General features: G+C 68.3%; 44 protein-coding genes (1 of these 44 cut by a window edge). 13 read left to right on the forward strand and 31 right to left on the reverse strand.

What is annotated here, in order from left to right:
• The 5 genes in view from ASE35_RS12330 to ASE35_RS12350 are tightly spaced (at most 49 nt apart) and all read right to left on the reverse strand, a layout consistent with a single transcriptional unit that may run on beyond the window.
• Nucleotides 1-661 carry the 5' portion of an MIP/aquaporin family protein gene (locus ASE35_RS12330; protein WP_057163986.1) on the reverse strand. The gene continues 50 nt to the left of window position 1, outside the view, so 661 of the gene's 711 nt are visible here — the first part of the coding sequence; it begins with the start codon at nucleotides 659-661; its stop codon lies off the left edge, out of view.
• Nucleotides 658-1,062: an arsenate reductase ArsC gene (locus ASE35_RS12335; protein ID WP_056183052.1), complete on the reverse strand. Its 405-nt coding sequence runs from the start codon at nucleotides 1,060-1,062 to the stop codon at nucleotides 658-660. Before ASE35_RS12335 ends, ASE35_RS12330 begins: the two co-directional genes overlap by 4 nt.
• Nucleotides 1,063-1,111: 49 nt before the next feature.
• Nucleotides 1,112-1,543 carry an arsenic resistance N-acetyltransferase ArsN2 gene (arsN2, locus tag ASE35_RS12340; RefSeq protein WP_057163987.1) on the reverse strand — a complete coding sequence of 144 codons (432 nt, stop codon included), beginning with the start codon at nucleotides 1,541-1,543 and terminating at the stop codon, nucleotides 1,112-1,114.
• A gap of 8 nt (nucleotides 1,544-1,551) precedes the next feature.
• The gene (locus tag ASE35_RS12345; RefSeq protein WP_056183058.1) at nucleotides 1,552-2,025 is read right to left on the reverse strand and encodes an ArsI/CadI family heavy metal resistance metalloenzyme; all 474 of its coding nucleotides are present in this window, start codon (nucleotides 2,023-2,025) and stop codon (nucleotides 1,552-1,554) included.
• Nucleotides 2,022-2,363 carry a helix-turn-helix transcriptional regulator gene (locus tag ASE35_RS12350; RefSeq protein WP_057163988.1) on the reverse strand — a complete coding sequence of 114 codons (342 nt, stop codon included), beginning with the start codon at nucleotides 2,361-2,363 and terminating at the stop codon, nucleotides 2,022-2,024. The genes ASE35_RS12345 and ASE35_RS12350 overlap by 4 nt, the downstream gene beginning before the upstream one ends.
• A 263-nt stretch (nucleotides 2,364-2,626) precedes the next feature.
• Between ASE35_RS12350 and ASE35_RS12355 the strand changes: the two genes are divergently transcribed.
• Nucleotides 2,627-3,829, forward strand: coding sequence for a serine hydrolase domain-containing protein (locus tag ASE35_RS12355; protein ID WP_082611245.1), 1,203 nt, complete (start codon nucleotides 2,627-2,629; stop codon nucleotides 3,827-3,829).
• Between the two features lie 54 nt (nucleotides 3,830-3,883).
• Here the strand turns inward: ASE35_RS12355 and ASE35_RS12360 are convergent, their stop codons facing one another.
• On the reverse strand, nucleotides 3,884-4,627 hold the full coding sequence (locus ASE35_RS12360; protein WP_057163989.1) for an SDR family NAD(P)-dependent oxidoreductase: 744 nt from the start codon (nucleotides 4,625-4,627) through the stop codon (nucleotides 3,884-3,886).
• 98 nt (nucleotides 4,628-4,725) lie between these two features.
• On the opposite strand from ASE35_RS12360, the gene ASE35_RS12365 reads away from it, so the two are divergent.
• Both ASE35_RS12365 and ASE35_RS12370 read left to right on the forward strand, forming a co-directional pair.
• Complete coding sequence (locus ASE35_RS12365) at nucleotides 4,726-5,622, forward strand: AraC family transcriptional regulator (RefSeq protein ID WP_057163990.1); 897 nt, start codon at nucleotides 4,726-4,728, stop codon at nucleotides 5,620-5,622.
• Between the two features lie 86 nt (nucleotides 5,623-5,708).
• A complete protein-coding gene (locus tag ASE35_RS12370) occupies nucleotides 5,709-6,122 on the forward strand; it encodes a hypothetical protein (RefSeq protein ID WP_057159974.1) in 414 nt (137 codons plus the stop codon).
• On the opposite strand, the gene ASE35_RS12375 is transcribed toward ASE35_RS12370, so the two are convergent.
• Entirely contained in the window at nucleotides 6,116-7,198 is a 1,083-nt protein-coding gene (locus tag ASE35_RS12375; RefSeq protein ID WP_082611256.1) for a PQQ-dependent sugar dehydrogenase, read from the reverse strand. The two genes, ASE35_RS12370 and ASE35_RS12375, sit on opposite strands and share 7 nt — an antisense overlap.
• A 542-nt stretch (nucleotides 7,199-7,740) precedes the next feature.
• Between ASE35_RS12375 and ASE35_RS12380 the strand changes: the two genes are divergently transcribed.
• The 8 genes from ASE35_RS12380 (at nucleotide 7,741) to ASE35_RS12415 (ending at nucleotide 11,434) form a co-directional block, all read left to right on the forward strand.
• Nucleotides 7,741-8,046, forward strand: coding sequence for a DUF6506 family protein (locus tag ASE35_RS12380; RefSeq protein WP_157489430.1), 306 nt, complete (start codon nucleotides 7,741-7,743; stop codon nucleotides 8,044-8,046).
• Between the two features lie 91 nt (nucleotides 8,047-8,137).
• Entirely contained in the window at nucleotides 8,138-8,608 is a 471-nt protein-coding gene (locus ASE35_RS12385; RefSeq protein ID WP_057163991.1) for a group II truncated hemoglobin, read from the forward strand.
• Nucleotides 8,609-8,715: 107 nt separating this feature from the next.
• On the forward strand, nucleotides 8,716-9,108 hold the full coding sequence (locus ASE35_RS12390; RefSeq protein ID WP_057163992.1) for a DUF1801 domain-containing protein: 393 nt from the start codon (nucleotides 8,716-8,718) through the stop codon (nucleotides 9,106-9,108).
• Nucleotides 9,109-9,112: 4 nt separating this feature from the next.
• A complete protein-coding gene (locus ASE35_RS12395; RefSeq protein WP_056183085.1) occupies nucleotides 9,113-9,463 on the forward strand; it encodes a hypothetical protein in 351 nt (116 codons plus the stop codon).
• A gap of 243 nt (nucleotides 9,464-9,706) precedes the next feature.
• Nucleotides 9,707-10,039, forward strand: a complete 333-nt coding sequence (locus tag ASE35_RS12400) for a hypothetical protein (protein WP_235570057.1) — start codon at nucleotides 9,707-9,709, stop codon at nucleotides 10,037-10,039.
• Between the two features lie 15 nt (nucleotides 10,040-10,054).
• Nucleotides 10,055-10,414, forward strand: coding sequence for a hypothetical protein (locus tag ASE35_RS12405; protein ID WP_056183091.1), 360 nt, complete (start codon nucleotides 10,055-10,057; stop codon nucleotides 10,412-10,414).
• Nucleotides 10,415-10,703: 289 nt separating this feature from the next.
• Nucleotides 10,704-10,994, forward strand: a complete 291-nt coding sequence (locus tag ASE35_RS12410) for a hypothetical protein (protein ID WP_157489432.1) — start codon at nucleotides 10,704-10,706, stop codon at nucleotides 10,992-10,994.
• Nucleotides 10,995-11,203: 209 nt separating this feature from the next.
• Complete coding sequence (locus tag ASE35_RS12415; protein WP_162258761.1) at nucleotides 11,204-11,434, forward strand: hypothetical protein; 231 nt, start codon at nucleotides 11,204-11,206, stop codon at nucleotides 11,432-11,434.
• A gap of 111 nt (nucleotides 11,435-11,545) precedes the next feature.
• Here ASE35_RS12415 and ASE35_RS12420 read toward each other — a convergent pair whose 3' ends face one another.
• From ASE35_RS12420 to ASE35_RS12525, 23 genes are all read right to left on the reverse strand, one after another.
• Nucleotides 11,546-14,068, reverse strand: a complete 2,523-nt coding sequence (locus ASE35_RS12420) for a vWA domain-containing protein (RefSeq protein WP_082611246.1) — start codon at nucleotides 14,066-14,068, stop codon at nucleotides 11,546-11,548.
• Between the two features lie 16 nt (nucleotides 14,069-14,084).
• Nucleotides 14,085-15,815 (reverse strand): DUF6519 domain-containing protein, encoded by a 1,731-nt coding sequence (locus ASE35_RS12425; protein WP_057163995.1) that lies wholly within the window; start codon nucleotides 15,813-15,815, stop codon nucleotides 14,085-14,087.
• A 25-nt stretch (nucleotides 15,816-15,840) separates the two neighbouring features.
• On the reverse strand, nucleotides 15,841-16,380 hold the full coding sequence (locus tag ASE35_RS12430; protein ID WP_056183105.1) for a hypothetical protein: 540 nt from the start codon (nucleotides 16,378-16,380) through the stop codon (nucleotides 15,841-15,843).
• A gap of 66 nt (nucleotides 16,381-16,446) precedes the next feature.
• On the reverse strand, nucleotides 16,447-20,532 hold the full coding sequence (locus ASE35_RS12435; RefSeq protein WP_057163996.1) for a hypothetical protein: 4,086 nt from the start codon (nucleotides 20,530-20,532) through the stop codon (nucleotides 16,447-16,449).
• 10 nt (nucleotides 20,533-20,542) lie between these two features.
• Nucleotides 20,543-22,147, reverse strand: coding sequence for a baseplate J/gp47 family protein (locus ASE35_RS12440; protein WP_057163997.1), 1,605 nt, complete (start codon nucleotides 22,145-22,147; stop codon nucleotides 20,543-20,545).
• Nucleotides 22,148-22,162: 15 nt separating this feature from the next.
• Complete coding sequence (locus ASE35_RS12445; protein ID WP_056183113.1) at nucleotides 22,163-22,522, reverse strand: GPW/gp25 family protein; 360 nt, start codon at nucleotides 22,520-22,522, stop codon at nucleotides 22,163-22,165.
• Between the two features lie 14 nt (nucleotides 22,523-22,536).
• Nucleotides 22,537-22,782, reverse strand: a complete 246-nt coding sequence (locus tag ASE35_RS12450; protein WP_056183116.1) for a hypothetical protein — start codon at nucleotides 22,780-22,782, stop codon at nucleotides 22,537-22,539.
• A gap of 4 nt (nucleotides 22,783-22,786) precedes the next feature.
• Nucleotides 22,787-23,143, reverse strand: coding sequence for a hypothetical protein (locus ASE35_RS12455; RefSeq protein WP_057163998.1), 357 nt, complete (start codon nucleotides 23,141-23,143; stop codon nucleotides 22,787-22,789).
• 13 nt (nucleotides 23,144-23,156) lie between these two features.
• Nucleotides 23,157-23,951 (reverse strand): phage baseplate assembly protein V, encoded by a 795-nt coding sequence (locus ASE35_RS12460; protein ID WP_056183123.1) that lies wholly within the window; start codon nucleotides 23,949-23,951, stop codon nucleotides 23,157-23,159.
• A gap of 6 nt (nucleotides 23,952-23,957) precedes the next feature.
• Nucleotides 23,958-25,079, reverse strand: a complete 1,122-nt coding sequence (locus ASE35_RS12465; protein ID WP_056183126.1) for a hypothetical protein — start codon at nucleotides 25,077-25,079, stop codon at nucleotides 23,958-23,960.
• Nucleotides 25,080-25,088: 9 nt separating this feature from the next.
• Nucleotides 25,089-25,409, reverse strand: a complete 321-nt coding sequence (locus ASE35_RS12470; protein ID WP_157489433.1) for a hypothetical protein — start codon at nucleotides 25,407-25,409, stop codon at nucleotides 25,089-25,091.
• Between the two features lie 12 nt (nucleotides 25,410-25,421).
• Entirely contained in the window at nucleotides 25,422-26,165 is a 744-nt protein-coding gene (locus ASE35_RS12475) for a hypothetical protein (protein ID WP_056183133.1), read from the reverse strand.
• Between the two features lie 23 nt (nucleotides 26,166-26,188).
• Entirely contained in the window at nucleotides 26,189-28,132 is a 1,944-nt protein-coding gene (locus tag ASE35_RS12480; RefSeq protein ID WP_057159965.1) for a hypothetical protein, read from the reverse strand.
• A 3-nt stretch (nucleotides 28,133-28,135) separates the two neighbouring features.
• Nucleotides 28,136-30,148: a hypothetical protein gene (locus tag ASE35_RS12485; RefSeq protein ID WP_057163999.1), complete on the reverse strand. Its 2,013-nt coding sequence runs from the start codon at nucleotides 30,146-30,148 to the stop codon at nucleotides 28,136-28,138.
• Nucleotides 30,149-30,153: 5 nt separating this feature from the next.
• Complete coding sequence (locus ASE35_RS12490) at nucleotides 30,154-31,944, reverse strand: hypothetical protein (RefSeq protein ID WP_157489434.1); 1,791 nt, start codon at nucleotides 31,942-31,944, stop codon at nucleotides 30,154-30,156.
• A gap of 29 nt (nucleotides 31,945-31,973) precedes the next feature.
• Nucleotides 31,974-32,117, reverse strand: coding sequence for a hypothetical protein (locus ASE35_RS22050; protein WP_200944040.1), 144 nt, complete (start codon nucleotides 32,115-32,117; stop codon nucleotides 31,974-31,976).
• 23 nt (nucleotides 32,118-32,140) lie between these two features.
• Nucleotides 32,141-32,959, reverse strand: coding sequence for a hypothetical protein (locus ASE35_RS12495; RefSeq protein WP_056183149.1), 819 nt, complete (start codon nucleotides 32,957-32,959; stop codon nucleotides 32,141-32,143).
• Nucleotides 32,956-33,426, reverse strand: a complete 471-nt coding sequence (locus tag ASE35_RS12500; protein ID WP_056183152.1) for a phage tail protein — start codon at nucleotides 33,424-33,426, stop codon at nucleotides 32,956-32,958. Before ASE35_RS12500 ends, ASE35_RS12495 begins: the two co-directional genes overlap by 4 nt.
• A 30-nt stretch (nucleotides 33,427-33,456) precedes the next feature.
• Nucleotides 33,457-35,565 (reverse strand): phage tail sheath subtilisin-like domain-containing protein, encoded by a 2,109-nt coding sequence (locus ASE35_RS12505; RefSeq protein WP_057164001.1) that lies wholly within the window; start codon nucleotides 35,563-35,565, stop codon nucleotides 33,457-33,459.
• On the reverse strand, nucleotides 35,562-35,870 hold the full coding sequence (locus tag ASE35_RS12510) for a hypothetical protein (protein ID WP_056183159.1): 309 nt from the start codon (nucleotides 35,868-35,870) through the stop codon (nucleotides 35,562-35,564). Before ASE35_RS12510 ends, ASE35_RS12505 begins: the two co-directional genes overlap by 4 nt.
• Entirely contained in the window at nucleotides 35,863-36,894 is a 1,032-nt protein-coding gene (locus tag ASE35_RS12515) for a hypothetical protein (protein ID WP_057164002.1), read from the reverse strand. Before ASE35_RS12515 ends, ASE35_RS12510 begins: the two co-directional genes overlap by 8 nt.
• A gap of 34 nt (nucleotides 36,895-36,928) precedes the next feature.
• Nucleotides 36,929-37,564 (reverse strand): hypothetical protein, encoded by a 636-nt coding sequence (locus ASE35_RS21205; RefSeq protein ID WP_157489435.1) that lies wholly within the window; start codon nucleotides 37,562-37,564, stop codon nucleotides 36,929-36,931.
• Nucleotides 37,564-38,583: a sigma-54 dependent transcriptional regulator gene (locus ASE35_RS12525; RefSeq protein WP_056183168.1), complete on the reverse strand. Its 1,020-nt coding sequence runs from the start codon at nucleotides 38,581-38,583 to the stop codon at nucleotides 37,564-37,566. Before ASE35_RS12525 ends, ASE35_RS21205 begins: the two co-directional genes overlap by 1 nt.
• Before the next feature lie 1,145 nt (nucleotides 38,584-39,728).
• On the opposite strand from ASE35_RS12525, the gene ssb reads away from it, so the two are divergent.
• Nucleotides 39,729-40,274, forward strand: coding sequence for a single-stranded DNA-binding protein (gene ssb, locus ASE35_RS12530; protein ID WP_057159960.1), 546 nt, complete (start codon nucleotides 39,729-39,731; stop codon nucleotides 40,272-40,274).
• 94 nt (nucleotides 40,275-40,368) lie between these two features.
• Here ssb and ASE35_RS21210 read toward each other — a convergent pair whose 3' ends face one another.
• Entirely contained in the window at nucleotides 40,369-40,800 is a 432-nt protein-coding gene (locus ASE35_RS21210; RefSeq protein ID WP_157489436.1) for a hypothetical protein, read from the reverse strand.
• A 1,290-nt stretch (nucleotides 40,801-42,090) separates the two neighbouring features.
• Between ASE35_RS21210 and ASE35_RS12535 the strand changes: the two genes are divergently transcribed.
• The coding region (locus tag ASE35_RS12535; protein WP_162259054.1) for a condensation domain-containing protein at nucleotides 42,091-43,758 on the forward strand (1,668 nt) is incomplete at its 3' end.

Genomic DNA, 43,758 nt, shown 5'->3' on the forward strand with positions numbered 1-43,758 from the left:
CATCCGCGCTCCGCGTCAATAGCAGCGTCGCGAACCATAGCGCGCCGATCGCGCCCACTAGCTGCGCCAGCACGAAGCCCGCAACGTCATCGGGCCGGATGCCCGCGAAACTCTGGGTCAGCGATCGCGCCAGGGTGACTGCTGGATTGGCGAACGAGGTGCTGGCGGTGAACCAATAGGCGGCGAAGATGTAGCCAGCCACCAGCATGGGCAGGGCGGCGGGGCGGTGGCGTGCGCCCAGGAGGACGGTGAGCAGCAGGCCGAAGGTCGCCACCGCTTCGCTCAACCATTGCCCGGAGCCGCCGCGCGCACGCAGGCCTGGCTGCCACAGCGGCAGGTCGAACATGGCATGGGCTAGCAGTACGCCTGTCACGGCCGCGACGGTCTGCACGGCGATGTAGGCGACGGCTACGGTCGTGGTCACCTCGCCGCGCAAGCGCATCGCCAAAGTGACGGCCGGGTTCAGATGCGCGCCTGATATCGGGCCCAACGCGGCGATCAACACATACAGCATGCCCGCGGTCGCAGCGGCGTTGGCCAGCAGGGCCAAGCCGTCGTTACCGCCCGACAGGTTCGCTCCCATGATGCCGGAGCCGACCACCGTGGCCAGTAGCGCCGAGGTGCCGACGAACTCGGCCAGCAGCTTTCGGCGCAGGCTCACGGCAACGAAGCCAGCAAGGTCCGGACCCGCGCCGAGATTTCGTCGCGCACCGCGCGATAGGCGTCGTCGTCCAGGTGCTTGGGATCGGGCAGGGCCCAGTCTTCGCGGCGCTGGGCCGGCACCCAAGGACAGTCGTCGCCGCAGCCCATGGTGACGACCGCATCGAAGGCGCCTTCGATCTCGTCCAGCGATTTGGATGCGTGGGCGCTCAAGTCGTAACCCAATTCGGCCATGTAGCGCACGGCTTTGGGATTGATGCGGCCGGATGGGGCGGAACCGGCGCTGTAGGCGTCGACGCGATCGCCGCCGTGCATGCGCGCGAAGGCTTCGGCCATTTGGCTGCGGTTGGCGTTTTCGACGCAGACGAATAGCACGCGTTTCTTGGACGGGGCGGATGTCATGAGCTCTGGACGTTCCAATGGGGCTGTCGCGTGGATGAGTCGCGCTGGTTCATTCGAGGGACTTGATCAGGCAGGTGGCGGACGCCGGGCACAGCGACTGGAATTCCGCGCTGCTGTGCACGGCGGCGGGCGCCGATGCGCGATCGATGGCGACGTAGCCGCGCCGGGTGAAGAAGGCCGACGCGGTCTGGGTCAGCAATACCAGCTCGCGCAGGCCCTGCGCCTGCGCCGCGCTTTCGGCCGCGGCGACCAGATGGCCGCCGGTGCCGGAGCGGCGCGCATCGGCGTGCACGGCAAGCGAGCGCAGCAGGCCGGTGTCGCCGAAGCGCTGCACGCCGACGACGCCGGCGATCGCACCGTCGGTGTCCGCGATCAGGAAGCCGACATCGGCGTCGGTCAAATCCTGCACCGGCAGGCCGTTGTCGGCCAGCAACGCACGGATCGCGGCGTGCTCGGATGGGAGCGCTGGACGAATCGACATCGCGCGTCTCAGCCGCAAGAGGAAGCGCAGCAGGCCGCCGCGACGGGCTGCGCCTGGGCGGTGGGCGCGCAGGCGGCCGTGCCTTCCCCGGCGCAACCGACCTCGGGGTCGTAATAGGTGGTGGATTCGCCGAAAGTATGGAACGACTCCCAGCGCACGCCCTGGGGATCCTCGGTCCACAGCTTGTCCGACTGCGCATAGCAGCACACCGCCGCGGCTTCGGGGGCGACAGTGCCTCCGGCCGCGTCGAGACGACGACCCAGCGCGGTGAGTTCGTTGCCGCTATCCACCTGCAGGCCCAGGTGATCGACGCCTACGGCACGGCCGGTGCTGGAGATGGCGAAGTTGATGCGCGGATCTTCGAGCATCCACTTGGCGTAGTCGTCTTTCTGCACGCTGGGCGCGGTGGCGAACAATTCGTTGTAGAAGCGGATGCTCGACGCCAGGTCGGCGACATTCAAATGCACGTGGAAGCGATTCATCGACGGACTCCTTTCGGACGTGGGGTGCAGGCTGCGGCCGGCGTGCAGGTCTCGACGCCCGCGCAGCAGTTCTCGGTGAGATAGGCGAGCAGGGCGTTCATCTGCAGGTAGTTCGCGCGCACACGGATCACGCGCCCCTCGCGCTGGTCGTGGACCAGGGCCGCGCCGCGCAACACGTTGAGATGAGCGGTGAGCGTCGCCGGTGGAAGGTCCAGCTTTTCGCGTAGCTCGCCTACCGACATTCCATCCGGCCCGGCCTGCACCAGTTGACGGAAGGCGGCCAGGCGGGATTCGTGGCTGAGGGCGTTGAGTGCGCCTAGTGCGGTTGTTGTTTCCATAATTCCAGTATTTTCGAATTATTAGAGCCTGTCAAGTACGGCCTTAGCGTCCGCGGATCGAAGCGGACGCGGGGGCGACGGTCTAAACCTGGCGCGGAAGCGACGCATCCTACTGGCGCCGACATCGTGTCGACAGCGCGACGCCGGGGGCGTCGGTGCGCCGTCGCATGACTTATTTCGGGCCCGATTCTTTTCGCCTCGCGAGGCCAACGCTCTCGTCGGGGCCCTCAGCCGTATCCGTCACCCAGCTCAGCCAGGACGCCATGACCCACCTACGCCACGGACGCTACTCCGCAATCGCCCACAGAATCGTCTCGCCCAAGGCGCTCGCATGCTGGGCCCTGATCGCGACCGCATCGGTGGTCGCGCCTATCCACGCGGCGTCCGTCCAGGAGCCTCCGGCGTTCGCGCAGGTCATCGAGCGCGAAGTGCCGGCGATCATGAAGGACGCCAAGATCCAAGGCGCTGCGATAGGCCTGATCGTCGATGGCAAGCTGGTCTATGCGCGCGGCTACGGCTACGCGGATCATGCCGGCAAGGTGCCCGCGACGCCGGACACCGTATTCGTCGCCGCCTCGCTGTCCAAGCCGATCGCCAGTTGGGTAACGATGCGTCTGGCCGAGCAAGGGCGTATCCGGTTGGATCAGCCGGTGGCCGAGCTGGTGTCGCCGTGGCCCTTGGCGCAGAACCAGTTCGACTATCGCCAGATCACCATCCGCCGTCTGCTTTCGCATACCGCGGGCACCACCTTGGGCGGATATCAGGGCTGGTTGGACTACAAGGAACTGCCGACGCTGGAAGAATCGCTGGCAGGAAAAACCAATGGGCGCGGTGCGGTGGAGCTGTTCGCGCCCGTCGGCGCCAAATTCCAGTACTCGGGCGGCGGTTACACCCTGATGCAGCTGGCGATCGAGCGGACCACGAAACGCAAGTACGCCGACTTGGCGCGCGAGCTGGTGTTCCGGCCCTTGGGCATGAAGCACAGCAGCGTGACGATGACGCCGAAGGTGCTGGCTGGCGCCGCGCAAGGCCACGGCGACGATGGCGGTCCGGTGCCGATGCGCTATTACGTCGAGCAGGCGCCTTCGGCCCTGAGCACGACCGTCAACGACTTCGCGCGTTGGATGATCGCCGGCATGGCGGATAGCCCCGGTGCCCATCCGTTGGGCCAAGCGCAGCTGAGCCTGATGTACGCGCCGGCGGAACTGAGCACGCCCCGCGCGCCCGACGACGCCATCTACGGTCTGGGTCATTTCATCGAACGGCTAGCCGATGGCAGTACAGCGGTGGGGCACGATGGGCGCAATCAGGCCGGTTTTCGCGCCAAATTCCTGATGCGTCCCAGCACCGGCGACGGCATCGTTTTCTTCAGCAACTCGCGCACCGGCTTGGCCTTGGACCGTATCGTCTGTCTATGGAGCGCGGACGTGGCCCAGGCGGATCCGGCCAAGGCCTGCAAGAAGTAAGCGCACGCCACCCATGTGCGGCCGCGCCCATGGGTGTGCATGCCTTGGTGCCGATTATCGGGACTGGGCCAGGGCCAGCGCGTCCGTACCGGCCGGGAAGCGCAGTTGCCCGGACGTGTCGTTGGCGGCGCGCCAGACCACCTGCGCAACGTCGGCCTCCGTGGTCACGGCGGCGGGCTGTGCGAAGCCCGCGAACACGCGCTCGGCGAACGCCGCGTAGGGTTCGGGCACCAGGCCCTGCATGCGCGCGCCGCCGTTCTGGCCGAAAGCCGTGGTGGGGCCGTAGCCCGGTTCCACCAGTTTCACCTGCACATCGAAGGCCTCCAGCTCGAACGCCAGCGATCCGGTGAAGCCCTCGATGGCGGCTTTGCTGGCCGTGTAGGCGGCCGCCAGCGGCATCCGCGCCAGCGTCACGCTGGAGGTGACGTTCACGACCACGCCGGAGCGGCGCGCGCGGAACTGCGGCAGCACGGCCTGGGTCATCGCCATCACGCCGAAGGTGTTGGTCTCGAACACTTCGCGCACGGTCGCCATCGGCGTGGCCTCGAAGGCGCCGACCACGCCGATGCCGGCATTGTTGACCAGCACGTCGATGGGGCCGGCGGCTTCCAGTGCGGCCACGATGCTGTCGGGGCGAGTAACGTCCAGGGCGACTACACGCAGGCGCTCCGAGCGCGGCAGCAGGTCTTCGCGCGGCTTGCGCATGGTGGCGACGACGTTCCAGCCCTGGGCGTGGAAGTGGCGCGCGGTTTCGAGGCCGTAGCCGGAGGAGCAGCCGGTGATCAGTACCGTTTTCATGAGGGTGTCCGTAGTGGAGGGTGCGGATGGCCATCTTGCCGGGCACAGATAGGACGATCTACTATGAAAAATCCGATATTCGTTTGCGAGAGTCCGGAATGAGCGACCCCCTGGCGGACGTCATCGCCCTGCTGCAGCCGCGCACGGTATTCGCCAAGCGCATCGGCGGCGCCGGCGATTGGGCCGTGCGCTATTCCGCCTTCGGCCAGCCGAGCTTCTGCGCGGTGCTGGAAGGCCGCTGTCGTCTGGACGTGGACGGGGAGAGCACGGCATTGCTGAAAGCCGGCGATTTCGTGCTGTTGCCGGCCACGCCGGGTTTCACCCTTGCGGGCGGCGCGCCGGTGCAGGCACGCCAGTTCGACCCGAATCGCGAGGCCGGGCAGACCGGCGAGGTGCGCCACGGCACCCGTGGCCGGCGCCCGGATGCGCGTCTGTTGGGCGGCTACTTCATGTTCGATTCGCCGGATGCTTCGCTGCTGGTGCCCCTGCTGCCCGCGCTGGTGCACATACGCGGCGTCGAGCGCCTTTCCACCCTGGTGCGCCTGGTCGGCGAAGAATCCGGCGAGCGTAGGCCGGGGCGCGAGCTGGTGCTGACGCGATTGGTGGAGGTGCTGCTGATCGAGGCGCTGCGTGCGACCCCCAGTGAGGACGCGCCGCCAGGACTGCTACGCGGCCTGGCCGACGGACGCATCGCGCCCGCCCTGCGCCATATGCATGCGCAGATCGCGCGCGCTTGGACCGTGGAGCAACTGGCGAAGAAGGCCGCATTGTCGCGCTCCTCGTTCTTCGATCGCTTCGTCCGCACCGTCGGGCTGCCGCCGATGGAATACCTGCTGAGCTGGCGCATGGCCGTGGCCAAGGATCTGCTGCGCCGCCGGGAGTTGGGGCTGGCCGAAGTCGCCGAGCGTGTCGGCTACGCTTCGGCCAGTACGTTCAGCACCGCCTTCAGTCGCCATGTCGGCCAGGCGCCGGGCCGGTACGCGCGGGCGGTTTAGTCGCCGCCGAGCGTGCGGTAGAACGCGGGCGGTGGGATCGGCCGTGCGGGCATACTGCATCGTGGCAGTCGGCTTTCGACCTGGAGATGAAGACCTTGGACCAGAACGATCCTTATCGGCCGCCGGCCGCTGCGGTCGGCCCTGCGCCGTACCAAGCCGAGGGCTGGCGTACCAGCGTCCTGATCCTCGTGCTGTTGCAGTTGTTGTTCTATGCCTTCAACGCGGCATCGGGTCTGCGCGCCGTGCAGGCCGGCGAAATCAGCGCCGTCGCTTTCCTGGCTTCGGTCAGTGCCGCGGTCTGCTTGCTGGCCGGTGCGGTGATGCTGTGGCTCAGGTCCAGGGCCGGGATTTATCTGTTCGCGATTTCGGCGTTGTCCGCGGGTGTGGCGTTGTTGCTGGTGCCCACGCGGACCGGCGTCACCGGCCTGGGGATCGCGGTGATCGCCAGTTTGGTCTGCTTGCGCGCCACCGCACCGCGTAAGGCCGCGAATCCTCAGTAGGGCCTGGGCGTGAGTTTCAACAGCCGCGCATTGCTGCTGTCCTCCAGCACCCAGATCGCGCCGTCGGGCCCTTGCTCGACCTCGCGGATGCGTGCGCCCATCGGATAGCGCTTGTACTCGCGTGCGCTGGTGCCGTCGAACTGGATCCGCACCAACGCCTGCGAAGCGAGGCCGCCGATGAAGCCTTGGCCGCGGAAAGAGGGAAACAGATCGCCGCTGTAGATGATGAAGCCCGCGGGCGCGATCACCGGCGACCAGTAGGCCTCGGGCGCGTTGAACTCCGGGCGTGTCGGATGATCGGGGATCGGGGTGCCGTCGTAGTGATCGCCGTTGGAGACGATGGGCCAGCCGTAGTTGGTGCCGCGCTCGATCAGGTTGAGTTCGTCGCCGCCGGCCGGTCCCATTTCGTGGGTCCACAGGCGCCCGGCGTTGTCGAAGGCGATGCCCAGCAGATTGCGGTGGCCCAGGGTCCAGACCTGCGACGCGACGCCGCCCACGCCCACGAAGGGATTGTCGCCCGGGATCGAGCCGTCGTCGTTGAGGCGGATCAGCTTGCCCAGGTTCTGCTGCATGTCCTGGGCGGGATCGAACTTCTGGCGATCGCCCGAGGTGATCCACAACTTGCCGTCGCCGCCGAAGGCGAGACGATGGCTGTAGTGGCCTTCGCCGGTGACCTTGGGCGTCTGCCGCCACAGCACTTGCAGGCCCGACAGGCTGCCGCCGTTGCCGTCGGCATTAAGCGTCAGCTGCGCGCGCGCCACGGCCGCGCCGCGCGTGCTGTTGGGGCCGGCTTCGGCGTAGCTGAGATAAACGTAGCGATTGCTGGAGAACTGCGGATGCAGGACGACGTCGCCGAGACCGCCTTGTCCACCGTAGGCTACGGTCGGCAGGCCGCTGATTTCGGTGGTCTGCTTGCTTGCGGTGTTGAACAGCCGCAGGCGGCGATTTTTTTCGGTCACCAGCAGGCGGCCGTCGGGCAGGAAGGTCATCGCCCAGGGCTCGTTGAAGCGGCCGAACTCGGTGGCGACGAAAGGCGGATCGGGTTCGACGGCGGGACGGTTGGGGCCGCCCTTCATTACCGCCGGCTCGGCCAGGGGCTGCGCCGACGCGACCGGCGCGATCGGTGCGGGCGTCGATTCGGCGGTCGGCGTTGGAGGCGTCTCCGGCGTCCGCACGGCGAGCGCCACCGGAGATCGCGCGCGCGCCGTCTCCTGGGTGCCGCCAGTCTCTCCGCGAGCGTCATGCGCCATCGGCGTGCAGGCCGAAGACAGCACCATGATCGCCAACGCCGTCGTCAGGGACTTGGTCATGGGGGGCTCTCGCAGCTTCGATGGATTCTTTTAGCGCAGGGCGGGGTCAGAAGACGTGATGGCTGCGGCGTTTTCGCCTCATCCTTTCGCTTAAGCCCGGAAGCTGCCGATTCAGCGACGCGTTGGCCGGTCGGCAAAAGACGGTCGGCCATCCATCCATGCGCACTTCACCGCAGGTCCGAACTCGGGCAGGGTGAACTTCAGCCAGGTGTCGGATCTCGGTAACCGGAGTTTCAAGATCGGACCGATGCCCGGCCGGGTCTGTGGCTGTCGCCACGTATAGCGCCGCATAGGCAGGGAGGGTGGTAGTGATCAGCTGGGTATTCATATTCGAAGCGCCAGAAATGGATTCCGCCGTCGACCGCATGGTCGTCGAACGCGGCGGCGTACGCACCGTCATCGTCGGCGTGCCGGAGCAGGCAGCGGTGGTCGCCGTCGCGGTGGCCCTGGTCGAGGAGGGCGCGCAGTTCATCGAGCTCTGCGGCGGCTTCGATCCGATCTGGCCGGGGCGGGTGATGGAAGCCACCGGTGGACGTGTCCCGGTCGGGGCGGTGGGCTACGCGGGCGGCGCTTCCGTGACGCGGTTGGCGGAGATCTTCGCTGCGCCTGCGTAAGCGTGCGGACTTGCTCTAGCATGCGCGGGTCCCGGCGCCGCGCGTGGCCGGACCCGCCGGGCGCCGGTGCGCCAGCCCATAGCGAGCGAACATGCAGAACACCGACGTTCCGACTTTGTACGAGTGGCTGGGCGGGATCGAAGCGCTCAACCGCCTGACCGTACGCTTCTACGAACACGTGCGCGCGGATGCGCTGCTGGGCGAGGTCTTCGCGCATATGGGCGCGGATCATCCGGCCCACGTCGCGGCGTTCCTGGCCGAAGTGCTGGGCGGCCCGGACGACTACTCGCGCAAGCACGGCGGGCATCCGCAAATGATCCAGCACCACCTCAATCGGCACCTCGGACAGGAGCAACGCCGGCGCTGGGTCGGCCTGTTGCTGGAGACCGCGGACGAACTGGGCATGCCCGACGATCCGGAGTTCCGATCCGCCTTGGTGGGTTACCTGGAATGGGGTTCGCGCCTGGCCGTGATGAATTCGCAGCCCGGCGCCACCGTCGACGCGGATGCGCCCATGCCGAAGTGGGGCTGGGGCGAGGTCAAGGGGCCGTACACCGGCTGAGCCTGCCAAGGCCGGGCCGACGGCCGGCGCGGCGTCGCGGCGACGTTCGGCAGGTTCGATAGCATGCAGTTCGCTCTGTCCGACTTTGGCCGCTCCGGGAGCCCGCGATGCAGAAGATCAAGCCCGCCGAAAGTCCCGACGCCTACATCGCCGCGCTGGACGGTTGGCGACGCGACCTCGCCGAACGCCTGCGCGCGTGCGTGCTCGGCGCAGCGAAGCTGGAAGAGGTGGTGAAGTGGGGCCACCTGGTCTATTTCAGCAACGGCCCGGTGCTGCTGATCCGCGTCGAAGTGCAGCGGGTTCTGCTCGGCTTCTGGCGCGGCAAGCGCCTGCTGGAGATCGAGCCCCGCCTCAAGCCGGGCGGCAAATACGAGCTGGCCAACCTGGACCTGCGCGAGGGTATGACGATCGCGGCCACGACCGTGCGCAAGCTGACCAAGCAGGCGGTGGCGTTGAACCATAGCGTGGGCGATCCCACGCGTGCGAGCAAGGACGGGTGAGGCGATGAATCAGCTGTTCCTACTCAACCTGCAGATCGGCCGCGGCCAGAATCGCGAGATGCCTTCGCACTTGGCCGGCGCCTTCGTCGCCGTCTACGTAGCGGCAGCCAATCATGAAGCCGCGTTGGTGCAGGGCGTGGCGCAGATCCAGGCGCGCGACTACGAGTTCATCGATTTGGCCGACGGCAAAGTCCATCAGCTGGACCCGCTGCGGTGGGACGAGTACGTGGCCGGGGTCTGGCCCGAATTTCGCGAGCATTTCCCCTCCCAGGCCGAGGTCATGGCCGGTCTGGCATCGCCCGACTGGGTGTGTTTCGGCCCGTTCGCGGCTTACGAGCCATCCGTTCCGAACTGAGGTCGGCGATCTGGACGGCGGCGAACGCGATTTGGCCGGGGTGCTTTGGAAACTTCGACGCTTATTGCGCACTAACGAGCCATTTCCCGTTCGTTCGCTGGATGGTCCGTCATTGACCGGGGCCTCTCCGCCGCGCAGGATGCGCGGCGTGCCAGGGGTTCTGGCGACTTGGCCGCGGTCGGCGGCGAACGGGTTCCTGCGCTGCATCGCAGTGGAAAGGGCCGAAGTATCGGGATCCTATCGTTGAGCACTATCGTCTGTCCGCACTGCGGCAAGACCCCAGCTTCGGGACTGCATCGGTTCATGCCAGGAGTCTCGTTCGTGCGCGGCACCTTCAAATGCAGCGAGTGCTCGGGACTTTCCATATTCTCCGGCAGAGTCTCCATCATTGCCTGCATCGCTTCGTTGGGGACGATGATGCTGACGCTGTGGGCTGTGCGCTGGTATGGAGACGGCAAGCTCTCGCTTGCCTTGTACATGGTCTTGCTCGCCGGAGTGATCGTGCTGCACCAATTCGTGTCGGCCGCAATTCTGCGCCGATATGCGCGGTTGCACGCGATCGACAGCGAAGACTGATCGGAGAACGGGTCGATGCGCCTTACCAAAATACTGTTCGGTCTCTCCGACCTGTGCGCCTGGATGCTGATGACGGTCGCGGTGCTGGCCGTGGTCGCCGTGCTGTTCCTGGGGCCAGGGCCGGACGCGCAGCAGGCCAAGCCGGTCTCGTCGTTTGAGGCGATGGCCTTGTCGCTGCTGTGGATGTTGGTGGCGGTGGGCGCCTATCTGCTGACTCGGCGCCGGCCGGCGGGTCTGCTGCTGGTGATCCTGCCGGCCTTCCTGTGGCTGTTCCGGGGCGAGGTGCTTCCGGCCCTGATCTACGCGGCCTTTGCCTTGCTGGTGTTCGCGACCCCGCTGATCCTGGTCTGGCGAGAGGTACGCCGCGGCACCTGAGCCCCGGATGCGCGCCAGGCGCGGATAAGCCGGCCGCCGGGCGCGCTGCCGACGAGCGGTAGCGCCGACCGCTGCGATTCTGTGTTTGCCTTGTCATTGCGGAAACGTCGCAAGGAGGCCAGGCATGAATGCGCGAACGAGATCGCGAGCGGTGCTAGCGCTTTTGATCGGGTTGACGGCGTTAGCGGCGATACCCTCGGCCACGGCGCAACGCAGTTGCGCGGAGCTGGTCGATTGCGCGGAAGGAACCATCGCGACCGGCGAGCCGCCCCAATGCGGCTGCGAGAAGGTGCCCCCGCCGCGCACGCCCCTGACCTGCGAAAACAACTTCGGCTGCGCCGAGGGCAACCAGATCGGCGTGGGCGAGTGGCCGGAATGCGGCTGTCGCGACCTGAGCACGCCGCAACCGGCGCCAGGCGACGCGCCGCCGCGCACCGATCGCAGCCCGGGGCCGCTGGATAGCTTGGGCGGCGTGGACACCTGCAAGCAGTTCCTGAAATGCGCGCCGGGCTTCGAGATGCTGCTGTGGAACGGACGCTGCGTGTGCGGCGAGACCATGCTGCCGCCGCCGGTGCGGTGAATAGGAGGCTTCGGGCGATTCCTAGGGCAGGAAGCTTATGGCCGAAGCGGCATCGAAGGTTCTAAGATCGCTCCGACCTCATCGGTGATGGACTGTTCTTGGAAGACCCTTATCGGCCGCCAAACAGCGGATTGCCAGATGTAAGGCCTGAACCAGAGCGTCGATGGCAGGCCGTAGCTGCTTTAGCCACTGGCATGGGTGTCGTTCCGGTGCTGTTGTATCTCATGGGGCGACTGCTGGCGGGTGACGCCGCACAGTTTCCCAGCTCGATGCGATTCTGGTGGCCTGTCGGCTCGGCCAGCGTTCTGGCGAGTTTCATCGCCTATCGGTTCAAGCGCATGCCCTGGTGGGCCGTACTGGCGATGCCTGTGATTCTGACGGTGGGCGCTCTGGTCGGAATACTCATTTGGACGGAGCTTGCCGTTGGGGAGGTCGACTAGCGTCAAAGCACCTCGTTTTCACCTTGACCGCGAAGTGATAAATGAAAACGCCGCGATAACTCGCGGCGTCTTCGTATCCTATAGGGCGCGGCTCGCGCCCCCAAGGACGGCTTACTTGCGCCGCATCAGCAGGATCAGCACCAGCAGCACCAGCAGGGCGATCAGCCAGACCCACCACTGCTGCCAGATCGGCTTGTCGCCGTCGCCGGTGAGCTTGCCGCCACCGCCCTTGCCGCCGGTACCGACCGCGTCGGGCAGGGTCAGGGTTTGGCCGTCGATGCGCAACACCGGCGGCGCCATGCCCTTCTTGTTGTAGCCGATCACCAGACTATAGCTGCCGTCGAGATTGTCGGTGACATCGCCGACGATGCCGCCCTCGAAGGGCTGCACCAGTTGGAAGCTCGTCGACTTGCCGGGACCGACGCGGTTGCCCTTGCCGTCGACCGGCGTCAGGGTCAGCTTGATGCAACCGCCTGCGTGGGTGGAGGGGCAGGTGCGTGCGGGCTCGTGCTTGATGGTCTTGGCGGTGGCGGCGGGATCCGGCGCCACTTGCACGTAGTGGTCGGTGGTGAAGACGCGGGTGAAGGCGCCGTTGTCCGAGCTGGTGCTGTCGATGCGGTAGGTGACCTGATACACGCCTTCGGCCAGCGTGGCCGGGTACTCGCCGGTATAGACGCCGGGGCTGGTTTCCTTCAGCTCGATGCCCTTCTCGGCGCCGAGTTCCAGGGCCTTCAGGATCTTGTCGCGCTGTGCCGGGTCGGCCAGCATGGCCTGCAGCTTCAAACCGGAGGCGCTGAGCGCGTCGCCCTGCGGTGCTTCGCCCGCCTTGGCCTTACCGTCGGAGAGGATGTTGCCCAAGCTCAGCGCGGGACCGGAAACGAAGGCGCGCACCGTGCCGGCGGGCAGGCCCACCAGCGGCTTGCCGCCTTCGGTCAGGGTGGCCTTGAGCTGCAGCGGCTCGCCGATGCCGGATTTGGTCTGACCGACGTTGTAGCGCGAGACGATGCTGGCGTTGTCGCCGATCACGAACAGGTTCCAGTGGCCAAGACCGCGCGGCAGGGTGCGGGCCACGCGCATTTTCCAATCGCCGTCGCTGGACACGCATTTGCCGTGCGCGTCGCAGAACGGCGCGCGCAGAGTCAAGGCGACATGGCCGGCGCCACCGCTGATGGTGAAATGCGGGTTATGCAGCGGATCGAAGTCGACGCCGTCCTTGCTGAGCTTGATGTTGGGGCGTCCGTCGGCCTGGAAGGCCTGGTCCCAGCCCAGCAGGATGGTGAAGGCCAGATCTTTCTTGCTGGTCTTGAAGCTCATGTCCAGCGGCGGCGGTGCGATGGCACCGGACGGCGCGGCCTGCTCGCCCTTGTCGGTGTGCAGCAGTTCCAGCTTGTCGCCGATCAGGGTGTCGGCCAGCACCTGCAGGAAATACTGGATCGCGCCGGCGGGCGGATTGTCCAGCGTGGTCTCGATGTTGAGCGCGCCGCAGCCGCTGTAGTTGGCGATGTTCTGCAGCAGCGAACTCGAGTCCGGGTCGCTGGGATCGTCCAGGCGCAGGCGGAACGGGCACAGGCTCAGCTGCTTGCCGGCCGGACGCACCAAGTCGCCGCCGATCGGGCTGTTGTTGGTATTGACGCGCAGGTCCAGACCGTCCCAGACCAGGAATTTGCTGGTGTTCTGGGCGCCGTCGGTGAACAGCAGCATGGTGTTGTTGAAGTTGGCGTTATCGCCGCCGACCAGATCCGAATTCAGGTTCGCGATGCCGTCGCCGATCGAGGTGCCGCCGCCGGGCTGATGCGCCGGCTTGTCGATTTCGCTCAGCACCGCATCCAGATTGACGGTGCTCATCGCGGCGATGCCGCCGGTGTTGGTCGCGTCGTTGTCGAAGAACACCACGCCCAACTTATCAGTCGGCAGTTGATAGGCCTTAGCCACCGAGATCATCTGCTCGGTCGCGCGCCGCAGCACCTTCCAGCGCTGGCAGTCGGGATTGGGCGAATACAACGCGCCGCAGACCGGGTCGCCGTTGAGCTTGGACGACCAGGCCATGGAGCCGGACTTGTCGAACACCAGCACCAGGCGTGCGGGCAGGCGCGACAGCGGCGGGCCCAGTGCGGGCGTCGGCTTTGAGCCCGGAATCACGGTGTCGCTGTCGTAGGCATCGACGGTGTTGCCGCCGCCGCTGGCGGTGATGCCGGTGGCGGTGACGCGGATGTCGCCCGCAAGCATGCCGAGATGGAAAATCTCCAGCGTGTCGACCTGGCCGGCGGTGTTGATGATGCGGAAGGTACAGGTGCCGCCGTTGGTGCCGCTGAGCACCGGTACGCCGGCGTTGAAAGTGCAGTTGATCATCGGGCCGCCGGTCTTGGCGCGCAGCTGCACGGTCGCGGCGGCGCCGTTGAGCGGGTACACGGCCAGATCGTCGGACAAGTAGAAGACCTTGATCGACTTGCTCGAGTTGGGGAAACCGAGCGCGTTGGTGAACGGCACCCAGGCGTCGCCGGTGCCGTTGAGCTTGGGCTCGGAGGTACTGGCGGCGGTGACGTTGGGGCTGGCCGTGGCCGCCACCGCGTCGGTGCCGACGAACAGGGCGAGCATCATCGCCCAGGCCCGCCATAGCGGAAGTTGACGTTTCATGAGGAGCTCCTTTCGCTCAGATGTGCTGGACCAGGCCGACCTGCTGGAGCAGGGCGCCGTTCTGGATGTAGAGGCCGGCGTTGCCGGCGGCGTCGACCGCGAGACTGGGGAAGCGTGCGGTCTGCTGCGGCGGCAGCAGTTCGCGGGTTTCGGTTACGCCGAGCACCAGCCGGCGCGCGCGCAAGGTGCTGAAGCCGGGGGCGCTCACGGTGGAATAGAACAACCACAGCGAGCCGTCGGCGGTGTAGCCCGCGGCCAGGTCGATGAAGGTGGTGACCGGGACGGTCAGGGTGGAGTCGGTGAAGTTGGCTTCCCAGGCGTTGGCGATGAAGCGCTTGGTGAAGACGCTCCAATTCGGGCCCGTGGGATTGGGCTCCTGCACGTAGACCAGTTGCGGCGCGCCGGTGGGATCGATGGTGATGGCGTGATCGCCGGGCCGCACCATGGTGCCGGCGTTGGTGACCGCGCCGGCGGCGCCGCCCAGGGGATAGCGCACGCTCTGCGCGGTGAACACGCCAGCGGTATCGCGGCGCCAGACCACGATGATGGTTCCGGTCTGATCGGTGACCGCGCTGACCTGGGAGTTCTGATCGATCGAGTCGACCAGTTCCTCCGGGCCCCAGGCGCCGGTGAAGGCGCGGCTGAAGATGCGGTTGTTGCCGGACAGCGCGGAGTAGAACACGCGGATCGTGCCGTTGGATTGCGCGGCCGCCGCCAGGCTGCTCACGCTGAGCACGCCGGTGAACTGGAAGGCGTCGGCGGGCGGCGTCCATACCCCGGCGATGCGGCGGCTGAAGGACAGGAAGCGGTTGGGGCCGTTCACCCGCACCCAGAACACCCACGGCACGCCGCTGGAATCGATCACCGCGGTCGGGGTGTTGTAGGGGCCGGCGTTGAGCACGGTGGTGGGCCCGACCGCGGCCGGGCGTTCGCGCAGCATGGCGTTGATCACGTCGCGCATCGGATACGGCAGTTGCGGCACGCCGCTGCCGTTGACCGAATAGCCGCCGCCGAAGGTGTCGGACAGCACTTGGTTGAAATCCATCTGCGACGGCAGCGAGATGCCGCGCCGGCGGCGATCGACCACCGCCGGCGCGTCGATGATGCCGGCCGAGGTCTGGGTGATCGTGGCCAGCGCGGCGTAGCTGTGGCCGGCGATGAAATCGGGGTCGCCGTTGACCGGCGGCGCGGCTCCGGTACGCACGCGCACAGCCCATTCGCGACGCAGGCGCGAGCAGGTCTCGGTGCCCAGGCCGGGCAGCACCAGTGCCGGATCCTCGGCCAGCGTGACCAGGCGTTCCCACACGTCCAGATAGACGGTGAGGGTGCGCGTGGCCGGCGCGACCGGCGGCGCCGGCAGTGCGGCGATCACCGGCACGCCCCAGCTCGCGGCGAGCGCGGCGGCGCCGGCCTGGCCGGCGTGCAGCGGCTGCGCGCTGAAGCCGATGTCGGCGGTGATGAAGGCCTCCATGCCGTCGACCAGCATGCGCCCGGCCTGCAGCGGTTGCGGACCGCCGCCGGCGACGATGGTGAAGCTGGTGGCGGAATTGATCGCGGCGATGCGGAAGCCGTCGTTGCCGACCGGCACGCCGTCGCCGACGAACCAGCGGAGGAAGGCGCGCAGCTCGTAGCGACGCATGTCGTCGCCTTCGTTCCAGTCGGCGTCGGCCAGGGGCACGCCCTGGGCCAGGCGCACGCTGACGTAGCGGCGGATCGGATCGAAAGTGTTGGGCGAGATGATGGCCATGGCGTGTCCCCGTCGTGTGGTCGTGTCAGAACACGAGCCAGATGGTGCGTTCGAGCGTGCTGGCCGGGTCTTTGGCGACCACCGGATGGCGCACGAGATTGATTTGCGTCGGCGCGCCGCCGAGTTGGGCGATCAGGCCGAACTCGCGCAGGTTGCCGCTGGCGTGGCTGCCGTTCGGCCACGGCGGTACGTTGGGGCCGAGCGTGGCGACGATTTGCAGACGATTGGTCGGCGTGGCCGAAGGCACCGGTCCGTCCATGAAGGTGAAATCCAGATTCGCCGCCGGCACCACGAAGGGCGAGGGATCGGTGAGTCCGGTTTCGTTGCCGGTCGGCGGCGGTGGCGGCACCTGGTCCCAGGAGGCGAGGCCGGCGCCGACCGCCAGGCCCTGAATGCCGAGCGTGGCGCCCGGTGTGCCGCCCATGAAGGCGGCGAGCAAACGCCGGCAATCGGTGAGGATCGCGTTCTTGGCCCAGCCGCGGTCCCAGATCACGCGCCCGTCGGCGTCGCGCAGCACGTCGCGGTACATGCCTTGCGGCAGGGGCATCCGGGTGTCCGTGTCCATAATTCGATTCCTTCGATGAGCGTGTTCGGTGGTAGGCCTGCTGGATCGCTGCGCGAACGCACGCGCTCAGACCGGCGGTGGGAAGTAGGTGCGGCGGCGCAAGGTGGTCAGGTTGGTCGGATTGGCGCTGACGCTGGCGACCTGATTGCTCAGCAGCAACACCCAGTCGGGCAGGGCGGCGCTGGTGGAGTCGGCCAGATCGAGGAACTGTTCGACGAAGGGGTAGTCGTCCAGATAGGAATCGCTGAGATCCGCGCCCGGCGCGTACAGCACCTCGGTGGTCAGCGACGGCGCCAGCACGATCACCGCGCGCAAGTTGATCGGCAGGAATTCGGCCAGCAGCTGTTTCAGGCGCGCGGCATTGGCCACGGTCAGCGCCTGGCCGAAGCGGCCGCGCGTCACGTACAAGCCCAGCGTTCCGCGGGTGTAGAACTCGTTGGGCGACAGCGGCGGTTCGTCGTCGCCGCCTAGCGGCCGATGCGGCGTATACGCGAGCAGATCGCCCCATTGATGGTGGCGGGTGTTGCGCGCGGTTTCGGCCATGCGCGGGGTGATGGTGTTGCAGTGCCGGCGCAGCGTCGCCGCTTCGGGCACGCGTGTGGGCGCGGCTGTCGGCGCCGCGCCGGCCAGGATCGGCGCCAGCTGGTCCAGCGCGATCGACGCATCGCAGCGGTGCAACAGGGTCAACCCGGCCACGGGCAGGATCAGCGGCAGCGGCGCGATGCGCGCGTTCTCGTCCCAGGGCAGGGCGATCGGCGCGGCCGCGACCAGGGCCGCGCTCAAGGACACTTCCCACAGGCTGCGCCCGCCGTTGCGGTCGCTGCTGAAGAACACGCGCGTGCCGCCGCCACCCAGCGCTAGCGCGGACGGCTGCACATCGGCAGCGCCGGGCGCGGGCGGGGTGGTGACGTCGGCGATCGGGCCCCAGCTCAGCGCCACCGGGTCGTAGCGACGCGCGCGCAACGCGCGGCGGTCTTGTCCGGCGGCGCCGGACAGCCAACGCGACCACAGCAGCAGCACGGTGCCGCCGGCTTCGCGCAGCAGATGGGGTTCGCGGTCGCCGCGTGCGCCGGCGGCCGCGCCGCCGTCGCTGATCGCGATCGCGCCCGACCACGGCGACGACCAGGCGCTGACGTCGTCGCTGGGCAGGCCCTGCGCGCTGCGTACGGCGATGACCGCATCGTTGCGATCGATACGCGCGGCGCCGTTGCCGGTGGCGACCCAGGCATTGCCGGCACCGTCGACACCGATGGCGCGCGCATCGACGCTGGGCAGGCCGTCGGCCAGCGACCAGCCGCGCCAGGCGCCATCGGCCGCGCGCCGCCACACGCCGCTGGCGGCGGCGATCCACAGGGCGTTGTCGGCGTAGGCCAGACCGCGCACGTCGTTGCCGATCGCCAGCGGCGGCGCCAGCGTAGACCACACGCCGGCGGCGCTGCGCTCGGCGATGCCGGCGGCGGTGGCGGCCCAGACGCGGCCGTCGGCGGCGAGCGCGACATCGCGCACGTCGTCGCTGGGCAGATCGGGCGCCAGCGTATTGGCGAAGTTGAGGTTGCGATCGAGTCGGCTGAGGCCGGCGGCGGTGGCGATCCAGAGCGCACCGTCCGCGGCCAGCGCGAGCGCGCGCACGTCGTTGTCGGCCAGACCGTCGCCGACGTCCAACGTGGTGATGCCGCCGTTGGTGGCGACGCGCGACAGTCCGGTGTCGGTGGCGACCCACACTGCGCCGTCGTCGCTCTGCAGCAAGCGGCGGCAGTCGTCGCTGGACAGGCCGTCGCCGATGTCGAAGGCCTGCCAGGTGAGGTTGCCGCGGCGGCGCGCGACGCCGGCGTCGGTGGCGACCCACAGCGCGCCCAGGCCGTCGACCAGGCAATGGCGCACGTTGTCGCTGGGCAAGCCGTCGGCGCTGTCAAGCACGTTGATCGTGCCGTTCTCGCCGCGCAGAGCCAGGCCGTTGACCGTGGCGATCGCATCGAACGCGCCCAGCCAGGCGCTGGCGCGCAGACGCCAGCGGCCGTCGGCGTGTTCGCTCCAGGCCAGCACGGCGCCATCGCCGGAGGCGAGCGCGCTGAGTTCGGTCGGCCGGCCCGGGGTGAGTGCGGGCAAGGTCTGCGCGGGCGTCAGATCGAGGGTGTCGTCCCAACTGCCGAAACTGGGCGCGGTGGCGTGGGCGAAGCCGAGCGCGCGTGCGGTGCTGGACAGCGCGAGGTCGACCGACAAGCGAGCGGTCGGACCCACCGCGGTACTGGTCAGGCGGATCGAACCATCGCCGGCCGGGCTGGCGACGGCCTGGGTGAGTTGCGCGTTCATCGCGGCGACCACTTCGGCCGTGGTCGCAAGCGCGGGATTGGCGTAATCGATCGCGTTGACCTGGAACACGTCGTTGGCGCCGGCGGTGCGCAGGGTCAGACGGGTGCCGACCACCAGGCGGAAACGCGGCAGCTGGCGACCTTGCAGCACGGCAGGCAAGCGCGGACGCGAACTGCCCAAGCTCCAGCGCACGCGCGCGTTGGCGCTCTCGGCCGCTTCGACACGGGCCAGGAACACGCGGCCGTCGGCCAGGGTAGCCGCGGCCGGATGCGCGACCGCGGCGTCGTCGCCAGGTCGCGTCGACAGCAAGCGGGTGGCGCCGCGCCATTGGCCGGCGTCCCAGGTCTTGCAGACCAGGCCGCCGTAAGGCGCGCGCTCGCCTTCGCGTTGATCCGGGTCGGGCGCGCTCGCGGCGTCGCTGGCGAACACGCGCACGCGGCCCAGCGCATCGGCGGCGGCGGCGAGACGATCGCCGCCGGCTGCGTCCAGGGTCAGCGCTTCGCTTTCGCGCGCGCTGACGTTGATCTGCGATTCCGGACCGACGCTGCGCGTGCGCAGCCGGACCTGGCCGCCGACCGCGTCGGCGACGATGTCGCTGGCGACCGCCGCGATCGCGGCCGCGACTTCGGCAGCGGTCGCCGCGGCTGGATTGGCGAAGGCCGACGCGCCCAAACGCACCCGGAACGAGGCGCCGCCGTCGACGGCGATGCTGAGTTCGGCGCCGGGGAAGATCGCGTAAGGGCCGGCGACGTTGCCGACCAGGGTCGCCGGCGCCGGGCCGACGCCGAAAGCTTCGTCGTTGCCGGCGCCGAAACCGAGCAGGGCGGCCGCGTCCAGCGGCGAACGCCAGCTCGCTCCCGCCGGCACGCTTGCATGGATCTGATAACGCGGCGCATGGTTGCTGCGCGCGAGGTGCTGCACGAACTCGGCGGTGCGCGTGGTCCAGCCGGTGTAACGCGTGACCAGGGCGCCGACCGACGTCACCGTGCCCACCGATTCGTACAAGCGCGGCGTGGCCTTGAGTTCGTTGCGCGCCAGCGGCAGCGCATCGGCATCGCCCAGGCGCCAGCCCAACCAGCCCGCCAGTTGCGGCAGACGGCGGCCGTCGACGCGGTCGATGTCGTGCAGGTCCCACAGGTTCTCGGCCGAGCTGCGCGCGCTGTCCATGGACGCGCCGTAGACGTCGAGCAGGCGCCGCAGCTGGCCCGAACGCGCGGCCATTTCCGGGATCGCCTCGGAACCCGGCGTGGTCGGGCGCAAGTTGACGTCGAACTGGCGATGCACGGCCGGTAGCAGGTCGTACATGGTGCGGTTGAGGCCGTGCGGCGCCGCCGGCGTGGCGATGGCGCGATGGCGCTGCGCCTCGACCGGATCGAAGGCCGCGCTGAACAATTGGTAGTAGCAGGCGTCGCCGGGCGTCAGCGACAGCGGCGCGTCGCCGCCGTCGACGATCTCGATGCGCCGGCGCAGCGGCTGGCCGTCGGCGCCGTAGCTGGTGGCGACGATGCGGCGCACGCGCTCCAGCGGCTGGCCGCCGACGTCCTGGGCGACGCTGATCGCCTCGAACACGATGCGCTCGGCGCCGTCGCGTTCTTCCCAGGCCGGCAGATCGATGACGCTGATGCCACCACCGGGAGTCGGCGGGAACGCGGCGCTGTCGTAAACCAGGTAGGGATCGGGCGCCAGCGGCGGCTGCGGGAATTCGAAATCGCGCGTCTTGCGCCGCAGCGTCTGCCGTGGCGCGTCGGCCAGCGTCTCGCCCGGACCCGGCGTCAGCGTCCAGCACACCCGCACGCGGCGGGCGACCAGGTCGGATTCTGCGATGAAGCGGTCGATGATCACGCCGGCCCCCTCAGCCGATCTGCAGGCTGAGTTCGAGCTGCGACAGCACCGGCAGCTCGTAGGGCCCGACATCGACGCGGCTGGCGACCGCGCTGCGCGAGATCAGGGCGTTGCGGATGAAGTCCGGCAGCTCGGCCATCGACGGCAGGTCGTAGCGGCGCAGATCGTCGTCCAGGGTCGAAGCGGGTTGATCGGCGCGGTTGAAGCGGTAGATGTCCAGCGACAGCACCCCGGGTATCGCCTCGATCAGCGCGAACAGGTCGCTGGGGTACAGGGCCTGGCCGAAATCGACCGCGTCGTAGGCGAGGTAGCGCGCCACCGTGTCGGCGATCTGCTGGCGCAGCGGATCGGCCTGATAGCGCGCGTCGTAGCGCACCGTCATCGCGATCGCGACCGGCGCCGGGCTGGCGTCGAGCACGCGCAACTGGGTGCCGGCCATGCGCTTGTCCTCGAAGTAGGCCAACAGCGCGGTGCGCAGCGCCTCCGGCACCGGACGCCAGCTGTCGCCCTGCGGGGCGACGATCAGGTCGATCTGATTCCAGTTGCGGGCGCGCGCGCGCGCCTTGGCCACGCCGCCGGCGTGGTGGGCGAGGGCGACGCAATCGTCGGGCGTTACCGCGCGGCGGCCGCTGCGATAGACCATGGGGCCGTTGCGCACCGCGATCTCGCTGCTTTCCGCGGCGCTGCCGCCCGCGGCCGGGGCCGGGTTGGTCACCGCCAGCAGGTTGGGCAGCACGGTGACCGCGCGGGTGATGGTGTTGGCGGCCACGTTGGCGCGCACGCCGCCGCCGACCCGGCAGGTCGCTCGCACGTTGTTGGTGCCGCGCGGCGGTACGCGTCCGAACACGTTGTCGCCGAACAGGATGGCGCAGGCGTCGTTCTCGTCGAACTGGCAGATGTAGTCGCGCGAATCGCGCGTGGACAGCAGGGTGCGGCCGTCGGGGCCGGTGCTGTAGAGGAAGTTGTCGCGGCGGTCCCAGCGCACCCAGCCCGCGCCTTCGTCGACCTCGACCACCAGGCTTTCCAGGATCGGCGGCTTGTGCGGCAGGCGGAAACTCTGGTTGGGCTCGCCGCTGGACGAGCCCAGCAGGGTCGGCGGCAGGCTGCGGCTGTGCGAGACGGGCAGCACGAACTGGGCCTGGCCGGCGATCGCGCCGGGCAGGACCTGATCCGAATGCAGATCGATGGACAGCGCCGGGCCCAGGTATTCGAAGGTCGCCGGATCGTCGCTGGGCTGGCTGGCGATGAACTGCGCGCCGCTGGGGATCGCGATCACCGCCGGGCCCACCGGCACCGAGAAGGTCAGCAGCAGGTCGGCGCGCGCGGGCAGCGGCGGGGTGGGTTCGTAGCCGATCAGGCGTAGCAGCTGCAGCACGCTGCGGCGTTCGCGCGCGGTGCCCGGAAACAGTTCGCTGGCGATGCGGTCCTGGTAGTACAGGATCACGTCGCCGACGTAGGCGACCATGTCGGTCAGCACCACGCCCAGATCGGACGGGGTGTGGTCGGTCCACTCGGGCAGGCGCAGGCGCGCCAGATCGAGCATGGCGCGGCGCAAGGACGCGTAGTCCTTATTGGTGTAATCGATCGCCGGCGGCAACGGATCGGTGACGGCCATGACGGCGCTCCTTGCTCAGGCCAACGGGACCAGCAGCGAATCCGTGCTGGGTTCGCTGGTGTGGGTGTAGTCGAGGCGCACGTACAGCTCGGCCTCGCGGCGTTCGAAGGCGACGTTGGTGACCAGCACGCGCGGTTCCCAGGCCAGCAGGCATTCCTGCAGCTGGCGCTTGACCAGGGTGGCCATGACGTCGTCGTTGGGGTCGTGCACCAGCGAGTGGATGCGGGTGCCGTACTCGCGCAGCATCACGCGCTCGCCGAAGCGCGTGGCCAGCAGCGCGCGGATGTTCTGGCGAATCTTGTCCTGACCGTTGGCGCGCTGCACGCCGCCGTCGGAAAGGGCGAAGGGAAAGGCGAAACCCATGACGTTGTCCATGTCGCTAGTGCTCCTCAGCTCAGTCCGACTTCGCCGGTTTGGGTGGCGGTTCCTATCGGCACGTTGCCGTTATCACGTACTTGCGACTGCACACCGGTCACGCGCGCGCCGACCACGTAGGCATGGACGACGTCGGCGATGGCCTTGGCCATCGCGTCGGCGGCGTCGTCGCCGCTCCATTCCTCGTCCACACCCTTCTGGAAATTGGTGCGCAAAGTCGCGGCCAGCGTCGATTCGAGCGTGTTGCGGTCCAGGGCCATGGCATCAGTCCAGGGGGCAGGGCGGCAGGGTGGGCAGCGCGGGCAACGCGGGCAGCGAAGGCGGCACGGGCAGCGGCGGCAGCGGCGGCAGGGTGATCGCGATCGGCAAGGTCGGCAGCGTCAGGCCCGGCAGATCCGGCAAGGCCGGCAACTCCGGCAGCGCCGGCAGCGAGGGCGGCATCGGCAGCGGCGGCAAGGGCGGCAGGGTGATCGCGATCGGCAGCGTCGGCAGCGCCAGTCCCGGCAGGGACGGCAACGCGGGCAGCGCCGGCATCGACGGCAACGCGGGCGGCAGCGGCAGCGGCGGCAACGGCGGCAGCGACAGCGGGATCGGCAGTTCGGGGAAGCTGCAGCGGCTCATGCGCGCGGTCTCCTCACTTCACCAGCACCGAAGCGCTGAAGTGCTGCTGCGGCACCAACATCGCGGGCGGCGTGGCCGGACCGGTCGGGCCCATCGCGGACGGATGGGTGTGGAACATGAACTGCTTCCACAGGATGTCGAACTGCTTGGCCAGCAGGGTCGGTTCGCTGGCGCCGGAACCCACCGATACCGTGGTGCCTTCGAGCAGGATATTGGCCGCGGTGATGCGCACGGTGTCGCCGGTGAGGTCGAGGCTGGCGCCGTCCTTGTTCATCAGCACCACGCCATCGGCGTTCATCGCCAGTACGTGGCCTTGCTCGGACATCAGCGAGGCTTCGCCCTTGTCGGCGTTGAGATAGAGCGTCGAGCCGCTCTTGTTCGACACCACCACGCTGCCCTTGTCGTCGATGGCCAGGAAGGAGTTGTCCTTGTGGCGGATCACGACCTTGGCGCCGCCGTCGGTGTCGTTGAGTTCGATGGTGTGGCCGCTGGCGGTCTGAATCACGCGGTTGTCGGGCGGCGTGACCCGACTCTCCTCCGGCGTCGCGGTCTTGGGGTACCAGGTGCCGACCCAGATCGCGAACTCGGGATCGCCGCCTTCGAACTCCACCCACACCTTGGCCCCCACCGGCGGCACGAAGAAGTGGCCGTAGGGGAAGCAGGGGCGCGCGTTGACCGCGAGCTCGGTGCCGAAGATCGCCGGCACGTTGACCAGGACGCAGCCTTGCTTGTCCGGGTCTTCGTTGCCGGTGACGGTGCCGCTGTATTTTCCGTACCAGCGTTCGGCGTGGCGGTGGATGGCGTTCATGGCGTCCTAGCGGGTGAGTTCGAATTCGGAGGTGTAGCCAGGCGACATCCCGCCGCCGGAACTGGTGCGCACCGTGTGCTTGACCTTGCGCACGTACCAGCGCCCCGCGCCCCAGCCGCTGATGCCGGTGACGTCGACCGCGCCCTTGGCGCGCAACATCACCGTCCCCACGCAGGCGCCGCGGGCGGTGAAGCCCAGCGCCATGGTCGGGTCCTGAGCGGCGTCGCTGGTCGCGCGCGCGGCGCTGGAGGGCGTGCCGGGGGTGAAGGTTTCAGGGCGCTGGCTTTGCGGCGTTTCGGTGGCTTCGCCGGCGACGCTGAGCGCGCTGTCCAGCGCGGGTCCGCCGGCTTCGGCGACAGTCTCGCTGGGCGCATGCGCGGGCTCGGCCGGCGGCGGCGGCGCGGTGGTGGTGACGGTGTCGCCGGTGAGCGGATCCACGGTCGCGGTGCTGCGTCGCGGCGAAGCGGCGCTGGCGGTGCGCTCGTAGGAGAAGCGGGTGATGCGCCCGGCCATGCCGGTGGCGGCCAAGGTGCCCATCGCCTCGCCCTCGGTCAGGCGCGCGAGCGGAATGAAATAGAACTTGGAGGCGCCGCCGTTGTATTCGACGAAGGCGCGGCAGGAGTAGCGACGCGCCAACAGCACGATGAAGTCCCAGTCGTTCTGGGTGGTCTGGCGCAGCGGCGCGGCTTCGGTGAACTCCGGATCCGGGCTGGGCTCGATCTGGCCGACCGCGATGCCGGTGGTGGGCTCGCGGGTGACGATGGCGCGCAGGATCGAACTCAGCGTGCCGACGTGGTGGGTGGCGCGGAACGGGCGCTTGCGGATGCGGTAGGACAGGTCCAGCGCGGTGATGGTGAGCTGCTTGGGATTGCAGCCCGCGGCCGCGTTCGCGATCTGGGTGACTTCGCCTTCGAACAGCACCGCGTGGTTCTCGCCCCAGCCCAGGTCGACCAGCAAGGTGTTGCCCTCGCGCGGCGCTTCGCTGCCGCTGCCGCTGGGGTCGTTGAGCACCACCACCGCCTTGTCGATCAGGCGATCGTTGTCCTCGACTTCGGCACTGCGCACGTTGGCGCTGATGTCGATGCCCTGCAGGTGCACGCGCTTGTACGGCTGGCGGCTGTCGCTCATGGCGCGTCCTCAGAAGCGCCGGTCGCGTTCGACCAGACCCGGGGCGCTGCCGCCGGAGGCGATGTCGAGCTTGTCGCCCGGGCGCCACTCCAGCGGGAAACGCAGCGGATTGGCGTCGGCCAGGCGCCACCAGCCTTCGCTGGAGCCCTGATAGCGCCATGCCAGATACTCCAGCGACTCGGCGCCGGTGACCAGGTGCGCATAGCGCGCCGAACTGGCGGGCACGCTCTCATGGCGGCGGATCGGCAGGCCGGTGCGCGGCTCGCCGTCGGCGTCGGGCGCTTGCATCGGCGCCAGGCGGGCGTATCGCGATCGTGCGGAAACGGGCATGGAGGCTCCTGCTCAGAGATCGAAGATGTGTTTGATGACCGACGCGCCCGGCAGCACGTTGACGTAGTCCATGCCGTAGCCGGAGCGGCCCATGGTTCGGGCGACGTTGACGTAGCGCTCGATGGTTTCGACCAGCGGCGAAATCGCCTTGGTCTGCTGCTTGAGGCTGACGCTGATCTCGGCGCGCGCCGGCGATGTATCGGCGTTGAAGCGGGTGATCTTGATGCTCAGGTTTTCCATCACGCAGTCGGTGTTGATGCCGCCGTAGATCAGCGTGCACAGCGGCGGCGCGAAGGTCTTTTCGAAGCCGCTGCTGATCCACTCGACCAGGCTGCCGACGTCGACGCCGGGATTGACGAAGGAGCGCAGCAGGGCCAGGTCCGGCGAGATGTCGCCGTCGTAGAGGTTGCCCACGTCCGAGGTCGAACCTTCCGGGCGCACCGCGCCGTCGAGCACGAAATCCAGGGCGAAGGTGCGGGCCTCACCGCAACCGGCCTCCAGCGGATGCGTGCGCACCAGCTGCGGTCCGAACTCCTTCAGGTCCTCGAGCGCGCCGGCCGGCGCGGTCGCCAGCTTCACGTACCAGGGCTGGCTGGCGCTCATCGCCGCGGAGGTCTTGTCGAAGGCCCAATTGCCGAAGTTTTCGACGTCGGTGTACTTGTAGGCGCGCTTCTCGGTCAGCGCCTCGGGATTGAATTGAAAGCGAAACACCAGCGGCGGCAGGCTGTTCCAGCAGGCGAGGTATCCGTAGGCCATGGCGCGTCTCCGGTTCCGTGGGCTCAGGCGGTGATCAAGGCGGGGTCGTCGGAACCGCGCTGGGCGAGTTCGCGCTGATAGGCGAGCAATTGCGCGTACAGCACTTCGGGTGCGGGCAAGGCGGCGACCGGGCCGTCGCCGCCGGCCACCGTGGCCGCGGTCAGGTCGATGATCACTTCCTGGATTTCGATCGAGGCGCGCGGGCGGTCGACGGCTTCGCCGACGATGCGGCCGGGGATGGAGTCGCCGGCGGTGGCCGGGGTGCTGGAGAACTGGCGGGTGATCTGATCGAGCAGCGTGGCCAGGCCGTTGCCGGACAGCCATTGCTCGTAGGCGCGCGCGATAGCTTCCAGGCCCGTCTCCGGGCGCTCGCGCACCGCGCGTTCGGCCTCGGCGAAGGCGCCGGCGAATTCGGCCGAGCGCTGGCGCACCGCGTTCAAGTTGGTGGCGTAATCGCTGCGGCTGCGGTCCAGTTCGGTCGAGATCAGTTGATCGAAGCGATCCGACAACAGGCCGAAGCCAGTGGCGACGCTGCCGGCCAAGTCGCGCACGCCGTCGAGCAGGCCGGTGCGCAGCGCATCCATCTGCGCGCGCAGGCTCACCAGCGCGGCGGGCGGCGCGGCCAACGCGGCCGGATCGGGCATGGCCGGCATCAGGGTCGAAGGCAACGTGGTCGAAGGCGTGATCGGGCCCGGCAAGGGCAGGGCGGCGGCATCGGTCAGGGCCTTGATCTGGGTGCCGGTCAGCGGTGCGCTGACCGGGGTGCCACCCGCGCTGGTCGATTTGTCGCGCAGCAGTTCGTACAGCGGCGGCAGCACCGCCGGCAGCACCTGGATCAGGTGGGTGATCAAGCGGAACACGCGCAGGTCGCTGAAGCGCGCAAGCACGATGAACAAGGTGTCGACCAACCAGCGCAGCATGCCGTTGACGGTGCGCTGCAGGCCGCCGGCCAGGAACTGGAACACCGCCAGCGCGCCTTCCAGCACCGTGCCGGCGATATCGAACAGGCTTCCCAGGATGCCCTGGACCATCTGGCCGATGACCTGGGCCAGCCCGGCGGCCAGGCGTGCGACCACGCCTAGCAGGTCGAACACGGTCACCAGCACCACGCCGCGCAACAACAGCACGTTGCGCACCAGGAACTGCAGGATTTCGACCACCGCCAGCTTGAAGGTGTCGAGCTTGTCGAACAGCAGGGCGATGCTGCCCACCAGCATGGGCACCAGGATGATCAGGCCGTTGATGATGCGGGTCACGCCGCCTACGGTGGTCTCCACCGACTGCAGCATGGCCATCCAGCGCTCGTGCTGCGGCGTCAGCGAGGCCTGCAGTCGCTCGGGCGCGGGCGAGCCGCCGCCACTGCCGCCGCCGCTGCCGGCGGCCTCGAACAGGCCGGTGAGCAGATTCAGGATTTCGCGGAACTCGCCGATCTGATCGGTCAGGGGCGCGCCCGCGACCGTGGCGGTCGGCTCGGCGTCGGCCGCCGCCACCGCGGCCTCGGTCGGCGTGAGCGCTTTGCCGGCGCCCTTCTTGGCGGCCGCGGCGGGCTTCTTGTCGTCGCCGCCTATGCCCAGGCGCTTGAGGATGTCCTGCAGCTTGGTGACGATGGAATCGATCTTCCAGATCATCACCGGCAAGGCCACGCCCGCGATGGTGCCGCCGATCAATCCGCCGAACAGGCCGCCGAAGAAGCGGCCGATGCCGCCGAGCAGGCCTTCGAAGAAGCCGGCCACGCCACTGCTGGCGACCAGGTCGCGCAGGTTGTTGACGTGCACCAGCAAGGCGCCGCCGCGCATCGGCGGCGCGCCGAAGCGGCCGCTGGGCGTAAACGCCTCGGCGAAGGCGAATCCGGCATAGCGCGCGGTCGCCTGCGCCACCTGTTCCAAGGTGCCGCGCAGGCCCTTCAGCTGGGTCAGCATCAGACCCATCTGGGTGACCATATCGTCGGAGGCGTGGTCGTCGGCCATGGCTCAGGCTGCTCCCGCTGCGATCTGATCGAGTTGGCGCCGGCCCTCGGCGTAGGCCTGGCCGATCGCGTCGCGGAAATGCTGGGCGAGGTCGCGCACCAGCGATTCGTCATGGGCGCGGTCGTGCGCGCGCAGGGTCAGGCGCGGCACCCGCACCCGGCCCAGGCGCGCGCGGCGCGCCAGGATGTGCGGCGAGGTCGGGGTGAGTTCGACGTAGCTTTCCTCGCCGGCCATGGCGCGCTCGCGCCACCAGCGCCGCATCTCGCCGATGTAGAGCGGGATCGCCGCTTCGATGATGCGGAAGCCGTTACCGGCCAGCCAGCGTTCGAAGGCGCCGATCGGCGCGGTGTGGATGCGGTCGCCGAGGGCGCGGATCTGGTCGTTGTAGAGACCGTTGGCCAGCCCGGCCGACTCGCGCGCGAACTCCTGCATGCGTCCGGCCGGGCCGGTGCGGGCGAAATCGGTGGCGGTGCGCGAGAACACCTCGCCCAGGTCGGCGAGGCTGCGCGACACATTCTCGAACAGGCCGCGCACATTGGCGCCCAGGGCGCGGCCGAAATCCCGCACCTCGCGGCCCAGCACGCCCGGCGGGACGCCGAACAGCAGGTCGTAGAAGTTGGGCATGCGCTTGATGCGCGGCTTTTCGGTCTCGACCATCGGCCCGCCGGTATCGGCAAACAGCGCATCGACGATCTGGTCGATCAGGTTCAGGTCGTGCAGCAGACTGGCGCGCAGCGCGGCCAGTTTGCCCCCGACCCAGGGCACGTCGTTGATCACCGGCATGAAGGCGGTGGAGACGATGGTCGCGCGTGCGGTGTTGATGCCGGCCTTGGCCGCGCCCCACAGGGTCCAGTTGATCGCGGTGCCGGCCGCATCGATCACCTGATTGACGGTCAGCGTGACTCCGATCATGTCGATCAGCATCGCGGTCGGGCCCATAAAGGGCTTGACCAGCTCCAGCAGATCGAAGGCCAGGATCTCGTCGATCATGTGGAACACGATGTTGACGATGATGATCACTTCGTTGACCTGCTGGCGCAGGCCGTGCAGGAAGCGCTGCAGCGCGAACAACGCCACTTCCAGGTAGATGCGCGCGACCACGGCGAAGTAGTTGATGCTCCACTGCAGCATCGTGGCCATGGCCCCGACCAGGGCCGGCACCTCGCGCAGCATCTTGGGCAGGGACTCGAAGAAGAACGCCAGCACCTCGCGGCGCAGGCGGAACACCCGCGCTTCGATGCCGCGCAGCGCATTGACGATGGTCAGACGGATGCGCAGCCAGATCGCGTTGGCGAGGGTGCGGATCCAGTCCGGAATGATCGGCAGGATCAGCATCACCGCGGTGAAGCCGCGCAGCACCGTATCGAGCATGTTGTCGCCGCCGCCCATGCCGGCCGGCGCGGGCGCCGCCGCCGCGACGGCGGCGCTGGGCGTGGCCGCGGCGGCGCCCCCGGCCGCGCCAGCGGCGCCGGCCGGGCCATCGAACAGGACTTTGGCCTTGGCAAAGTCGCCGACGATGTTGCGCAGCTGGCCGGTGCTGGTGGTCAGACCGCGCCACGCCATGCCGAGCAGGCCGAACAGATCCGAGGCGCGCGCATTGCGCGGATCGAAGGTGGAGGCGCGCGGGTCGGCCAGGCGGTCGACGGAATCGGCGATCGCAGTGACGATGCCCTCGATCGCACCGAGCAGGTTCGGCAGGATCATCTCGTCCTCGACCGCCTGCGGGATGCGGGTGAAGCCGCGCCCGAAGGCCACGAACGGAGCCGCCCAGGTCGCGCCGGCGCTGCGGTAAGGACGCAACGCGCCGTGCTGCTGGGCGTCGATGGCCACCGACAGCGCGGCGCCTTCGAACAGGAAGATCGGGAACGCGCGGGTGCGTCGCTCGAGTTCGCCCATGCGCTCCAGGCGCTGAGTCAGCCAGCGTTGCAGCGCCGCGGACAGGCCGCCGATGCGGCGGCGTTGGCTGTCGAAGGCGGCCAGCCAGTCGGAGGCGAGCGGGATCAGATCGATGGGCATGATCGTCAGCTCGCCGGCGCCAGGTAGGTCTGCTCGCGCAGCAGCCGGGTCAGGTCGTTGCCGATATTGCGCAGCGAAACCGCGTCGCCGCCGGGGCAGCGCACGGTGATCTTGCGCACGACCGGACGCAGGCGACCGTTGTCGGGCAGATCGCGCACCGGGAAATCAGGGTCGCGCGCGGGCACGTCGCGGCCGTAGACCTCGCGGTCGAGGCGGTCGAACGCGTCCAGCAGGTCGGGCACGCGGATGCGCACCTGCGCGGGCAGGATGCGCGCGACCACGGTGTAGAGCAGGTCGCGGTAGCGCAGCTCATGGGTGCGCAACTGCTCGAAGGCTTCATCGGGCGTGTCGACGCCGAACTCCTGCGCCATCAGCGCCGGTTCGCCGCGGAACACGCTCGCCGGCGGCGCCATCAGCTGCTGCGCCAGTGCGTCGGTGGCCGGGTCCAGCGCGAACGGCGCCGCCATGTCCACGTCGAACTCCGGGCCCCAGGGCGTGGACAGGGTGATGCCGCCACGCGCCGCGCCGACCATGCGCTTGGCCATGTCCATGCTGGGCGTGGGCGGCGCCACCAGCATGCCGCTGAGGACGCGTGCCGGGGCCAGCGCGCTGCTGATCGCTCCCGGGCTGGCGGACGAGGACGGCGGCGGCGCGGCGGCCGGCGGCGCCGCCGGGGCGGCCGCGCCGGTGCTGGCGAAGATCTTGCGGACCTCGGTCACCACGCGTGCGGCCGCGCGGAACTGGCGGATCAGCGGGATGTCCTCGATCAGTCCGCGCGCGGCGGACACCGACAGATCGATCGAGGCGCGGGTCTCGTTGGCGATCGAGCCGAAACCGTCCTTCAGCGCTATCGCCATCTGCGCCAGCATCGCACCCGCGCCTGCGATCAGGTGCCGCGCCATCGCCATGACGTGGTCGATCATGCGCGTCAGGATCGCCATCGGCGACGCTTCCGGATCGGCGCCTTCGAGGGCGGCGACCGTGCCTTCGCCGATACGCTTAACCACCTCCCAGATGCCCTTGCCGAATTCGATCAGGGCGTGGAACTGCATCGCGGTCGGCAGGATCAGCCTGCCGAAGCGGGTCAACAGCCAGGCCGCGGCGCCGATCAGTTGCGCGAACAGCGCGGCGACGCGATCGACCAGCTCCAGGATGCCGCGCAGCAGCGGGTTGCGGATCGCCTCGCGCGGACCGGTGAGCAGGTTGATGAAGCGCGTGAGCGCCTGGATCGCGCGGGTCGCGTCGCCGACCAGCTCGTAGGCCATGACCAGGACGCCGTTGGCGCCCTGCGCGGCTGCGACGATGGCGACGACGAAACCGCCTAGCAAGGCCAGCGGAAACAGGATCGCCGCGGCCGCGGTGCCCAGGCCGGTGAACTCGGCCAGGAAGATCGGGCTGTAGAGAATCGTGAGCAGGCTGGCCGCGATCGCGCACATCGATTCGCGGATCTTCACGTACAGATACATGACGATGCCGCTGGGGCTGATGAACATGCCGACGGCCATGCCGGCCATACCGGCCACCGGTTCGAGCAGGTTGGGGCCGGTCTGGCCGCCCTTGGACTGCGCGCGCGCCTCGCGGTAGCGCTCGCCCAGCGCGGTGATGTTGGCGATCACCACGCGCAGGCGGCTATCCAGCCGCGGCAGACGCACGCCGAACCATTCCACCAGGAAGGCGCCGCGCGCGCGGTCCATCACCACGGCTTCCAGCCGCAGTACCGCGTTCCATCGCTCGAACGCCGTGGCCATACCGGCCAACGGCGCAGAGAGCGATGTGAGTAGCAGCCCGATGGGCATTCAACGGCTCCAATTCAACGACCTGCGGTTCAACGTCCTCGGGACGATTCGATCTCGGCGTTTTCCCGCTCGATCTGCTCGATCAGCAGACGCGCGAAGCTGCGTCGGTCCTCGGTGGGCATGTCCATCAACTCGGCGTGCGGCCAATGAAGGTGGTAAGCCAGAAAGAACACCTCGCGACGCAAATCCTCGAGCGTCAGTCCAATGCCAAAAAATGGGACAGGTCCAGGCTGGCCTTGAACTCGTGGCCGCAGGCCGGGCACTCCAGCGCGCGTATCAGATCGACGCCGGGCGCGGCCGAGTTGAGCGCCCGGTCGATCAGGCGCCGGTCGGTCATGGTCAGCTCGGCCAGCAGCTTCGGCCCGATCGCGTTGAGCCGGTGCTGCGGCACGTCGCCCAGCGACTTCAGGCAGCGGGCGAGCAGCGCGTTCTTGCCCAGCGAGGCGTTCTTGCGCATCTGCGGCGCCACCGCCGACTCGTCCGCGCCGGTGGGCAGCCGCATCACCATCGCGTGGTGGGCCACGCCCTGGTTGTCGATGTAGCCGTCCTCCAGGCGGATGCGGATCTCGCCCGCCGATTCCTCTTCCGGCATGCGCCGCACCGGCAGGGCGTCGAGCTCTTCGGTGACCTCGTGGCTGTGGCCGCAGGACGGGCACTTGTAGCTCGCCTGCAGCTCGTTGCCGAAGGTCGCGCCGCGCAGTCGCAGCAACAGATAGTTGCGGTCGGCCGAGTACATTTCCGCGACCACAGACGGGCCGGTGGACTTGAGCTCGCCCAGGCCGACGATGCAGCTGGCCAGCAGTTCGGTGACCAGCTTGCCGCCGTTACGCTGGTTCTGCGGATCGGCCAGGATCGCCTCGTCGCGGCCGGTCATCTTGCGCAGCATGCCGTGGCGGTGCAGGCGGCCTTCGTCGTCGTAGACGCCGATCGGCAGCTCGAACTCGTAGGTGCGGTGGGTCGTGCTCGGCGGCGGCGCCAGCGGGACCTCGCGCAGTGCGGTGGCTTCGGTTCTCATTCGACACGCTCCAGTCCTTCGTGTTCGAGGACGATGGTCTGCTTGAAGTGGTTGGTCGACCCGGCTTCCAGGTCGGTGAACTTCGACGACTTCACCCAGGCCCCGTAGAAGGCGAAGGTCAGCACGTCGGCGCCGTTGTGGCGCTTGACGATCATTCCGTCGCGACGCGGGACGGAGCCGCCCTGATCGTCGCGATTGAGCTTGAAGCACTCCTGGAACCAGTCCTTGAAGCGCTGGTCCTCCGGACTGCCGTCGACGTACCGCTCGATCGTGAGCGAGTCGAACTTGACCTTCGCGCCGGCGGTCTTGAACACCCGGAACGAACCGCCGTGCGGCTGTTCCACGGTTTCAATCTCGCCTTCGCTGAGTCCGCCGATCTTGCTCACGCCGGGGCTTTCGCGCCCGTCGATCACCAGTACGAACTCGCTCGCGCGATAACTTTCCCAAATGTCTCCGACTTGTGGCATGACGCCCTCCTGCGTGCGCTAGTGATGAGTTCAAGCTTCGGCCGCGGCGGCCCCGGAGGGCTGCTGGCCGACGGTGATGACGATGGTTTCCGCCGGCTTGGACGGATAGAAATAGACTTCGACGTTGAGCAGGCCCTGATCGACCTGGTCCGGCGGATTGTTCGAGGCGTCGCAGATGACGGTGAACACTTCCTCCGGCGAACCCGTGCCGAACGCGCCCTGCCGCCAAAGCCCCAGCAGGAAGGGGTTCACCGCATTGAACTTGACGGCGTTCCACAGCGAGCTGCGGTTCGGCTCCTGGCGCACCCAGCGCAGGCCGTTCTTCAGGCTGCTCTTGACGAAGTTGAAGAGCAGGCGCACGCCGACGTACATCCAGCGTGGATCGGTGCTGAGCGTGCGCGAGGAATCGATCACGATGCCGGCGCGCGGGATCGCGCGGATGCCGTTGACGCTACCGTCCTTGACCAGCTGGGTGTGCTCGGCGTCGGTGAGGCGGTAGGTGACGTCGAGCACGCCGGCCAGGTTGGCCTCGTCGCCCGCCGGCGCCTTCCACACGCCGCGCGAGCGCTCGACGCGCGCGAACACGCCCAGCACATGCCCGACCGGCGGCAGGTTGCGACGCGGGTTGTCGCCCACGCCGGCCGGATCGGCGATGGTGATCCACGGCGCGTACAAGGCGCCGTAGGCCTTCTTGGCCTGGAAGGACTGGCCGTAGGCGACCGCCTGGCCGGCCTCGGTGAAGCCTTCCGGCACCGCGCCCACGTACATGCAATCGCCGCGGTTCTCGCAGTAGGCCAGGGCGGCGGCAACGATGCCCGGATCGGTGCGCTCGCAGGTCAGCAACTGCACGTCGTGCGGATCGAAGGCGAAGAAGCCGCTGCGGACCGAGGCGTCGCCGTTGAAGTGCGCCGACGTCGGCGTGCCGTCGCGACCGGCCGCCAGCGGCGTCCAGGCCAGCACCGCGGGACGGTCGGCGCCGACCGCGCTGGCGCTGAGCATGTCCTCGGCGACGACGTAGCGCGAGCCGCGGATGGTGTCGTTGATGCGCGCCGGCGCGTAGTTCGGCGTGTCGGCTTCCATCGACAGGTCCGACCAGGTCTCGCGCACGTTCTCCGCTTCGGTCCCGCCTTCGGCCACGGTTACGGTGAAGCGCAGGTTGCGCACGCGGATGTTCTGCGCGGTCCAGCCGGCGATGCCGGCGATCGGCGGTCCCCAGGTGACCGCGCCGGTCAGCGGGTTGCGCGACAGCAGCTTGACCATGGCGGTGTTGGCCGGCACGGTCGGGTCGAAGACCTCGATCGCGTCGCCGAGGTCGAAGTCCTCGGTGCGGCGCAGGGTGGCGCCGTTGGTGGCCACCGCGCTGGCCGTGCCCGGCACCGCCGCGGCGATCGCGAAGCCCAGGGTCGCGTTGGCGGCGATGACCTGGATCGACGTCCAGCCGTCGCTCAGCCGTGCGACTTCGCCGGTCGAGGTCAGCACCAGGTTGCCCGGGCCGGTCAGAGACGCGACCACCCGGCTCTGGCGGCCGTTGATCGCGTCGCGGATCTGCTGCGGGGTGGCGTTGGCGGCGCCGCCCGGGAAGTCGGCGGGCAGGAAGGTGATCACGGTGTTGTCGGGCGAGCCGTCCACGCGCAGCGTCAGGCTGGGGAGGGTGCTCATGTCGACCGGCGCGACCATGGCCACCGTGCCGGTAATGGTGGCAGCCGCGGCTTCGCGCAGGCGGGTGGTGGTGGGCGTGGAGCGCGCCACCCGCACCTGCAGGCCGTTGCCCCAGCTGCCCGGGTCTTCGGTGCCGCGGAAGCCGGCCGAGATCCGCAGCGTGTCGGCGGGGCTGCCGTCGCGCAGCGCCAGCGTGCCCGGCGCATGGCCGGTGGCGGGGTCGTCGGAGACCACCCGATTGACGTAGGCGACCTGGCCGCCGTTGTCGAAGTAGCCCTTGACGAGATACGCGCCCAGGCCTCCCGGGAAATAGCCGCCGAAACGCTCGACGAAGCGAGCGTAGGAATCGACCATCACGGCCTGATTCGGCGTGCCGCGCCGGGTCAGGATGTTGAAGCCCGCGATGGAGGTGGGGGCGGCGGCCAGTACCGGCGCGCCCGTTCCGTCGACTTCCCGCACATTGATGCCGATGAAGCTCATGATTCTTTCTTCCTCTTGGGTGGTTGCGGGGGCCGCGCGGATCCATCGGCGGCACCCTGGCCGCGCCTGCGCGGAGTGATTGCGTTGCCGGCGGCCTCGGCGGCCTCCGGCGGCGTTGCGCTGCGTACCGCCAGCGCCTTGCGGTTGAGCAGATAGGTCAACTGCGGCGACGCCAGCGCGGCGGCGTCGAGCTCGAGGCTCTGCCCGGCCGCGAGTACGTGCACCGACGAGCCCAGATGCAGCTCGACCGGCTGCGAGCGCGTATTGATCAGGCGGACGCGTTCGCTCGCCTTGTCTTCAGCCATGGCCGGACTCCTTCCAATCGATGTGGTTGACCAGGCCCTGCACCGGCTGCACCGACGACGGCGCGTCGTGGTCCTGCCACGCGTACACGCGGCAATACAGCCGCTGACGCGGTGCGGGGTCGAGGTGGGGGTTGTATTCGTAGGCCGGCGGCATCTGGGTCTCGATCGACCACGGATGCGCGGCCACGCGCAGCGCGCCGCGCGGGCCGATTTCGCGCAGCAGGAAATCCATCACCGCGCCCTGGTCGGCGCGTTCGGCGGCGACGGCCTCGATCGCGTACGCCGCCTCGAACGCGTTCGGCGCGGGGCGCACGCGGTAGCCATCGGCGACGAAATCGCAGCGTTGCGCGCTGCCGACGCTGCGCTCGGCGAGATTGCGCACGTCCATCGGCACGATCGCGATGCAAGGGTTGGTCGCGGGCCACGGTCCGCCGGCGCTCACCAACTCGGCCGGCACCGGTATGCCGCCCAGGCTGGTGCGCTCGTGCAAACGCGCCAGCAAGGCCTGCTCCAGATCGGCGAGCATGCTCGGCCGCACCGCCAGCGCCTCGTCGATGGCGACGCTATAGCCCTGGCCGGCATCGATGCAGTGCAACTGCGCGACCGTGACCGCGCCGCGCACCGCGGCCGGCAAGTCGGCCAACGAAAAGCGCACCACGTCCCAGCCCGCGCCGCCGCCGACCGGCACGCGCCGATGCCAGGTGTTGCCGGGCGCGCCGATCGGCAGGGCGACGCTGCCCAGGCGCAGTTCCAGATAGAAGCCGGGCGCGGAGCTGCGATCGCCGCGCAGGACCAGCCGCAGTTCGTCGTAGTCGTCCAGGTCCAGCGCGGCCAGCGGACGCCGCGCGATGTGGTCCAGCGAGGCCGCGCTGTAAGCCAGGGTCAGGCTGCGATGGTCGCCGCTGGGCGTGTCGCCGAGCAGGTCCTCGGCCACCGCGATCTGCGCCGACGGCGTCACGCCATCGCCTTGCAGGGTCTGCCAGCCGGCGAGTTGGGTGAAGGCGGCGAGCGTCAGCGACGGCACGGGCGACTCTCCTGCATCCTTGCGTGAGCGGACGTCATGTCAGCCGGCGCCTCGACAGTTCCTGCAGCACGCCGTCGAGCTCGTCGGCGCTGGCGGTGCAGCGGTAGCGGTCGCCGGTGCTGCTGGCGCTGAGCATCTCGACCAGGCCGCGTTCGCGCATCCAATCCAGCGCATCGAGCAAGGCGCGCCCGTCGACCACGGTCTGTTCGCGGAACCACCACATGGCGATTCCCTCCGCGGTATCGGAACTGTTCGGATTCACCCGCAGGTAGCGGGCGAGCGCTCTTACGATCGCTAGCATTTCGGGGTAGTCGTCCATGCGTCCCAGCCTTGGACTGAAGAGCGCAAGTCGCGTGCCAACGCCGTTGGTATCGCAAACGATTGATTCCAAACGGTTGCGGGTCGCGGCCTTGGCCGGCATCGGTGCTGCTTTGTCCTGCGCCCGCGCCGCGCCGATGCGGCGAAAGCCTGCTGCGACGCGCTGTAAGGGGTAGGGCGTTTTTGTCCTGGAAAGCGGACGAATCCGACCGGGTGCGGTGGCGCTGCGCTCGTGCGCGGTTGCCGCGCGAACGAATTCCACGCGAACGGCTCGCGCACGGACCGATTCGGCATGGTGCGGGCGCAGCGCTTCGCCGGCGCCAGGCGCCGTGGTGATCGAGGTGGAAGTCATCAGGAGGCGTCGTTGAAGCGGCGGGTGTCGATCTGGTGTTTGCGGACCAGCTCGAAGAACGCGCGTCGGTTCTTCTTGGCCGCGTGGGCGGCGTGGGTGAGGTTGCCGTGGTGCAGGGCCAGCAGGGTTTCGATGTACTGCCGCTCGAAGCGTTCGACCACACGCTTCTTGGCCGACTGGAAGGACTCGCCGGCCAGTTCGCCGCTGCCCGCGTCCGCGTCGGCGTCCAGATCAGGATCGATGTCGATGTCGTCGGCGCCTATGCTGTCGCCCGTGGCCAGCAGCACCGAGCGTTCGATCACGTGGCGCAGCTCGCGCACGTTGCCGGGCCAGTCGTGGGCCAACAGCTTCTGCAGCGCCTCGGCGGTGAGCCGGCGGCCGTCTCCGCCGCCGTGGGCCTGATCGAACTGGTGGACGAAGTGGCCGGCCAGCAGTGCGATGTCCTCGCGCCGCTCGCGCAGCGGCGGCAGCGCGATCGGCAGCACGTTGAGGCGGAAGTACAGGTCCTGGCGAAAACTGTTCTGGCGCGCTAGCACGCGCAGGTCGCGGTTGCTGGCCGCGATCACCCGCACATCGGAGCGCTGCACGGCGTTGCAGCCGACCGGGCGGTACTCCTGCTGTTGCAGGAAGCGCAGCAGCTTGCCCTGCGCAAGCAGGGGCAGGCAGTCGATATCGTCCAGGAACATGGTGCCGCCCTCGGCCTCCTTGACCAGGCCGTGGCGGGAGCTGTGGGCGGTGGTGAACGCGCCTTTGACGTGGCCGAACAGCTCGCTCTCGATCAGCTCCACCGGCACCGCCGCGCAATTGACCGCGACCCAAGGTCCGGCCGAGCGCCGCGACAGATAGTGCAACGCCTGCGCGCAGATCTCCTTGCCGGTTCCGGTCTCGCCGACGATCAACACGCTGGAATCGCTGCCGGCGATCACCGGCAGGCGCTCGGCGACCTTCGCGCACGCATCGCTGGCGTAGAGAAATCCGCGTATGTGGGGCGATCGTCCTAGCGCTGCGCCGTGCGGCATACATCACTCCTTCCTTGGTTCGCCGAATCTATGCAGCTGGTCGCTGCCGGCCTGCCTGGCCGTCCGCCGTTCGGGGTACTGGAAAAAGAACGGCGATGGAACGCGCGACCGGACACGCGATTTTTTTCCAGCGCGCGGCCGGTGTCGCGCGACTCTTGCGTTCGCGCGCGGCATGCGCACGCGACGACGCAATGAGACTCGCGCTGTCTTGAGATGCGCGCGTTGCGCGCTGCTAACCTGTTAGCGCGCCGGCCGCGAACGCCCGTCGTGGCTATCGCTGCGCGTCGTGCGGCGCCGTCGCGCGAGTCGCGGCGACGCGTGATCCATGCGCGATGGAACTGTCGCGGCGATCGGGCCGGTCGCGACGGAGCGATCCGAACCGCGCGGCGCTCACCGCTCGGGTCGTACGGACATGCAAACCTTCGCGACGATCTACAAACCGAAGCTGCGGCCCTGCGCGCCGCGTTGGAAACTTCGTCGCATGAGTGGGTGCGCGGGTGCGAAGAACGTCGATGACCTGGGCGCGATGGACGGTCGCCGCCTGGACGCTACGCTCGCAGGTTAGGACGTCGCTTGCGCGGCGCAGCGGGGTTGGCCGACAGCCGGGCCGCGCGCCGTGTTGGCCGCACAGTTGTTCGGCGGGCGGCGCCCGTGGCGGCGGATCGGCCTGCAAGGCCCGAACCTGCTCGGCGATCAGATTCCGGCCTTCGGCCGTGCCCGCCCAGGGGGCGGCCAGGTGCGGGGGTGCGCAACCGGGTCCGGGTTCTCCTGGACCCGCCGGCGCAGCTCGGTCTCCGGGGCTCGGCCGCCGCGGGCGGCAGGGCAGCACGCAGGCAGACGGGGGCGGCGGACGACCCAGGGCGCGGGGCGGGCAGGTGGGGCTGCGAAGGCGGCGGGGCGGGACGACCGGCGGAGGCCCCGGTGGGGTCCGGAGCGGTGCGCCAAGGGCCCGGTCGCTGCCGGCCGCCATCGCGCGAAGCCCGTCCCTGCTGGCTCTGAGCCATTTCGGCCGGTCGGCCGGGCCTACCCCTCGCCGCGGCATTTCCCGACACCGGACCGGGCGGCGGCCCGACGGTCCTGGGCCGGCGGTTATACTTCACTATCTATCGCCCGCTTTCGGCGACAACTTAAGGACCCGCATCCTCATGGCACGTGGCATCAATAAGGTCATCCTGGTCGGCAACCTCGGCAACGACCCCGAAACCAAGTACACCCAGGGCGGCATGGCCGTGACCACGCTCAGCCTGGCTACGACCAGCGTGCGCAAGGACAAGGACGGCAATACCCAGGAGCGCACCGAGTGGCACCGGGTCAAGCTGTTCGGCAAGCTCGGCGAGATCGCCGGCGAGTACCTGCGCAAGGGCCGCCAGGTCTACATCGAAGGCTCGATCCGCTACGACAAGTTCACCGGTCAGGACGGTGTCGAGAAGTACTTCACCGATATCGTCGCCGACGACATGCAGATGCTCGGCGGCCCGGGCGGCGAGGGCGGTGGCGGCGGTGGTGGCGGCGGTCGCGAATTCCGCGGCGGTGGCGGTGGCGAGCGTGCCGCGCGTCCTGCCGGCGGTGGTGGCGGCGGTGGCGGCTACGGTGGTGGCGGTCGCCAGGAATCTGCCCCGCGCCGCGATGCGCCCCCGGCCAAGTCCAACGACTTCGGCGACGACTTCGCCGACGACGACATCCCGTTCTAAGAAACACATCTCTGATTTTTCGAGAGATGGAACGAAGAAGCCCTCTATCCAAGAGGGCTTCTTCTTATTGGGCAGTTCAAAAACCGTGGCGGAGTCAATCGATCCGATCCGCGAGATCGTGATGCCCTAAGTGACGCTTGAATGTTTTCGCTGGACAGCGATAGCCGAGTGTTGCGCGGGTCGATAGTTCAGCCGTTTGGCGATGGCATCCAGTTGGCGCTGGCTGTAGATGGACAGATCGGTCCCCTTCGGTACGTACTGCCGTAGCAAGCCATTGCTGTTCTCGCAGCTCGCGGATGCTCCGTTGCCAGGGCTGTGCGGGGTCGACGAAGCAAATTGCCAGGCCGGTGCGTTGTGGCAGGAGGCGATGTAACGCCATCTCCTTGCCTTGGTCGTAAGTCAGGGTTTGTCGGGCAGACTCAGGCAGCGGAACAGACACCTTGGCGAACCCCTCCAGCGCCGCCTGCGCCGAACAGCCCGCCATCCGAACCAAGCTCACATACAGCGTGGTGCGCTCGACGAGCACGCCGACCGCCGAGCGGTTGCGCCTGCCTTTGATGAAGTAGTCTTCCTAGTGGCCTGGGATCATACGTGCGTCCGTCTCCGCTGGGCGTACGTGGATGCTGGCTAGATCCGCCAGCTGGCCACGACGGTTCGCGCCCTGGCCGCGTGGACGGTGGGCGTATTTGCGCTGGCGCAGCAATTGCACCGGCTCGCGCCGCATGGCGCCTCGAGCCGTGGCGTCAATCGCGGTATAGATTGTTTCGCGCGTCACCCGCCACGCCGGCCGATCAGGGAACCGTCGGTGCAGTGTGCGACTGACCTGTTGCGGTGACCGGTCTTCGCTCAGCAGGTGAAGTACCCGCGATCACAAGGCTGCTCCCGGTGTAGCTTGCGCGGCCGACGCGGCACGTGCCGCGTCGGCCGCGCGCGTTGACCCGCGAGTGTGGCGTCGTGCGGCAGCCGGGCCGACGCGTGTACGGCTGCGCCGATGGATGGGTTTGCTCGCGTGGGATGAGCCGGTTCCTGCTGCGAGTCGGTCAGGTCGCCGTGAGAGCAAGAGTAAGCACCGTTCCGCCGAAGAAAAGTAAGTAGTTGCCAAAGGTTTCGCGCACAAGTATTCCAATGAGCTACTGTGTCGCTTGAGAGGACCTCTCACGTGATGGGCGTTCTTTAGGAAATTGATCCGTCGATAGGAGCCCGTCGAGCACTGCCGGTAGGCCGCATACGCCTCGGTACGGGCAGTCTCGACAATTTCATGCGGCTGTATGCGTCCCTTTCGAGCGACTTCAACCTGCAGGGCTTCCCACGGCAACGACGGCAGCAACTTCCGGATGCTTTCCCGCAAGTTGGCGTCAGCTAGCGACTCGGATGGCACCGCGCCGAGACCTTCCGCGACACGCCACATCGTCCACATGGTGAGCTTGCGTTCGCCGCGTTCGATTGAGGCGTAACGCCATGAACACCTATTTGGAAATGCACGCGAAAGTTGCCAAAGGACTTTTGCAGCGTTGCCTTTGGTGTCGTGCTTCCGAATTGACGACCCTCACAAATTTTGCGAAAGTCGAGGCGGGGTAGTTAAGCAAGTCGAACAAAGGGGTCAAACAGGGCTGCCTTAGCGCGCTGCGGGTGCTGCGGTGCTGCGGGTATTGCTTACGAGCCAGGTAAAAGGGGCGGCTGTCTCACGCCGCGTCTCGGAGGCAACGTATCCCAAATACGTGCGGTGCCTGATTCTTCGTGTGTTCGAGTGGTTGCGATAGGCGTCGCAGCCAGTGGTGCTTATTTTTCGTTGCTGATGCAAGGACAGGGAAATGTCATGCGGGGAGTCAATCGGCTTGCTCATCTGAGTCCGCATCAAAGCGACATTTACTTCGATCAGATTCGCCGTCCGCAAAGCCCCTGCTACAACGTAGGCGGCTATCTGAAGCTGGGTGCTGTCGATACGGCACGGCTTGCCAAGGCGCACAGCGACCTGGTGATGGAGCATGACGCGTTCGGTCTACGGATTTTTTGTACCGACGACGATGTGGCGCAAGGTGTCGTGCACGAGCGCACGACAGTGCTGCAACAAGTGGATCTGTCGTCTGAGGCGCGCCCTTCGATGGCGGCGGAAGTCTGGATTCGCCAGCTTTTCGCCACGCCACTGGCGTTCGAGAACACGGAGATGTTCAAGGCGGCGCTCATACGATTGAGCGATTCCGAATATTGGTACGTGGGTATCGCCCACCATCTGGCGGTGGATGGCTGGGGCTTCGCCAACTGGGCGCAGGCGCTGGCGAGGTACTACAACGGCGAAGCGGCAGCGCAGGTGTCGAGCTGCGTGAGCGTTGCGGCCGAGCAGCATGCCTATCTGGGAACCGAAAGATACCTGCGCGATCGGGACTATTGGGCGCAGCAATGCGCAACGTTGCCGGAGCGTTTGCTTCAACCGTTTTACGCAGGCAGCGCCGGCGATGCGCCGACCCGCAGTTTCCGTGTCACGCAGCAGGTGTCGTCCGACACATTCGCATGCGTGGAGCAGCTCGCTTCGCATTTGGGGGTGGGGCCGCATGCGGTGTTGCTGGGGGCGCTCGGGGCCTGCCTTGGACTGACATACCGACAGCCGGACGTGCTGATTTCCGTCGCGGTGCACAACCGTCGCGGCGCCGCGCAGAAGCAGCTTATCGGCGCATTTTCGGGCGTCAGTCCGTTGCCGTTGAAACAGGTCGCCGGCTCGCGCTTTTCGGATCTGGTACGCCAGGTTGCGAGCAGTCAAAAGGCGCATTTTCGTCATCAGCGCTATCCGCACGGCGACTTGCTGCGCGATCTGGGCCGGGCCGGTGGCCATGCCTTGCTGGGCGATGTCGGGTTCAGTTATCTCAAGGTCGACAGCGCGCTGGAAATCGAGGGCTGCGGACTCGAACTGACTTATGTCAGTCATGAGAGCGAAAGAACGCCGTTGATGGTCACCGTATGGGACGTCCGTGCGAACGGCGACGTCGCGGTGCATTTCGATTGCAACGAGGCTTATTTCACCCGCGATGAGGCCACGCTGCTCGCCCAGCGTTTTGCGAAAGCCCTGAAGCTGGCGGTGCTCTCGCCCGATGCCGTGCTCGTTCCGGCGGATATGCTGCTGGATGGAGAGCGCGAACGCGTCCTGGAACAGTTCAATGCCACCGAGGCCGCCTATCCGCGCGACGCCCTGATCCACGAGTTGTTCGAGCAGCAGGCGGCTACGCAGCCGGATGCGGTGGCGGTGGTTTACGAAAACCACCGTCTGACGTACGGCGAGCTCAATGCGCGCGCGAACCAGCTGGCGCACGAACTGATCGCGCGCGGCGTGCGGCCGGATGATCGCGTGGCGATCTGCTGCGAACGCAGCTTCGACCTGGTGGTCGGCCTGCTGGGCATCCTCAAGGCCGGCGGCGCCTACGTGTCGCTGGACCCAGCCTATCCGGCCGAACGGCTGGCCTTCATCCTGCAGGACAGTTCGCCCCGGCTGCTC

Source organism: Lysobacter sp. Root916 (assembly GCF_001429785.1).
Classification (GTDB): domain Bacteria; phylum Pseudomonadota; class Gammaproteobacteria; order Xanthomonadales; family Xanthomonadaceae; genus Lysobacter.

Bases quoted from the DNA above. Each gene is read 5' to 3' on its own strand.
- ASE35_RS12345 (WP_056183058.1), bottom strand. From the start codon at position 2,025: ATGAATCGCTTCCACGTGCATTTGAATGTCGCCGACCTGGCGTCGAGC.
- ASE35_RS12465 (WP_056183126.1), bottom strand. From the start codon at position 25,079: ATGAGCGACAGCCGCCAGCCGTACAAGCGCGTGCACCTGCAGGGCATC.
- ASE35_RS12430 (WP_056183105.1), bottom strand. From the start codon at position 16,380: ATGGACACGGACACCCGGATGCCCCTGCCGCAAGGCATGTACCGCGAC.
- ASE35_RS12370 (WP_057159974.1), top strand. From the start codon at position 5,709: ATGAAGACCTTGGACCAGAACGATCCTTATCGGCCGCCGGCCGCTGCG.
- ASE35_RS12475 (WP_056183133.1), bottom strand. From the start codon at position 26,165: ATGGCCTACGGATACCTCGCCTGCTGGAACAGCCTGCCGCCGCTGGTG.
- ssb (WP_057159960.1), top strand. From the start codon at position 39,729: ATGGCACGTGGCATCAATAAGGTCATCCTGGTCGGCAACCTCGGCAAC.
- ASE35_RS12375 (WP_082611256.1), bottom strand. From the start codon at position 7,198: ATGAAGGGCGGCCCCAACCGTCCCGCCGTCGAACCCGATCCGCCTTTC.
- ASE35_RS12455 (WP_057163998.1), bottom strand. From the start codon at position 23,143: ATGAGCCGCTGCAGCTTCCCCGAACTGCCGATCCCGCTGTCGCTGCCG.
- ASE35_RS12500 (WP_056183152.1), bottom strand. From the start codon at position 33,426: ATGCCACAAGTCGGAGACATTTGGGAAAGTTATCGCGCGAGCGAGTTC.
- ASE35_RS12395 (WP_056183085.1), top strand. From the start codon at position 9,113: ATGAATCAGCTGTTCCTACTCAACCTGCAGATCGGCCGCGGCCAGAAT.
- ASE35_RS21205 (WP_157489435.1), bottom strand. From the start codon at position 37,564: ATGACTTCCACCTCGATCACCACGGCGCCTGGCGCCGGCGAAGCGCTG.
- ASE35_RS12440 (WP_057163997.1), bottom strand. From the start codon at position 22,147: ATGGCCGTCACCGATCCGTTGCCGCCGGCGATCGATTACACCAATAAG.
- ASE35_RS12335 (WP_056183052.1), bottom strand. From the start codon at position 1,062: ATGACATCCGCCCCGTCCAAGAAACGCGTGCTATTCGTCTGCGTCGAA.
- ASE35_RS12525 (WP_056183168.1), bottom strand. From the start codon at position 38,583: ATGCCGCACGGCGCAGCGCTAGGACGATCGCCCCACATACGCGGATTT.
- ASE35_RS12470 (WP_157489433.1), bottom strand. From the start codon at position 25,409: ATGCCCGTTTCCGCACGATCGCGATACGCCCGCCTGGCGCCGATGCAA.
- ASE35_RS12355 (WP_082611245.1), top strand. From the start codon at position 2,627: ATGACCCACCTACGCCACGGACGCTACTCCGCAATCGCCCACAGAATC.
- ASE35_RS12425 (WP_057163995.1), bottom strand. From the start codon at position 15,815: ATGGCCATCATCTCGCCCAACACTTTCGATCCGATCCGCCGCTACGTC.
- ASE35_RS12350 (WP_057163988.1), bottom strand. From the start codon at position 2,363: ATGGAAACAACAACCGCACTAGGCGCACTCAACGCCCTCAGCCACGAA.
- ASE35_RS12365 (WP_057163990.1), top strand. From the start codon at position 4,726: ATGAGCGACCCCCTGGCGGACGTCATCGCCCTGCTGCAGCCGCGCACG.
- ASE35_RS12420 (WP_082611246.1), bottom strand. From the start codon at position 14,068: ATGAAACGTCAACTTCCGCTATGGCGGGCCTGGGCGATGATGCTCGCC.
- ASE35_RS12450 (WP_056183116.1), bottom strand. From the start codon at position 22,782: ATGGCCCTGGACCGCAACACGCTCGAATCGACGCTGGCCGCGACTTTG.
- ASE35_RS12385 (WP_057163991.1), top strand. From the start codon at position 8,138: ATGCAGAACACCGACGTTCCGACTTTGTACGAGTGGCTGGGCGGGATC.
- ASE35_RS12485 (WP_057163999.1), bottom strand. From the start codon at position 30,148: ATGCCCATCGATCTGATCCCGCTCGCCTCCGACTGGCTGGCCGCCTTC.
- ASE35_RS12480 (WP_057159965.1), bottom strand. From the start codon at position 28,132: ATGGCCGACGACCACGCCTCCGACGATATGGTCACCCAGATGGGTCTG.
- ASE35_RS12490 (WP_157489434.1), bottom strand. From the start codon at position 31,944: ATGCCCATCGGGCTGCTACTCACATCGCTCTCTGCGCCGTTGGCCGGT.
- ASE35_RS12495 (WP_056183149.1), bottom strand. From the start codon at position 32,959: ATGAGAACCGAAGCCACCGCACTGCGCGAGGTCCCGCTGGCGCCGCCG.
- ASE35_RS12510 (WP_056183159.1), bottom strand. From the start codon at position 35,870: ATGGCTGAAGACAAGGCGAGCGAACGCGTCCGCCTGATCAATACGCGC.
- ASE35_RS12445 (WP_056183113.1), bottom strand. From the start codon at position 22,522: ATGGACAACGTCATGGGTTTCGCCTTTCCCTTCGCCCTTTCCGACGGC.
- ASE35_RS12405 (WP_056183091.1), top strand. From the start codon at position 10,055: ATGCGCCTTACCAAAATACTGTTCGGTCTCTCCGACCTGTGCGCCTGG.
- ASE35_RS12360 (WP_057163989.1), bottom strand. From the start codon at position 4,627: ATGAAAACGGTACTGATCACCGGCTGCTCCTCCGGCTACGGCCTCGAA.
- ASE35_RS12460 (WP_056183123.1), bottom strand. From the start codon at position 23,951: ATGAACGCCATCCACCGCCACGCCGAACGCTGGTACGGAAAATACAGC.
- ASE35_RS12390 (WP_057163992.1), top strand. From the start codon at position 8,716: ATGCAGAAGATCAAGCCCGCCGAAAGTCCCGACGCCTACATCGCCGCG.
- arsN2 (WP_057163987.1), bottom strand. From the start codon at position 1,543: ATGTCGATTCGTCCAGCGCTCCCATCCGAGCACGCCGCGATCCGTGCG.
- ASE35_RS12505 (WP_057164001.1), bottom strand. From the start codon at position 35,565: ATGAGCTTCATCGGCATCAATGTGCGGGAAGTCGACGGAACGGGCGCG.